The sequence below is a fragment of the Pedobacter sp. Leaf170 genome, from assembly GCF_920984665.1.
Classification (GTDB): Bacteria; Bacteroidota; Bacteroidia; order Sphingobacteriales; family Sphingobacteriaceae; genus Pedobacter.
Window position 1 is genome coordinate 1 of sequence record NZ_CAKLBP010000006.1, and the last position, 57,671, is coordinate 57,671.

At 35.8% G+C, this 57,671-nt stretch carries 39 protein-coding genes (1 of these 39 running past the window's edge); 16 read left to right on the forward strand and 23 right to left on the reverse strand.

Features of this window, described 5'->3' with window-relative positions:
• The coding region (locus LUA90_RS14325; RefSeq protein ID WP_231491333.1) for a DUF4082 domain-containing protein at positions 1 to 604 on the forward strand (604 nt) is incomplete at its 5' end.
• Positions 605 to 1,066: 462 nt separating this feature from the next.
• Here LUA90_RS14325 and LUA90_RS14330 read toward each other — a convergent pair.
• From LUA90_RS14330 to LUA90_RS14360, 7 genes are all read right to left on the reverse strand, one after another.
• Positions 1,067 to 2,317: a sulfate adenylyltransferase subunit 1 gene (locus LUA90_RS14330; protein WP_231491334.1), complete on the reverse strand. Its 1,251-nt coding sequence runs from the start codon at positions 2,315 to 2,317 to the stop codon at positions 1,067 to 1,069.
• A gap of 192 nt (positions 2,318 to 2,509) precedes the next feature.
• The gene (cysD, locus tag LUA90_RS14335; RefSeq protein ID WP_231491335.1) at positions 2,510 to 3,415 is read right to left on the reverse strand and encodes a sulfate adenylyltransferase subunit CysD; all 906 of its coding nucleotides are present in this window, start codon (positions 3,413 to 3,415) and stop codon (positions 2,510 to 2,512) included.
• Between the two features lie 338 nt (positions 3,416 to 3,753).
• Positions 3,754 to 4,482, reverse strand: a complete 729-nt coding sequence (locus LUA90_RS14340) for a phosphoadenylyl-sulfate reductase (RefSeq protein ID WP_231491336.1) — start codon at positions 4,480 to 4,482, stop codon at positions 3,754 to 3,756.
• Between the two features lie 2 nt (positions 4,483 to 4,484).
• Complete coding sequence (locus tag LUA90_RS14345) at positions 4,485 to 5,996, reverse strand: TSUP family transporter (protein WP_231491337.1); 1,512 nt, start codon at positions 5,994 to 5,996, stop codon at positions 4,485 to 4,487.
• Positions 5,980 to 6,750 carry a uroporphyrinogen-III C-methyltransferase gene (gene cobA, locus LUA90_RS14350; RefSeq protein ID WP_231491338.1) on the reverse strand — a complete coding sequence of 257 codons (771 nt, stop codon included), beginning with the start codon at positions 6,748 to 6,750 and terminating at the stop codon, positions 5,980 to 5,982. The genes LUA90_RS14345 and cobA overlap by 17 nt, the downstream gene beginning before the upstream one ends.
• Positions 6,751 to 6,854: 104 nt before the next feature.
• The gene (locus LUA90_RS14355) at positions 6,855 to 8,939 is read right to left on the reverse strand and encodes a HEPN domain-containing protein (protein ID WP_231491339.1); all 2,085 of its coding nucleotides are present in this window, start codon (positions 8,937 to 8,939) and stop codon (positions 6,855 to 6,857) included.
• Between the two features lie 242 nt (positions 8,940 to 9,181).
• Complete coding sequence (locus tag LUA90_RS14360) at positions 9,182 to 9,628, reverse strand: Rrf2 family transcriptional regulator (protein WP_231491340.1); 447 nt, start codon at positions 9,626 to 9,628, stop codon at positions 9,182 to 9,184.
• A gap of 240 nt (positions 9,629 to 9,868) precedes the next feature.
• On the opposite strand from LUA90_RS14360, the gene LUA90_RS14365 reads away from it, so the two are divergent.
• The 5 genes from LUA90_RS14365 to LUA90_RS14385 all read left to right on the forward strand — a co-directional run bounded on the left by LUA90_RS14365 (position 9,869) and on the right by LUA90_RS14385 (position 14,833).
• Positions 9,869 to 11,527, forward strand: coding sequence for an ATP-binding protein (locus LUA90_RS14365; RefSeq protein WP_231491341.1), 1,659 nt, complete (start codon positions 9,869 to 9,871; stop codon positions 11,525 to 11,527).
• Positions 11,528 to 11,628: 101 nt separating this feature from the next.
• A complete protein-coding gene (locus LUA90_RS14370) occupies positions 11,629 to 12,855 on the forward strand; it encodes a metallophosphoesterase (protein ID WP_231491342.1) in 1,227 nt (408 codons plus the stop codon).
• 41 nt (positions 12,856 to 12,896) lie between these two features.
• Entirely contained in the window at positions 12,897 to 13,523 is a 627-nt protein-coding gene (locus LUA90_RS14375) for a M23 family metallopeptidase (RefSeq protein ID WP_231491343.1), read from the forward strand.
• Positions 13,524 to 13,584: 61 nt separating this feature from the next.
• On the forward strand, positions 13,585 to 14,580 hold the full coding sequence (gene mgrA, locus LUA90_RS14380) for an L-glyceraldehyde 3-phosphate reductase (protein ID WP_231491344.1): 996 nt from the start codon (positions 13,585 to 13,587) through the stop codon (positions 14,578 to 14,580).
• Between the two features lie 58 nt (positions 14,581 to 14,638).
• The gene (locus tag LUA90_RS14385) at positions 14,639 to 14,833 is read left to right on the forward strand and encodes a DUF3606 domain-containing protein (protein WP_231491345.1); all 195 of its coding nucleotides are present in this window, start codon (positions 14,639 to 14,641) and stop codon (positions 14,831 to 14,833) included.
• 53 nt (positions 14,834 to 14,886) lie between these two features.
• On the opposite strand, the gene LUA90_RS14390 is transcribed toward LUA90_RS14385, so the two are convergent.
• Positions 14,887 to 18,330, reverse strand: coding sequence for a PAS domain S-box protein (locus tag LUA90_RS14390; protein WP_231491346.1), 3,444 nt, complete (start codon positions 18,328 to 18,330; stop codon positions 14,887 to 14,889).
• A gap of 635 nt (positions 18,331 to 18,965) precedes the next feature.
• Here LUA90_RS14390 and LUA90_RS14395 point away from each other — a divergent pair.
• On the forward strand, positions 18,966 to 19,370 hold the full coding sequence (locus LUA90_RS14395) for a response regulator transcription factor (protein ID WP_231463616.1): 405 nt from the start codon (positions 18,966 to 18,968) through the stop codon (positions 19,368 to 19,370).
• Positions 19,371 to 19,374: 4 nt separating this feature from the next.
• Entirely contained in the window at positions 19,375 to 20,577 is a 1,203-nt protein-coding gene (locus tag LUA90_RS14400; protein WP_304622673.1) for a sugar transferase, read from the forward strand.
• 1 nt (position 20,578) lies between these two features.
• Here the strand turns inward: LUA90_RS14400 and LUA90_RS14405 are convergent, their stop codons facing one another.
• The 4 genes from LUA90_RS14405 to LUA90_RS14420 all read right to left on the reverse strand — a co-directional run bounded on the left by LUA90_RS14405 (position 20,579) and on the right by LUA90_RS14420 (position 33,350).
• Positions 20,579 to 20,776, reverse strand: coding sequence for a hypothetical protein (locus LUA90_RS14405; RefSeq protein ID WP_231463614.1), 198 nt, complete (start codon positions 20,774 to 20,776; stop codon positions 20,579 to 20,581).
• 156 nt (positions 20,777 to 20,932) lie between these two features.
• Complete coding sequence (locus tag LUA90_RS14410; RefSeq protein ID WP_231491347.1) at positions 20,933 to 22,927, reverse strand: OmpA family protein; 1,995 nt, start codon at positions 22,925 to 22,927, stop codon at positions 20,933 to 20,935.
• Between the two features lie 6 nt (positions 22,928 to 22,933).
• Positions 22,934 to 23,935, reverse strand: coding sequence for a PorP/SprF family type IX secretion system membrane protein (locus tag LUA90_RS14415; protein WP_231491348.1), 1,002 nt, complete (start codon positions 23,933 to 23,935; stop codon positions 22,934 to 22,936).
• A gap of 31 nt (positions 23,936 to 23,966) precedes the next feature.
• Complete coding sequence (locus LUA90_RS14420) at positions 23,967 to 33,350, reverse strand: putative Ig domain-containing protein (protein ID WP_231491349.1); 9,384 nt, start codon at positions 33,348 to 33,350, stop codon at positions 23,967 to 23,969.
• 235 nt (positions 33,351 to 33,585) lie between these two features.
• Here LUA90_RS14420 and LUA90_RS14425 point away from each other — a divergent pair, with 235 nt between their 5' ends.
• Both LUA90_RS14425 and LUA90_RS14430 read left to right on the forward strand, forming a co-directional pair.
• A complete protein-coding gene (locus LUA90_RS14425; RefSeq protein ID WP_231491350.1) occupies positions 33,586 to 36,168 on the forward strand; it encodes a hypothetical protein in 2,583 nt (860 codons plus the stop codon).
• A 109-nt stretch (positions 36,169 to 36,277) separates the two neighbouring features.
• Positions 36,278 to 36,997 carry a DUF1080 domain-containing protein gene (locus LUA90_RS14430; protein WP_231463606.1) on the forward strand — a complete coding sequence of 240 codons (720 nt, stop codon included), beginning with the start codon at positions 36,278 to 36,280 and terminating at the stop codon, positions 36,995 to 36,997.
• Between the two features lie 174 nt (positions 36,998 to 37,171).
• Here the strand turns inward: LUA90_RS14430 and LUA90_RS14435 are convergent, their stop codons facing one another.
• Positions 37,172 to 39,835: an alpha-L-rhamnosidase gene (locus tag LUA90_RS14435; RefSeq protein WP_231491351.1), complete on the reverse strand. Its 2,664-nt coding sequence runs from the start codon at positions 39,833 to 39,835 to the stop codon at positions 37,172 to 37,174.
• Positions 39,836 to 39,993: 158 nt separating this feature from the next.
• On the opposite strand from LUA90_RS14435, the gene LUA90_RS14440 reads away from it, so the two are divergent.
• The 5 genes from LUA90_RS14440 to LUA90_RS14460 are packed head-to-tail and all read left to right on the forward strand — an operon-like array spanning position 39,994 to position 47,600.
• Positions 39,994 to 40,671: a response regulator transcription factor gene (locus LUA90_RS14440; RefSeq protein ID WP_231491352.1), complete on the forward strand. Its 678-nt coding sequence runs from the start codon at positions 39,994 to 39,996 to the stop codon at positions 40,669 to 40,671.
• Entirely contained in the window at positions 40,671 to 42,041 is a 1,371-nt protein-coding gene (locus tag LUA90_RS14445) for a HAMP domain-containing sensor histidine kinase (RefSeq protein ID WP_231491353.1), read from the forward strand. The genes LUA90_RS14440 and LUA90_RS14445 overlap by 1 nt, the downstream gene beginning before the upstream one ends.
• Before the next feature lie 34 nt (positions 42,042 to 42,075).
• Positions 42,076 to 43,347, forward strand: a complete 1,272-nt coding sequence (locus LUA90_RS14450; protein WP_231491354.1) for a TolC family protein — start codon at positions 42,076 to 42,078, stop codon at positions 43,345 to 43,347.
• A 6-nt stretch (positions 43,348 to 43,353) separates the two neighbouring features.
• Positions 43,354 to 44,451 carry an efflux RND transporter periplasmic adaptor subunit gene (locus LUA90_RS14455; protein WP_231491355.1) on the forward strand — a complete coding sequence of 366 codons (1,098 nt, stop codon included), beginning with the start codon at positions 43,354 to 43,356 and terminating at the stop codon, positions 44,449 to 44,451.
• Positions 44,452 to 44,477: 26 nt separating this feature from the next.
• On the forward strand, positions 44,478 to 47,600 hold the full coding sequence (locus LUA90_RS14460) for an efflux RND transporter permease subunit (protein ID WP_231491356.1): 3,123 nt from the start codon (positions 44,478 to 44,480) through the stop codon (positions 47,598 to 47,600).
• A 68-nt stretch (positions 47,601 to 47,668) separates the two neighbouring features.
• On the opposite strand, the gene tatA is transcribed toward LUA90_RS14460, so the two are convergent.
• From tatA to LUA90_RS14495, 7 genes are all read right to left on the reverse strand, one after another.
• Positions 47,669 to 47,860: a twin-arginine translocase TatA/TatE family subunit gene (gene tatA, locus LUA90_RS14465; protein WP_231463593.1), complete on the reverse strand. Its 192-nt coding sequence runs from the start codon at positions 47,858 to 47,860 to the stop codon at positions 47,669 to 47,671.
• Positions 47,861 to 47,966: 106 nt separating this feature from the next.
• On the reverse strand, positions 47,967 to 48,194 hold the full coding sequence (locus tag LUA90_RS14470; RefSeq protein ID WP_231463591.1) for a hypothetical protein: 228 nt from the start codon (positions 48,192 to 48,194) through the stop codon (positions 47,967 to 47,969).
• 130 nt (positions 48,195 to 48,324) lie between these two features.
• Entirely contained in the window at positions 48,325 to 48,846 is a 522-nt protein-coding gene (locus LUA90_RS14475; protein ID WP_231491357.1) for a protease, read from the reverse strand.
• 109 nt (positions 48,847 to 48,955) lie between these two features.
• Complete coding sequence (locus tag LUA90_RS14480) at positions 48,956 to 49,144, reverse strand: cold-shock protein (RefSeq protein ID WP_231463587.1); 189 nt, start codon at positions 49,142 to 49,144, stop codon at positions 48,956 to 48,958.
• Positions 49,145 to 49,283: 139 nt separating this feature from the next.
• A complete protein-coding gene (locus LUA90_RS14485; protein ID WP_231463585.1) occupies positions 49,284 to 49,490 on the reverse strand; it encodes a hypothetical protein in 207 nt (68 codons plus the stop codon).
• 155 nt (positions 49,491 to 49,645) lie between these two features.
• On the reverse strand, positions 49,646 to 50,050 hold the full coding sequence (locus LUA90_RS14490; protein WP_231463583.1) for a response regulator: 405 nt from the start codon (positions 50,048 to 50,050) through the stop codon (positions 49,646 to 49,648).
• The gene (locus LUA90_RS14495; RefSeq protein ID WP_231491358.1) at positions 50,043 to 53,417 is read right to left on the reverse strand and encodes a PAS domain S-box protein; all 3,375 of its coding nucleotides are present in this window, start codon (positions 53,415 to 53,417) and stop codon (positions 50,043 to 50,045) included. The genes LUA90_RS14490 and LUA90_RS14495 overlap by 8 nt, the downstream gene beginning before the upstream one ends.
• Positions 53,418 to 53,943: 526 nt before the next feature.
• Between LUA90_RS14495 and LUA90_RS14500 the strand changes: the two genes are divergently transcribed.
• Positions 53,944 to 54,111 (forward strand): hypothetical protein, encoded by a 168-nt coding sequence (locus tag LUA90_RS14500; RefSeq protein WP_231491359.1) that lies wholly within the window; start codon positions 53,944 to 53,946, stop codon positions 54,109 to 54,111.
• Between the two features lie 243 nt (positions 54,112 to 54,354).
• Here the strand turns inward: LUA90_RS14500 and LUA90_RS14505 are convergent, their stop codons facing one another.
• From LUA90_RS14505 to LUA90_RS14515, 3 genes are all read right to left on the reverse strand, one after another.
• Positions 54,355 to 55,515, reverse strand: coding sequence for an aldose epimerase family protein (locus LUA90_RS14505; protein ID WP_231491360.1), 1,161 nt, complete (start codon positions 55,513 to 55,515; stop codon positions 54,355 to 54,357).
• A gap of 6 nt (positions 55,516 to 55,521) precedes the next feature.
• Positions 55,522 to 56,598, reverse strand: coding sequence for a glycoside hydrolase family 2 TIM barrel-domain containing protein (locus LUA90_RS14510; protein ID WP_231491361.1), 1,077 nt, complete (start codon positions 56,596 to 56,598; stop codon positions 55,522 to 55,524).
• An 84-nt stretch (positions 56,599 to 56,682) separates the two neighbouring features.
• On the reverse strand, positions 56,683 to 57,671 hold the final stretch of the coding sequence (locus LUA90_RS14515; protein WP_231491362.1) for a glutaminase family protein. It continues 1,462 nt past the right edge of the window; the window shows 989 of its 2,451 coding nt (coding positions 1,463-2,451); its start codon lies beyond the right edge, outside the window — the gene reads right to left on this strand; its stop codon occupies positions 56,683 to 56,685.

A 57,671-nucleotide genomic window follows, 5' to 3' on the forward strand; every position in this document is an offset into this window, starting at 1 on the left:
ACTGATATCCTGGAAAGAATACCATCACACAAAGCAAATAAGCTTAAAGAACTTATGCCAAATAATTGGACTAAACCAACTGCCTAAAATATCTGCCAAAAAAAAGATGGGTTGGTCGTATGCTTACGGCGAAGAAGGCATTTTTTCGAAGAATTACTTTCAATACCCAACCGAATATAGAAAAGTGGAATATGGTGAACCCAATTTTGAACTAGGTATTGAGTTTCGTCCGCATAAAAATGGGCGAATTAGAGGCATTCGTATCAAAAACCCACAAACGGGAAATATGCGCTTATCGTTATGGGACGCTGATGAGAAAAAACTACTAAGCACTTATACTTACAACAATGGCGACCCGAGAAAATACAATTTTGGCTACTTCCAAATACCAGTGCAAGCTAATAAAAACTATTGCCTAACCATTAATGTTCGAGAGTATTATTACCATGTGTTAACATTCGATAAACTGCCTTTAACATTACCTGAAATTACCTTAAACAGCAGTGTTCACGCTGAAGGTATCTATCAGCGCTTTCCGGAGTTTAGGGTTGATAATGTGATACACGGCTTAATGGATTTAGATTTTGAATGGGAAGTGAAATAAGATTTTTTGGAGCGCAATTTTTGTGCTTTGCTACAACGTTAGTCCCACTTTACGCTATATTCCCGAAGAAAAATCGGGAGATACCGCTTCAATTGGGGCTAAAAACTTAGGCTTTTGCAAGGCAAAACCCCTCATAGTTGCAGAAGCTAGTGTTTTATAAACCCAATTGTAGTGAAAATCCTTTTTGTTTTCTTACCCAACCGTCATACCGATATGAGGAACAATTGAGGTATCTGTTGGTTTTATGCTCATGCCCAACATATTTCTCCTATCGTCGAACTGACGAATAACAAAAAAGATTGAAACAAAAAGCCTGCCTGCGGTAGGCAGGTGGGGCTACCGTAAACGATGCCCCACTGAAATTGCTTTGCTAACTTGAAATTCGCTAAAAAAACAAAGGTAACCTAGTAAGGAGATTGCCGCAGTCGATGAAAAATCTCCTTCGCAATGACGGACATAATTTTACTCTACAGAAGCCCTAAACATTAAGGCGCCAACGGTTAAATTAGTGCGACTGTCAATCAAAATTGCAGAGCCATTTGCCCGATTATCATCATATAAATCGAAAGCCAAAGCATCGGCTGTTTTAACAATTACACGACCAATATCGTTCAACTTAAATTCATCAGCCGGGTGTTTTTCCAGCGTATTAATATCAACCTTGTGCAAAATTTCGCTTATTTTACATTTAGTGGTTTTGCTATTGTGCTGTATCAAATACATAATCGAAGTATCTAAAGCCCGGCCATCCATCCAGCATAAATCGGCTTCAATTAATTTAGTTTCTTGTGGCAAAGCCGATGCATTTACAATAGTGTCGCCGCGACTAATATCTACGTCATCTTTTAAATGGATAATAACCGATTGACCTGCATGTGCGGCATCAAGCGTTTGGTCGAAAAACTCGATTTTTTCAACGGTAGAGCTTGCACCAGATGGCAAAACCGTAATCTTATCGTTTAAATTAAACGTTCCGCTCAAAACCCGACCAGCATAACCACGATAATCATGTAATTCATCTGTTTGAGGGCGGATTACCCATTGCACAGGCATACGTGCCAACTGCGATTTATCTAAATTATCGGTATCAACCTGCTCTAAAAAATGTAATAAGCTTTCGCCTTTATACCAGTCCATTCGCTCAGAATTTTGCACAATGTTATCGCCTTTTAAAGCGCTAACCGGTATATAATTTACATCGATGAGGTTTAAATTTTGGGCCAGGGCTTTGTATTTATCTTTTATAGAATTGAAAACCGTTTCGCTGTAATCCATCATATCCATTTTGTTTACCGCAACCACAACATGCTTAATTCCTAATAGAGAAACCAAATACGAATGGCGAATGGTTTGCTCCACTACCCCATTTCTGGCATCGACTAAAATAATGGCTAAATTAGCAGTAGATGCTCCGGTAACCATGTTTCTGGTATATTGAATGTGCCCCGGTGTATCGGCTATGATAAATTTCCGCTTTGCTGTTTGGAAATATTTGTAAGCTACATCGATGGTAATACCTTGCTCACGTTCGGCTCTTAAACCATCAGTTAAAATGGCCAAATCTATGGTTCCATCGTCATTTTTTCGGTTAGAATTTTGTAAAGCCTCCAATTGGTCGGCTAAAATAGAATCGGTATCGTATAACAAGCGGCCAATGAGGGTGCTTTTGCCATCATCTACACTTCCCGCTGTAAAAAATTTTAGTATGTTCATTTTGTTTAGATATGAGAAGTTAGATTTGAGATATGAGATATAACGAACTCTCTAACTTCATGAATATTTATATTTACTTTAGATTTGGAAGATGCTAGGTTCTCACATCTCAATACTCAAATCTTTTTACATTTACTCTAGAATTGGCGGATGCAAGGTTCTCAAATCTCACATCTCAATACTCAAATCTCTTTAAAAGTATCCCCCTTTTTTTCTGTCTTCCATTGCGGCTTCAGAAACTTTATCGTCTAATCGAGCGCCACGTTCAGAGATTTTAGATTCGCTTATTTCTTGAATAATGTCATCAATTAAATCGGCATCAGATTCTACCGCAGCAGTACAAGACATATCGCCAACGGTACGGAAGCGCACTTTTTTATTGGTCACCACATCTTCATCATCCATATTTAAAAAAGGAGATGCCGCCATTAACTGACCGTTTCTTGTAATACAATCTCGTTGATGCGCAAAATAAATACTTGGCAAAGCGATGTTCTCTCTGCGAATGTAATTCCAAACGTCAAGCTCGGTCCAATTGCTGATTGGAAATACCCTTACATTTTCACCTTTGTGGATTTTACCATTGTAAATATTCCACAATTCTGGACGTTGGCGCTTGGGGTCCCATTGTCCGAACTCATCACGTACAGAAAAAATACGCTCTTTGGCACGAGCCTTTTCTTCATCTCTTCTGGCTCCGCCGATACAGGCATCGAATTTATGTTCTAAAATGGTATCTAAAAGTGTAACGGTTTGTAAAGCATTTCTGCTGGCATTTTTGCCAGTTTGCTCAATTACTTTGCCTTCATCAATAGATTGTTGTACCGAACCGATAATTAGCTTTTCACCAATTCTAGAAACCATTTCATCACGATACTGAATGGTTTCTTCAAAATTGTGACCCGTATCAATATGTACCAATGGAAAAGGAAATTTCCCTGGTCTAAATGCCTTTTCTGCCAAACGCACCAATGTTATGGAATCCTTTCCGCCAGAAAACAGTAATGCTGGTTTCTCGAATTGGCCAGCCACTTCACGCAAGATGTGAATGGCTTCTGCTTCTAATTCATCTAAATAATCAAAATTGTATTCGCTCATTTGTAAATGTTGTAATGTTGTAAAGTTGGAATGTTGTAAAGTTGAGTAGCATCATTCCATACATTTCTATTTCTAAGCCTCACCCTATCAAAGTTTGGGCTTTGGCTTGTTTTGTGCTTTCCCTCTCCTTGAAGAGAGGGAACAAAGTTTTTGCGTTCTTACCATCACGGTTTAAAACCTTTGTCTGTTAACTCCCTCTTCTCAAGAAGAGGAATGCAGTAACTGTGTTCTACAATTTTCTTTCACAGGCAGAGGTATTTAATTATTAAGCCTATCGCTTTAAGATTGCTTCGTTCCTCGCAATGACGATTGGACTAAACTCTTCGCTTTGGTCTCGATTACCCTCCGCCGTCAGCCTTCACATCCTCAACCTCTGTCGAGTGCAAGCCGCATTCTTTTTTACTTTGGTCTTCCCACCACCATCTGCCGGCTCTAAAATCTTCGCCAGGTTGCACCGCTCTTGTACATGGGGCACAGCCAATGCTAGGGAAACCTTTATCATGTAAAGTATTGTAAACGATGTTATTATCTTTAATGTAAGCCTTAACATCATCTAAAGTCCAATCGAAAATCGGATGGAATTTTATCAATTGATTACCTTCATCCCATTCTAAATCGTGCATATCTTCACGGTTTGCACTTTGTTCTGCCCTAATTCCCGTAACCCAAATTTCATTGCCAGTCAATGCTCTTTTTAAAGGTTCAATTTTGCGTATGTAGCAACATTCCTTTCTGTTTTCGACCGATTCGTAGAAACTATTCGGGCCTTTGGTATTAACCATATCTTGCAACAATTCATTTTTTGGATAGTATGCATAAATTGGTTTGTTGTAAACCTCCAGTGTGCGGTTCCAAACATAGTAGGTTTCGGGAAAAAGTCTGCCTGTTTCTAAGGTAAAAACCTTTATTGGAATGTTGTTTTCAAAAATCAAATGCGTAATCGCCTGGTCTTCCCAACCAAAACTGGTCGAAAATATAATTTTATTGGCATATTTATCTGCCAGATATTTCAACTTATTTACAATTGTTAAGCCCTGAAGTTCTGTTTTTAAGCTCTCTACCCCCATCACTAAATCAATTTTAAAATAAACAAAATTACACTTCGTAGGCTTACAATCATTACGATGAAACCCACGGCAACCATAATGGTTTTTGCTGATATTTTATTTGAAACCCTCGCCGCAATTGGCGATGCAATCGCACTACCAATAATTAATCCTAATACGGCTTCCCAATATTTGCCACCCAACATCGTAAAAAACGTTAAAGAGCTTAATGTTGCAATAAAAAACCTGCTAATTTTAACCGTACCCAAAGAAAACAAAGGGTGCCGACCGCCAGCAATTAGACTAGATAAAACAATTGAGCCCCATCCGCCACCGAAAGCGGCATCAATAAAACCACCAACAAAACCTAAAAAACCAATTTTTTTGATTTTTTCATTTCCCTTTTTTCTTTTGATGTTGAAAGCTTTCATCAAAATAACACCGCCTAAAAACAAAGTGTAAATGCCAACTATAGGTTTTACATAAGCGCTGTAATGCTCTAAAGACGATAAAATGTAAGCACCGAGAACCGCACCAACAATTGCCGGAATAATTAATATTTTAAATAATTTCCAGTTTACATTGCCCATTCGGTAATGCATCCATCCTGCAATACCATTACTTAAAACTTCAGAAATATGAATGGCCATACTTGCAGATGCAGGTGGCAAACCCATGGCTAATGAAAATGAAGCTGTTGTTACCCCGTACGACATACCGATTGCGCCATCTATAAGCGCAAATAAAAATCCGGCACCTAAAAACCAGTAAAATAATGGATCGATGTGGATTAAGAAGCTTTGAAACTCTGGTTCTGTATTCCATAAGGTTAAACCAATTGAACCGATTAACAAAACAGCCGCTACCCAAATTAGCCACTTAATGTTACGTTCTGAAAAACTTTTTTTAGGATTGATTAAGCTTTGCGTAACCTTGTTAAGCTTTTTTACTTTCGCCGAAAAATCGCCGTTTAAAGTTTGGCGCAATGCACTCATGTTTTGTAAAGTTTCATCCAGCTCTGCCGGAATTCCCTCATTCAAAATCTGTTTTAATCGCTTTGCGATGGTTGGGGATTTACCATTTGTAGAAATAGCAATCTTTAAGTCGCCTTTCTGAACAATTGAGCCTAAATAGAAATCGCATAAATCCGGCTTATCGGCTACGTTAATCAGTAAACCTTTTTCATGCGTTACCGCTCTAATTTCTTCGTTTAAAATATCGTTATTGGTCGCAGCAAAAACAATATCAATGTCTTGCAAATCAGAAACGTCAAAACTTTTCTGCTTCACTTTTATAAGCGGATATTTTGCTACAAACGTGTAAACTTCTGCCGAAACATTTTCTGCAACAATTGTTATTTTAGCCTGATGACTGTTATTTACAATTGCCGTTAGTTTTTCGTAACCAATATTTCCTGCACCAATTAATAATGTACGCAGCTTATTCAGTTTTATAAAAACCGGAAAAAGCTGATTACCTTTCTCTTCTTCAGAAAAAGTTTGCTCATTATTAGGTTGATTAGGCAATACTTGCATATTGTTTTACTAAATTTTTAAACGATGGATGTAAAGAAACCACTTCTCCAAAAATTAATAGTGCCGGTGCTTTAATCTGTTCAATTTTCACTAAAGTTTCTATAGTTTCAACCATACCAACAACTAATTTTTCATCTGCTGATGACCCATTTTGAACCACCGCAGCCGGCAAATTATGTTTACCCGCAGCCTTAAAAATTTCTACAATTTTAGAGAGCTTTTTTAAACCCATTAAAATTAAAACCGTAGCATTGGATTCTGCAGCCTGGTAAATATCATTGGAAACTTCGCCAGATGTTGTTGTACCTGTAATAACCCAAAAGCTTTCGCTTAAACCTCGGTGTGTTACCGGAATTTGTTGTAAACCCGGAACGCCGATTGAGCTCGAAATACCTGGAATTACATCAACAGGGATACTATACGATGCCGCATAATCCAGCTCTTCATATCCTCTACCAAAAACAAAGGGGTCGCCGCCTTTTAAGCGTACAACATGCCCGTAATTTAAGGCGTAGTCAATCATCAATTTATTAATCGTATCCTGCGGATACGAATGCTCTCCGGAACGTTTTCCAACATATACTTTAATAGCATCAGCCGGAGCGTGTTCTAACAAGGCTTCATTTGTTAAAGCATCATACAATACCACATCAGCAGCTTGTAAAGCTTTAACACCTTTTAAAGTCAGTAAATCCGGGTCGCCCGGACCAGCGCCTAAAAGCGTAATTTTTGATTCTTTATATTGATTTAACATATCTTTTTAATTATTGGATTTTGAAAGAATATATTATGAAGGAATGAATGTTTGCTAGCGATTCTGCGAGTTCAATCATTCTATAATTCATTCACGCTATCATATCACTTTACCGCTCTTTTTTCTTTTATCTGATTTAAAAATGCATCAGCCTGATTAAAATAGCTTTGTGCAAATTCTGCAGATGGCTCATTTTTATTTATCTGTAAAACCAAATCCGAAAAATTAGTTGGCAAATTAAACTCGCCTGTTTCCACATAGTGATTATCAAATTCTCTGATTACGCCAACCTGCGTACTGCTATTTACACCTTTATCCAAAAGCAATGATTTCGCGGCACTAACGAAAGTTGAATAGGTATGGTAAATTGCATCAGCGTAAGCGCCTTTATCTAAATTTTGCTTTGCCCAGCCAAACTTTTCATCAGCCTCTAAAAGTAAAGTAGCTACCAAATCGATAACCACACCTGCGCATTCGCCAACACCAATTGCTGTAACAAACTGCTCTACATGTCCCCAATCTACAAATTCCTCTTGCTTAAGGTTGGTTAAATCAGCCAATGGTTTTAATAGCTGATAAAAATGGTCTTTACCTTTCCTATCATAATATTGATGGAAGTTTTCGTTTTCTTCGTTATTTTCTTTAAAATCATTTAAAATGAAATGTAAAACGCTTGTTGCTCTTTTGGATGGCACCTTAATTACACGTTCTGCAACCCGGCCTACACCATTTCCAACCGTACCACCACCAAGCATTACTTGCACAGCGGGTACAACTTTTCCTTCTGCTTTTACAGAGCTACCGTGAAAACCAATCTCTGCCAAACCATGCTGACCGCATGAATTCATACAGCCACTAATTTTTATTTTGATGTTTTTCTCATAAATGAATTCCGGAAAATCGGTGTAGATTACATCTTCCAGAACTTCGGCTAAAGTCATTGAATTTGAAATACCCAAATTACAGGTATCCGTACCCGGGCAAGTGGTAATATCAGCCAAACTATCAAAACCAGCTGTTGTAAAACCAATTTTATTTAGAGCCGAATAGAGTGATGGCAAGGCTTCCGCACGAACAAACTTTAAAAGTAAACCCTGGTTCTGCGTTACTCTTATTTCATCAGCCACATAAGGCTTAATCGCATCAACAAAAGCTCTTGCCTTATCTGTTTTAATATCGCCAACCAGAACTTTTACGTAAACCGAATAAAAACCTTCTTGTTTTTGTGCTACAACATTCGTTGCGAACCAATGCTTATAATGTGTTTCATTTAAAATTTCAACTTCTCCAAAATTTTTTATTGCTGGTAATTCTGGCTCAGGAACAGTATTTCTATCAATTATATAAGTTTTCACTTTATTCGCGATTCGCTCTTCGGCAACCAAACGTAAAACTTCTTCTAAGCCTAATTTTTGCACCAAATATTTTAAGCGGGCTTTATTTCTATTCGTTCTTTCGCCGTAACGGTCGAACACACGCAGCACAGACTCCGTAAAAGGAATCAATTGATCTTCGGGCAAAAACTCGTTTATCGCGTTAGCTAAAAATGGCTGTGCTCCTAGGCCACCGGCAAATAAAACCTTAAAGCCACGTTCGCCATTTGGGTTAATTTTTGGTATAAAACCTAAGTCATGAATGTAACTAAATGCCGTATCTTTATCGCTCGAAGAAAAAGAAATCTTAATCTTTCTGCCCATTTCCTGGCAAATTGGGTTACGCAAAAAATACTTAAAAACCGCCTGAGCGTAAGGAGAAACATCAAAAGGTTCATCTTTATCAATACCCGAATTGGGCGACGCGGTTACATTACGTACGGTATTTCCGCAAGCCTCACGCAAGGTAATGTCGTCTTGCTCTAACTTTGCCCAAAGCTCTGGCGTTTTATCTAAACTCACATAATGTAACTGAATATCCTGGCGGGTTGTTAGGTGTAAATTGCCACTTCCATACTCATCAGCGATATCAGCAATCCGCAGCAATTGTTTAAAAGTTACTTTTCCAAATGGCAATTTTATGCGAATCATTTGTACGCCTGGTTGCCTTTGTCCGTAAACGCCACGAGCCAAACGTAAGCTTCTAAATTTCTCATCGTGGATGGTTCCATCACGGAAAGCTTTAATCTTATTCTCTAAATCAATAATGTCCTGTTCGACAATATTATTTTCGAGTTCTGTTCTGAAACTTTGCATATTGTGTTGTTAGCTTGATTCAAAAAATGCTTCTCATTTACCGAGAAGCATTTAAAATTTTATACTTAAAACTATTTAATACCCTCTATTACATTGTTTTACAACAGCTGCACATTATTTGGATATAAAATAGATTTGATATAAAATTCATGTTCATCCGTCAAATATATAAAGTATATAGGAATAGTAGTAATTTTTATTAAAAAAATTGCTTATTCGTTGATGAATAAGCAAGTAAATCTTTAAATATTGTCTGTATTTAGTTTCAAAGTATCTTCTCTGCCAATAACATCAGCAATGCTGGTTTCGCTTAAAACCTTTAAAGTAGCATCTCTTACATCAATAAAAGCACTTCTTATACCGCAGGTTTTTTCATCAACGCATTCATCACACTTGTGATAAAAATTTAAGCTGGCACATGGAACCATTGCAATAGGCCCATCAGTAACACGCATAACCTGCACAAGCAGAATATCTTCTGGTTTTTTATTTAAACTGTAACCACCACCGGCACCTTTTTTACTGTACAAAAAGCCTGCATTGCGTAAATCAAGCAGAATTTGTTCTAAGAATTTTTTAGGGATATGCTCCTCCTCGGCAATTTTTGAAATTTGCATTGGCGGTTTTTCTACATTTTTACCAAGAGCAACCAGTGCTTTGATGGCATATTTAGTCTTTTTTGATAGCATATTCGTACAAAGCTAATAAATTAAGTATAATTTTAAAATGTAATAAATCACCTTAAACCGGTCTAAATTAGGTGTTTGATTTTATATGATCAATTAATAGTATCTTTGTAGGTTAAACTTTACAACGTGTTTAAAAAGATTAAAATACTAAACATACGCAATCGAAAACTTAGTATAGAATCTAAGCTTTTTGCTGTGTTGTGCCTCTGTGTTACAATTGTTTCGTTGCTGGCTATAGTGATGAATATCATTTTACAATTGGATTGGATAATTAACCTCTCAATCATTTTTAACATTTCTGTACATTTAACTTTTTACTATTTCGCAATAGCTGATAAAGTAAAAGAATCTGGTCGGTTCTGGTATTTTATTTTCAATTGCATAACAATGTTGCCGGCATGGTTCTTAAACGGCGGCTCAACAGGTTCAACACCAATTTTTTTGATATTTTATTTGAGCATTGCGATGCTATCATTATCAAAAAAATACAGATTAAAATTTATTATAACCTTTTTTAGCATTGCAATTAGCTGTGTAGTTATAGAAATTTTTTACCCAAACTTTGTAATTCAGTACCCGAACGAACAAGCCCGAAAGCTTGACATACTTTTCGCATTCCTAAACATGTCGTTCATGATGATATTTATGCTGGTAGTTTACCGAAAAGTAACAGAATACGAACGATTTTTACTACTTAAAAGTAAGCAACGTTTAGAAACATCACAACAAGAATTAATTATAACCAAAGAGGAAGCTGAAGCGGCAACGAAGGCAAAATCGAAGTTTTTAACCAACATGAGCCACGAAATCAGAACTCCATTAAATGGAATTATTGGCGCAGCGGAGTTACTAAAACTTACAAAACTTGATGAGGAACAATTACAACTGTTAAATACACTACAGGCTAGTAATAGTATAATGGTTGATATTGTAAACGATCTTCTGGACATCTCCCGCATCGAGGCAAACAAAATGGATGTACACAAAAGTCCTTTCGAAATCCGGAAATCTATTGCAGATATTGAAAACATCGTTCATCCTTTAATTATCAAGAATAAAAATCTAAAATACAAATTCAATATCGACAGTAATTTACCCAAGATGATAATTACTGATGAAATAAAGTTTAAACAGGTAATTATAAATCTTTTAAGTAATGCTATTAAGTTTACAAGATTCGGTGAAATCACTTTAGAAATTAAAGCTGATTTTGAGAACAAACAAAATATCATCACATCGATAATTAAAGATACGGGAATTGGGATAGATGAAAACGACATGCAAAAATTATTCTTCCCCTTTTCACAAGCTAACCCATACATAACCAGAGAGTTTGGAGGTGCAGGTTTAGGTCTGGTAATTTGCCGCAAACTTGCAGAAATGATGGGCGGTCATATTTATGCCTCAAGTAAAAAAGGTGAAGGTTCTGTTTTCACTTTCAAAATCCCTTATGAAGCGCATTTATTTAATCCGGAGATAGTTAAAAATTTAACACATGATGCAAAAACTAACTTTCCTGTAGCGGGAATGAACATTTTAATTGCTGAAGACAATGTTTTTAATCAGATTATAACTTCCAAAATGCTTCAAAAATCGGGCTATAAATATTCGGTAGCCAATAATGGTTTAGAAGCGGTAAAAAAAATTGAAGATGAATATTTTAATATAATTTTGGTGGATATGCAAATGCCAGAAATGGATGGAATTTCTGCAACACGAAAAATATTAGAAACATATCAACATAAAAACGAAGCTGCACCAATCATAATTGGCTGTAGTGCAAACGCCATGGAAGAAGATAAACGCGAATGTTTAAACGCTGGCATGAAAGATTTTATAGCCAAACCATTTACTTTTGATGATTTGAAGGGCATGATGTTTAAGTGGACCAAAAGCTAAATCTCTTTAATCAAATTTTAGTCAAAAAAAGCAGAACGCTGTAATTTATTTACCTTTTTGTAATCTTTAGATTTACTTTACCTGGTAATATAAATTTAAAGATGAAAAGAAAAATAAATCTTCTTCCCTTCATAATTTTCTCCATCCTGTTTCTCTTATTAAACGGCTACATTTTAAGTGGTCTGGCTGTTGTAGTGAGTTCTAAAATATTAATCCCAATATTTTGGTTTATCATTTTGGCTTTAAGCATATCTATCATTGTGGCAATAAGAAGAATGCGAAGTAAAGGCGTGGATAAGTTTTTTACGATAGCTTCCCATTCCTTTTTAATTCTTTTTGTTGCCGAATTAATTTTCGCAGTTTTTCTTTTGGTGGGCGATATTTATAGATTTTTTATTGGAATGGCCAGCAATTTTGAGCCCGAGGGTTTCCATTGGATTAATAGAAGCCCAAACTGGATTAGTTTTGCGCTGGTTATGTTCGCATTAACGATAGTAATGTTTATTTATGGAATTACAAGAGGTAAATATGCCTACAGAGTTATTAAACATACCTTATATTTTGATGATTTGCCCCAGGCATTTGATGGTTTTACGCTTACGCAGATATCTGACGTACATGCAGGAAGTTTTACCAAACCAGATCAGGTGCAAAAAGGGATAGATTTAATCAATAAGCAAAAAAGTGATTTATTCGTGTTTACAGGAGATTTGGTGAATAACGCGGCATCAGAAATTAAACCATACATTAACCATTTTTCTCAAATAAAAGCGCCTTATGGACAATACTCTGTTTTAGGCAACCACGATTATGGCGACTATATTAAATGGCCATCTGAAAGTGATAAAATTAAAAATTTGCAACAATTAAAAAATTATCATGCAGAATTGGGTTTTAAACTTTTATTAGATGAACACATTGAGCTTCACAAAAACGGCGAGAAAATTATTCTTGCAGGTGTAGAAAACTGGGGTATTGGTTTTGGAGAACGTGGTGATTTAAAAAAATCGCTTCAAAACACAAATGAAAAAGATTTTAAGATTCTGCTATCTCACGATCCTACGCATTGGGAAGCTCAGGTAAAAAATAATCCATCGAAAATTCAATTAACGCTTGCGGGGCATACGCATGGCATGCAATTCGGAATTGAAGCTTTAGGCATTAAATGGAGTCCGGTAAAATACAGATATAAACATTGGGCAGGTTTAAAATCAGAAAACGGACGATTTTTAAACATTAACCGAGGCTTTGGCTTTATTGGTTTTTCTGGCAGGATTGGCATCTGGCCAGAAATTACGGTTATCGAGCTCAAAAGAAAAGCATCCTAAAATTATCGGTCAGAAATTCTATCTTACATAAAATAAATTTTATGAAGGTTTTACTCGTATTGCTTTTAAGCTCTTTCTTTTTTCAGAAACCTTCTATCGAAACAGATAAAAATAGATGGAAGCCATATTATACAGATGTTGCGCCAAATAATGTTGCAGATAACTGGGTTTTACCATTTGAAAGCGATAATAGAAAAAGCATAGGTTCGATTAAAATTATAAGCATCTTTGGCGATCATAGAGATAGTTTTTTTAAAGGACATATTCACACCGCCATTGATATTAATCCTTCTAAGCCAAAAGGAAAATTAATAAACGTTTTTGCAATGGCAAATGGCGTTGTTTGCTCCATTCATTTAGGCGAAAATCAAAAAACAGTTGTTGTTAAACACCAATTAAAAAACGGACAAACCTTGTTTACAAGCTATAAACACCTAAAAGAAGTATATGTAAACCTTGGTCAACAGGTTAATATTAACACAAAACTTGCCAGGCTCTTTACTAAAGAAGAAAGCAAAAAATATGGTGGCGATTACCATCATCTTCATCTGGAAATACGGAAAAAGTTTGATGATTATGGTTGCGCTAGTTGGTTAACAATGAATAAAGAACAGCTTAATCTGCGTTTTTATAATCCGCAAATCTTTATTAAAGAGCATTTGAAATAAGCTATTAATCTTAATTTAGCGATCAAAAAAATTATATTCCTATTCCATCAATAATTATAAAATGAGCAACATAGATTTAAGAAATCGTTACGATAATATGTCTTTTCGCAGAAGCGGAAAAAGTGGTTTAAAACTTCCAGAATTATCATTAGGATTATGGCATAACTTTGGGCATGTTAATTTACTTGAAAACAGTAAAAAATTAATAGCAACGGCCTTTAGTAAAGGGATAACACATTTCGATTTAGCAAATAATTATGGTCCGCCGCCAGGCTCTGCAGAAGAAAATTTCGGTAAAATTTTACATGATAATTTTAAAAGCTACCGCGATGAAATGATAATATCATCAAAAGCAGGCTACACTATGTGGGATGGCCCATACGGAGATTGGGGTTCAAAGAAATATTTGGTTTCAAGCCTTGATCAAAGCTTAAAAAGGATGAAACTCGATTATGTTGATATATTTTATCACCACAGACCAGATCCTGAAACGCCATTAGAAGAAACGATGGCAGCCCTAAATTTAATTGTGCAGCAAGGTAAGGCACTATATGTTGGCATTTCAAATTATCAGGCAGATGAAGCTTCAAGAGCCTTTAAAATTTTGAAAGATATGGGTACGCCTTGTGTCATTCATCAACCAAAATATTCGATGTTTGAACGTTGGGTAGAAAATGGTTTATTAGATGTTTTAGAGGAAAATGGCGTTGGCTGTATTCCGTTTTCGCCTTTGGCGCAGGGTTTATTAACAGATAAATACCTACATGGCATTCCATCAGATTCTAGAGTTGCAACAAGTGGCGTTTTCCTGAATGAAAATAACTTAACTCCTGAAATTTTAAGCAAAATTGCTAAACTAAATGATGTTGCCAAAGCACGCGGACAAAAGCTGGCACACATGGCCATTGCATGGTTATTAAAAGATAATCGGGTAACTTCAGTTTTAATTGGCGCCAGTAAAGCAGAGCAGATAACAGATTCTTTAAAAGCTTTAGAAAACACAAAGTTTAGTGCAGATGAATTAAATATTATCGACCAGATCTTATCAGGAAAATAAAAATTTTTGAAACTTATCATATTAAATGTTGTTTCCATAATGAGACATAACCAAATATATGATAAATCAACAATTTGCATTAAATCCGAACGATATCTACATCGCTATCGCGGAAGAAAAAGATCAAAATTATTGGGCAGAAAGATTAGGCGTGAGTATTGAAACCTTAAAATCAGCGATTAGAGCATGCAGAAGTACTGTTTATGCTAACGTAAAATCATATTTAAAAGCAGTTGGGAAATTATCTGACTAATTTTATCAAACACACAAAAAGGGGATAAGTTTAACGCTTATCCCCTTTTTGTTTTAATGCTCTTCCTCATCCGGAAATTCTTCTTTTAACTTAGCAGTAACTTTATCTATCGTTAGTTCTGTTTTTTTCAATGCTTCGGGCAATGAAGAACCATCCAAACCTTCTTTTCCAATAGTTTCTATGTCCCTTATTACTTTTTGCAGCGAGCTGATATTCAAATTATCAATACTTGGTTTTATTTTGTGGGCAATAGCACCCATTTGCTGAAAATCATTATCATGGTAAGCATCAATCATTTCCTTTACTGATAATGGTGTTTGTTCGCAGAACATATCAACCATCTTTTTAACAAAAGCCTCACGACCTTTACTTATTTGCCTTAAAGTAGACAAATCATATAAAGCAGTTTCAGGTTCCTCTTCCATTATTTCCAGATTTGATACATTGCCATCATCTTGTTTAATCCATTTATCGATTGTTTTTAAAAAATCTTCCTCATTTATTGGCTTAGTGATGTAATCGTTCATTCCCATAGATAAACATTTTTCTTTCTCGCCTTTAATTGCCGATGCAGTTAAAGCAATAATTGGAATGTTATTACCCATTTTACGGATTTTTCTGGTGGTATCGTAACCGTTCATTACAGGCATCTGGATGTCCATCAATATCACATCGAAAGTTTCTTTCTCAATCATATCTAAGGCAATCTCTCCATTCTCGGCAACCATAACCGTAGCTCCATAATCTAAAAGCAAAATCGAAGCAACCAGTCTATTTAAATCATTATCATCAGTAACCAAAACTTTTCTGCCTAATAAAAAGTCTTCGCTAAAGGTTGTTTCGGCTTTTTCTGGTACATCATCAGATTTACCTTTTGGAAATTCGATTACAAATGATATGGTTGTACCTACACCTTTAACACTATCTACAAAAATTTCGCCGCCCATTTGCTCAATTAATTCTTTACAAATGCTCATGCCTAAACCTGTACCACCATATTTACGGCTAACAGACTCATATTCCTGACTAAATTTCTCGAATAAGTGTTTAACAAATGATGCCTCCATGCCTATACCTGTATCTACAACAGAAACATGGATTACCTGCGAGTTCGGTTTATCGGCAATAACTCTACATATTAAATCTACTGAACCTTTTTCTGTAAATTTTACAGCATTTGTCATTAAATTTAATAATACCTGATTTAAGCGGTAAGGGTCGCCGATTAAAACTTTAGCTATGCTACCATCAAAATGATAATTATTTAAATCCAAGCCCTTCTCTTCGCCCTTATGCGTAATAACCTGCATAGCGTTATGCAATACATCAATCAGGTTAAAACCAATATTTTCGAGGCTGAGTTTTCCTGCATCAATTTTAGAAAGATCTAATACATCATTAATAATGACTAATAAATTTTTCGATGCCGTGTGAATCGTTTCTAGATAAAATTCTTGTTGAGGCTCGAGATTTGTTTTAGCTAGCTGATTTGCCATACTCATAATGGCATTCATTGGCGTTCTAATTTCGTGGCTCATATTCGCAAGGAAAGTTTCTTTAGACTGGGCAGATTGCTCTGCTTCTACCCTCGCATCAACTAACTCTAACTCCTGGTTCTTTTTATCCGTGATATCTAAGTGAATACCGATTGAACCAGCAAGCTCAGCTTTATCATTGTACCTTGGTGCACCGCTACTTAACCACCATTTTTTATTGCCTTGTTTATCTACGGTTTCGATTTCATAAGCATCTGCAAGGCCTTTTTCAATGCTTCTCCATTTATCTTTTTCGCTTTCAGATTTTCCTTCCGGAAGAAACAAATCTTCAGCACTTTTACCAATTAGTTCTGGCATTGCATATCCACTCATATAGCAAAAACTATTGTTAGCATAAGTTATGTGGCCATCATTATCAATTTCTAGCAAGCCAAGCTTCATATTAGCCAAAATGCTTCTATATTTCTCCTCGTTTATTCTTAACGATTCCTCAACGCCTTTACGTTCGGTAATATCAGACATAAATCCTGTAAATACCTTGGCGCCATTATCGGGGTCGGTGTATGAATAAGATGAGTGAACAGCATACCAGCGAGGATTAGACCCGGGAATGGTTATCTCTGTTTCATCATAAAAAGGCTCTAGCGTATTTCTGCTATGTTGCTGTTTCGTATTAATTCTATCCTGATCTTTTGGAGTTATATACTTGTGGTTCCAAAAATCATCTGCAGTTATGCCAAATACACGCTCAATTGCCGGGCTAATGTATCGTAAGCCATCTGTTCCATCTTCACGGTATTCGTACTCATAAATTACACCCGGAATGTTTTCAGAAAGCGATTTAAATTGTTTAACTCTTTGTTCAAGTTCTTGTTCGGTTCTTTTAATGGGGGTTATATCTGTATGGGTACCAACTACACGAAGTGGCCTTCCATTTTCATCTTTTTCGATAACAACTCCACGGTCCAAAACCCATTTAATTTCGCCGTTTTTATGCAAAATTCGATATTCTTCATTATGGGCATCAATCCTACCACGACGATACTTTTTAAAATTTTCGACTAAAAGATGAAAATCATCTTTATGCACTCTATCCCACCAGTTCGATTCGCCTTCTTCGAGTTCATTATTTGTGTAGCCCCAAAAATCGTTATTGGTTTTGGAGAAAAATGTTTTACCGGTAATAAAATCATGTTCCCAAACATTTCCAATTTTTTCTAAAGCTAATCTAAACCTGTTTTCTGATTCTTTTAAGTTTTCTTGTGCATCCTTCTCAACTGTTATATCTTCAATCAATGCAAAAAAGCCTGTAACTTTGCCTTGCTGATCGTGAATAGGTTGTCCTTTAATCCTAGCCCAATAAGGTTTCCCGAATTTTGAATAATTGTAAATATCTGCATTAAATGATGCTCCTTTTGATACCTGTCCATTTAAGTAATTTAAGGTAGCCTGACTGGTTGCTGGTCCATGCAAAAGATATTCAGGTTTTCTGCCAATGGCTTCATCGAAAGAATATCCCGTCATATTGGTAAAACTTTGATTAACCCAAGTAATCAAATCATTTCCATCGGTTATAATTACGGTGTTGGTATTTACTTCGGCAATTTGAGATAAGATTAAAAGTTGTTCTCTTTGATTTTTGGTTGTAAATTTAACCTCACGATCAGTTGGTATAGAATCATTTATAGAATTTCCGGTAAATAATAAGGAATTATTTTCTCCAAGTTCTAAATAACCATTAATCGTTTTATTTAAATTAAAAATAGATTTTACACTCAACAATTGATTTGTAAACGATTTTAAATCTTCAAAACTGAAAGCCTGAAGGTTTTTATCATTAATGATAAAATTTTGCACGAATGATTGACTAACAAGATTTTGATTTACAGCAGCTAATTCTACACCACATTCCTCTATAATTAAAGCATTATTGATAACGATATGATAAGGAAATAACCTGTTGAGTTGAGCTTTGTTAAATGAAAAAAGAGATGAAGTCATGCTTGTCAACAATATTTGTTAGAGCGTTATAAATAAGGGCGTGATATTAATTAATTTGATAAGATGATTTAACTTTCCTTAACAAAAGATTAAATATATGGCTTTAAAAATTAAAAAATTACGCAATCCATAATTTTTACAATGCAATTAGTGCGCCAAGATTCATTTTTGGGCTTTCATCTAAAAATTTAAAAATAATTGCTTTAAAATGCGCTTTAGAGATTCTGTAATTGGATTTTCGTCAAAAAAAAAAAAAAAGGAAAATATTACATCTTAAATGAATTGGTAATTACTTATGATTTAGTTAATATTGCATAGAAATATCATCCCGTATATTCCTAAAAACTATAGTCCCTTATAAAATAGTTTATCTATCCTTATTTCGGTGATACGTAGTTATTTGAGTATTGTTGAATGTGTTGATATTATCGCCATAAAGAAGATTAACTAAAACAAATAAAAAAATACAACTATTCAATCTAGGTTAAAGCTACAATCCATTTCTAAAAGCCTTTGTAAATCAACATTTTACGGTTTTATAAAAATTAGCTTTAAAAATTAATCATAAATAATAAAAACCTAATTCACAGTTTTTACGTTATAAACACTGAAGTTTTAAACTATACAAACCAAAAATGATTTTATCAGGTTCTCGGACAATAAAAATACTAATTGTTGAAGATGACGTTTTTATGCAGGCAATATTGGAGGAGATTTTGAATTCCACTTACGAAATCGAAACCAGATCCAATGGTATGGACGCTTTAGCATACATGCAAAATGGAAACATTCCTGATTTAATAATAGCTGATTTGAATACCCCAAAACTTAATGGTTTAGAACTAATAGAACAAGTAAAAGTTAGTGATTTCTTTAATTCTGTACCCATTTTAATTTTATCTGGCGAAGAAAGTTCTGATAAAAGAATTAAATGCCTTGATGCTGGCGCAGATGATTTTGTTGTTAAACCATTTAATCCGGCAGAATTAGAAGCGAGAATTAGGGTTGTTTTAAGAAGAATGGGTAAGCTGAGTGCATAAAAATATGTCTGAAGGAATTTACGCTCAACCAGGAAAACCCATAATTGCTTTAATTGGTTTCGAAAATAATTTCGAAGACCTTTTTGCAAATTGTAATTTTGGTGAAAAAGAAACTATTCATTTCGATAACGGAATGAAAATGGCAACAGCCTGGCACGACCAAAATTTAAATATAACTGCAATTATTTCTTACAGTGAGATTATGGCACCAGCCGGATTAGCACTTGTAGAAACCCTAAAGAAAAAAGAATTACCTGTTGTACCATTTTTTCTTGTAGTTAATTACTTTAATCCAAATCTTCGAAAATTAGCACTAACCGCCGGTATTTCTGATGTATTTAGAATTCCCTTAAAAGTTAACAGAATAGAAAAACGTATTAATTTTCTTATCGACAACTGGAACGAATTAAAGGACAGTATTAAATCTGATGTTCCACCGATAAAAAATATTGGCTTTGCAAAACGCGTATTTGATGTGTTTTTTGCAAGCATGGCCCTATTCTTCCTATCGCCCCTGTTTTTAATTATTTATATATTAATAAAGTTAGAATCAAAAGGCCCGGTATTTTATTATTCGCTTAGAGCTGGTACAGGTTTTAGGGTTTTTAAGTTTTACAAATTCCGGTCGATGTTTGTAAACGCAGACCAGCGAATTAAAGATTTAAAGCATTTAAATCAATATAATATAGATTCTGCATCAAAAGTTGATGAAAATGCTTCCATTAAGGAGAGTTTGTGTAATCAATGTGCGGCTGAAGGTAAATGTCAATATCCCCTTTACGCAGACAATATGCAATGGTGTGAAAAGGATTTTAAATATTCAAAACAGGCCAATTCTGGTTCTGCCTTTTTCAAAATCAAAAACGACCCAAGGATAACTAAAGTTGGAAATTTTATCAGAAATACAAGTATTGATGAACTCCCGCAGCTTTGGAATGTGATAATTGGTGATATGAGTATTGTTGGAAACAGACCTTTGCCACTTTACGAGGCAGAAAAGTTAACTACAGACAAGTATGTGCTTCGTTTTGCTGCTCCGGCCGGAATTACCGGTTTATGGCAAGTAGAAAAGCGTGGTAAGGGTGAAATGAGTGAAGATGAACGTTTAATGCTCGATAATACTTATGCCCAGCAACAGAGTTTTAAAAATGATATTAAACTCATTTTTAAAACCATCCCCGCATTATTCCAAAAAGAAAACGTTTAGTTTATTCGTCGATGGCCAAATGAACATCTATGGCCACAAGTCCCGCATCAGTTAATTCAATATCGAATTTTACTTTAGCGCCTTTAATATTGTAGAAGAAATTATCGCCTAGCTTAAAAGGAATTTCCTGGTCATTTTCGTCTGTAATTATACCAGAACCATCGTTATTAATTGATGTGATTTTACCTTCTCTAAGCATCGGGACTTTAGTGTGTATTTTTATGAATATTAAGTTGGCAATAATATAAAATATTGTATAATTAATTCGTATGATTTAAAATACAATTCACAACTTTTTTGAATAAAAAAAGCAGGATTAAAATCCTGCTTAAAACAAACCAACCAATACTAAACATTATTTTTTTAACACTTTAAATTCTGTTCGCCTATTTTTTGCTCTTCCGTCGGGATTATCCTTACCATTTCTAAATTTATTTTGGGCAATAGGAACACTTTCTCCATAACCTTTAAAACTCAATCTATTTTCTGAGATGTTTTTGCTAACCAGATAATTAAGGCATGACTTAGCTCTACGCTCAGATAAATCCTGATTATATGCATCAGTGCCAACATCATCGGTATGTGCACCTAATTCAATTTCCATTTCCGGATTATCTTCCATAATAGCTAATAAAGCATCGAGTGTTTTTTGAGATGATGATGTTAGTTCTGCACTGTTAAACTCATAATATATATTTTCGAGAACTATCGGAACGTTGATTTTAAAAGAATTAATACAATAATCCATTTGCATTAATGTATCAGCTTTGGCTACTTCCTCATAACTATAACTTTTGCTTAGTGCAAAATAATTATCTTTTGAAAGGTTTAATTTTATTGGCCGGCGGCTATCTATCTTAAATTCATACTTGCCAGATTTATCTGTAATAATTACCTTCTCTCCATCCAAATCTATCATTTTTACAGAAACACCATCAAGTGGCTTTTTCGTTTTACAATCGCTGATAATGCCTTCAATACTGATAAACTCACGTTTTACTTCAAAAATTTCTAAGCAACAAGCCGATTCCCTATCCGAACTGATGTAGCCTCTGCTTGCATCAGCATTTATTGGCGTGAAATATAAATCATCTTTAGAGGAGTTAAATGGATAACCTAAATTTACTGGCTTTGTCCAGTTTATAAAATCACCTTCAGATTCAAAAAAGTCAAATCCGCCAAAGCCTATTCTTCCATCACTACTAAAGAAAAGTTTCTTCGTTAATAGGTTATAGTATGGTGCTTTTTCATCATCTTCAGTATTAATTTGCGGTCCTAAATTAACCGGCTGCCCAACGGAACCATCAGTTCTGATAGATGCATACCACAAATCGTATTTTCCAAAGCCTCCACTCCTGTCCGAGGAAAACACAAGAAATTTACCATCAGAAGTAACAAATGGTTGAGCAGAATTGAAATCCTTATCATTTATTTGTAAACCTAATGATGTTGGAGCGAGCCATTTGTTATCAACTTTTTTAGATTGGTATATGGCATATTTCTCTTTCTCTTTCCAGGCAGTAAAATAGGCTACGTTTCCTTCGGGATTAAAACTTATTGCAGCTGTTTCCATATCTTTCGGCAAATTTAAATCGAGCATCTTCACAGCAATTTCACTCGCACTTAAATTATCTTTAGCTACATAAATATTATTGATAAAAGGGTTTGCTTTAGTAGTCACTACGGTTTCACCCTTAACCGCTTTAATAACTTCTGGCTTGCCTGCAACTGCAATAGGCCTTGATGAAGTGTAGTAAAAGTTATCAGCAGTTTTAACCGCAGCATAATTAGAGCCCAAACCATTAACTTTCTCGGGCACTTTATTAATTTGCATCATGCGAGGATAACGCATTTCTTTGATAGCAAACCTGCACGAAAGTATCTCTAAATTTGCAGTTTTAACCAAATCATCGCCTTTGTTTTTTGCAATAAACTGCTCGAACGCCGATATTGCTTCAGGAAATTTTTTATTTGTCCGCAAGCATTCTGCATAGTAAAATAATGCGTTTTTATATTTAGGCTTTCCAAACGTGCTTGCAACAGCATAGTATTTTTCTGCTTCTAAAAAATTTCTGTATAGCCTGCTAGATTCTGCCAAGTTAAATAAAGAACCTTCATAATCTTCAATCAAGTTATCCTTTATATTTTGCTTGCTTTCACTGGTGTAGGGCATCACAATTTGCGAGCTATCTGAAGTAATTTTCAAAGCCTTTTTATAAAATGTTGATGCTGCGTAATAATCCTTGTTTTGGAAATATGCATCTGCAACCTTTTTATAATTCACTACATATTGTGCATTTGCCGTTATGTAACTCAGGAAAATAATTATTTGGATGATTAATTTTTTCATATTTACTTATAAACGAGGACAAAAAAAGTTTGGACCAATAATTCCGTTTCTGCCAATTAAGGAAATGGATAATTCTAAACCACCATTACTATTCGAAGCCCGTTGAAAATTGGAGGTATTAACATCGTAACTCAATCCAAAAACCATATTTTTAAATTGTAAGCCAACAAAGGCGATTGCGGCATCCTTGATACGGTAGTTTCCACCAAAAAGAATGTTGGCTTCTTGATTTAACATAAGCTGGCCATAACCACCTAAAGAAATCTCGCGGGTATTACCCTGATACATGAATAAAGCATTCGGCACCACATCAAAAATTTCGGTTGCTCTTATCCTTGCGCCACCATGTGCAGTAAAACGAATTGGTGTGCGCATACTATTGCCCGAGAAACGCTCAACCGGGCGATTTAAGTGAGCCGCACTGGCACCGGCGAAGACGTTTACATTTTGGTTTGGATTTCCATCAAAATACATGATACCCGCATTTATATCTGGTACGAATGATGAAGTTGAAGCAAATGTTTCTCCGCTCATCATTCCACCATCATAACCGCCAATTGGATTGAACTGGTTACCAAAACGGGCTTGAGAAAAATCAAAACTTCGGTTTACAAAACCAGCCTGCAAACCAAAACTTATCATTTGCAAACCCTCTAAACCGAAACGTAAACGATAGGAACCTGATACTAATGCGCTTAAATAATTGAAGTCTAATTCGCCAGCTCTTTGATTAATAATTGTTGCGCCAAAGGCGAAGTTTTTAGTTGGCGCAACATCAAATGAAGCGCCCCCTGTTAAAAAAGAGTTTGATAGTGCACCCCATTGCTGCTTAAAATTAACAGACGCACGGTAATCGCCATCAATAACACCTGTTAAAGCTGGATTTAGCCAAAGCGGATAAGCATAGTATTGTGAGAAATGAGGATCTACCTGTGCATTCATCTTTAAAGACAAACTGCACAGCGTAAAAACAATAATATATAATTTAATCTGAGAGAATATTTTCATGGTATCTAAATTTTAACTGTGCTATAAATTGTTATCTGATAAGTGTTACCGTTCCTTTATTCATCACTTTAGTTCCATCGTTAGATATCACTTCAATCATGTAAACATAAACTCCACTTGGCTGTGCAACACCTCTAAAAGTTCCATCCCAGCCTGTTGTTGTAGAATCGACCTGATAAATAAGCTGCCCCCATTGTGTGTAAATACTCATTTTTACCGATGCTATGGTTGTTCCGTAAACTAAGAATATATCATTCTTGCCATCGTTATTTGGGGTAAAGGCATTCGGAATATAAATTTCATTACCTAGCGGATTCGCAGCTTTGCCCGTTAATGGATTAGAGTTTGCACTGGTTTGACAAGCAATCTGACCAGTTGTTCGCACCATTATAGTAACACCTTGGTCTGGTTTTAAGCCACTAACAACATGCCTTGTAGCATTTGCTCCTTCAGACGGGCGAAGCCAGGTTAAACCATTATTAAACGATATTTCATAACCCGTTGCACCAGATACAGGCGTCCATGCAAAAATTACACTGTTGCTCGTGGTACTTTCTACCCTAACAATTGGTGCAGTAAGTATTGGTAAAACTGTTATAGTAATTGGTGTTCTGGTTACACTTATACAACCCGAAGCATTAGAACTTTCTACGTAGAAAATAGTTGTACCGGTTATTGCTGGTGTTGTAAATGTACTTCCCTGACCAAGTGATGTTCCTCCAGCGCTTGCCGTGTACCAATTATAAGTTAAAGCTGCATCTGGATTTGCAACGGTTAATGTTGTTGAGCTTCCACCGCAAATTAAATTACTTGCAGCATTCACTTGCGCTGGGGCCAGTGGAACAGGAAGAACGGTTACATTAACCAAAGTTCTGGTGGTAGATGCACAATTACCTGAAACAGATTCGACATAAAATGTGGTATTTGCGGTCACCGCACCGGTATTAAAATTCGCACCAGAGCCTACAATACTACCACCTGTAGCGTTTGTGTACCAATTATAAGTATAACCTGCCTGGGAATTCGTAACACTCAACACGGTTGAACTTCCTGAGCATACACTTACTGCCGATGATGCAACCGTGGTAGTTGCCGGACGCGGATTTACACTCACACTCACCATTGTACGCCCAGCCGAATTGGCACAGCCTGCTGCACCAACAGCCTGTACATAATAGGTTGTATTTGTATTAAGAATAGGTGTTGTGAAAGATGTTCCTGTAAAAATTAAATTTCCACCAGTAGCACTATTATACCATTCGTAGATTATTCCCGTTTGTGCTCCCTGAACAATTAAGGTTGTTGCATCGCCTGCACAAATGGTTGTACCCGAACTTGATATTACCGGACTTGTAGGCACAGCACTAACATTTACCGCTACAACTTTTGCATTACCAGCAGCATTTTCACATTTATTGTCGCCTTTTACTGTTACGTAATAGGTAGCATTTGCATTTAAAACTGGTGTAGTAAATGATGCTCCGATAAATGAAATGTTTGTTAAAGCAGCATCGCTATACCAAGTAAATATTGGGTTAGTAACAGTAGTGCTGCTTGCGGTTAATACCGTTGCAGAGCCCGCACACGCCGAAGTATTCCCCGCAACCACAATATCAGTTGTGTTGGCTAATGGATTTACAGTTATGGTAACAGCCTTAGCATTAGCTGCATTATTTTCGCATTTATTGCTTCCTTTAACTGTAACATAAAATGTTGTTGTTCTGGTAACCGAATTAACATTGTATGTTGGCCCTGTAAATACCGGAACTGTTAAAGATGCATCGCTGTACCAGGTAAACACAGGCTGCAAAACCGTTAAGCTTGATGCCATTAAAGTTGTAGAATTACCCGAACAGATATTTACATTATTCAGCGTAATATCTGCAGCTGTAGCATAATCTTTAACAGTAACTGTTATCGCTTTTGCGTTTACCGGGGTATTTTCGCAACTATTACTTCCTTTAACAGTTACATAGAAAGTTGTAGTAGCGCTCAAAGGAGCCGTAGTGAAGGAAGCTCCCACAAAAGCTACGCTGGTTAATGCCGCATCATTGTACCAGGTAAATACCGGATTTAAAATTGTTGTAGAAGATGCTGACAATGATGCTGCAACATCTTTGCAAATAGTATTAAAACCTGTAATGTTGATATCAGAAGCTGAAGCTATTGTATTTACTCTTATGGTGATGGCCCTTGCATCTCCGGTTAAATTTTCACATTTATTGCTTCCTTTTACTGTAACATAATAGGTAGTTTCTGCTGTTAAGGCACTGGTGTTAAATGTGGCTCCAACAAAAGCTACGCTGGTTAAAGCGGCATCGTTATACCAGGTAAAAACAGGATTAATTACCGTTGTAGAACTGGCCGATAATGATGTTGCTGCTCCAGAACAAATTGCAGAATTGCCTAATACATTAATATCTGCAGCATTTGCTGATGGATTGATATTTACGTTTACCACTGCTGCATTTCCTACCGTATTTGCACAACGATTGGAACCACTAACCACAACATAATAAGTTGTTGCTGCTGTAATTTGTGGCGTAGTGAAGGTATTGCTTGATGATACCTGATTAGTCAAAGCCGCATCGCTATACCAGGCAAACACCGGATTTGTAACGGTTGTACTGCTTGCGGTTAAAGTTGTAATTCCATTATCACATAGTGATGTATTTCCACTAATTATGATATCACTTGCTAAGGCATTTTGGTTTACAGTTACAGTAACAGCCGTTCTTGTAGCATTTGCACAGCCAGAAACAGATGCAGCTTCAACATAAAACATATAAGTGCCCGGCTGTAAATTTGCAGATGTAGTGAAACTGCTGCTATTGCTAACCAACAGACTGCCTCCTGTAGCAGCATCGTACCAATTATAAATAACACCAGCCACAGCCTGCACATTAATAGTAGTAGAATTATTTACGCAAGTGTTTGCCGGATTTGGTGATGCAATTACCGTTACGGCTGGTGGAGCAGCAATGGTAACAGTTACTAATACTTTAGGACTTTCGCAGCCATTATTGCCTTTAGCTGTTACAAAGAAATTATGATTCCCGATAGGTAGTGTAGGGTCGGTTAAAAATGTGGTACCAGTAGCTTTGAGTACATTATCCTGATACCATGTGTAAATAATATTTGGTTTTGGATTGCTAACATTTAAAAGCGCTGACGAACCCAAACAAGCCGTTGCAGTTGCTGAGCTAACTTCTGGTACGGTAATAGAACGCTGAGCATAATTAAAATTAATAGTGTTTAGTACACCAATAAGACCAGAGAAAATGCGAAGTTCGGCACCATCAAATGGTTGAGTGGGTACGAAAGTTAATATTGCATCGCCTCCATTGGAAGCTAGTTCTATTTTTACAGGCTGACTATTTAATCTGATTTCATCAGCATTGCTGGTTGAACCATTGTAGGTTGTTAGACTGATATTAGGAAAAACCGAAGCACTTAACAAGTTTGCTGGAGATGAAATTTTTATGCGGAGTGTATCTCCAACATTCGATAACCCACCTGCAAAACCAACCCTTTGAAATACGTAAGCATTTGCTATGCCCGCTGTAACGAACAGTGTTGATGCTGAATTTACGTCGTTATCAACAGCTGCAGGTGCATTAAATACGCCCGAGCCGATATTTCCGCCTACATTTCCGGTTGCTAAACTAATACTCGCCGTTCCACACGGTGCTGAACCAGGTAACGCAGGGTTAACATTTACAGTTACGGCTACAGCTGCAGAATTACCACAAGTTGTTTCATTTCTTACATAATAAATTGTACTCGAGGTTAATATTGGTGTGGTAAAAGTTGCATCTGATGATACAAGATTTGTAAGTGCTGCATCGCTGTACCATCTGATGGTATTTCCGCCTATTGATGATGTTGCTGTTAATATTGCTGTACTACCAGATGTAATGGTTACAGTTGTTGGAGAAACAATTGGCAAATCAGGACCAGCACCTATGTTTACGGTTGCAGTAGTTCTCGAAGCAGAAACTCCACAACTATTTACAGCCTCAACCGTGTAGGTTGTATTTGATAGTGGATTAACCGTTAAGGTTACTCCATCGGGCCCCGCTGAAATATTACCTGCAGTGTACCATTTGTATGTTTCCCCGGCTATTGGATTTTTTACTTGCAAAATAACAGGATTAGCGGCGCAAGCATTAACTGCAGACGCTAATAACTCTGGAGCTAGCGGCAAAGCAGATATGGTTGCCGCTACCGGTGTTTTTGCACTCACACAACCGCTGGAAGATACTACGGCAACAAAATATTGAGTATTTGCAGTTAAGTTTGGTGTTGTAAATGAAGTTCCATCTGCTAATGCATTTTGATTTGCATCAAACCATCTGTATGTAAAACCTGCCACCGGATTGGAAACCTGTAGCGTTGCAGTAGTACCCGCACATGTGATAACATTTGCAGATACAACTTCAGGTGCTTTCAAAACACGCTGCATGTAATTTAAATTTATGGATGACAGAGCACCTGCAATTCCTGAATTTAAACGCAATTCCGCTCCATCAAAGCTTGCTGATGGAATTAAAGTAATTAATGCCTGCGAATTGCCGCTTAAAAGTCTAATATTAAGTATTGCATTGTTTAAATTAACAACATCACCATTTGATACACCATTCAAATATGTCGTGATTTGAAGATTGCTAAATATGCCAAGGGATAATAGTTTTCCTGGAGATGATATTAAAACTTTTAAAGTATCACCAACTCTAGAAGCACCCGGAAATGACAGATTTTGATAAACCGATGCTGCAATTCCTACCGGCATTACAAGTGTTGAAGAAGTTTGTGCATCAGTATCTATTGCAAGGTTTGGATTAACAACTCCGGCTCCAATGGCTATTCCAGATACTCCGTTACTCTGACTTGTTGCAGTTTCACAAGGAACAATAACCGGAGTACCAACGCCGCTAACGGTTATGGTAACTTGGACTCTGCTTGCAGAAGGACAACCATTTGGAGAAACACTCTCCACATAATAACTTGTATTTGCGGTAATTGGAGGCGTTACAAATGTTGCTCCAGTAAACACCGGACTTGTAGCATTTGCACTATCATACCAGTTAAATGTAACGTTGGTTTCTGTTGATGAAGCCGACAGCGTAGCTGTTTGACCTGATGGTACAGATAAAGAAGATGCTGTAACTACTGGAAGTACCGGTGCAGGATTTACATTTACCGCAGCCGCAACCCTTGCATTACTTATGCAACTTCCATTAGCAGCTTCCAGATAATAAGTGGCATTAGCTGTTAATATTGGCGTTGTAAAAACATTGCCGGTAAAAACTGGTGATCCACCTGTGCTGCTGGTATACCAATTGTAAGTTAGAGTAGCATCTGGATTATTTACCGAAAGAGTTGTAGACGAACCTGAACATACATTTGCAATCGGCGCCAAAACCGGTGTAGCTATCGCCTGAATAACAGTAACAGTGACAGGGATTCTTGTTGGATTTGCACATGTACCTCTGCTCACCTCAAGGTAATAAATAGTTGTTGCAGTAAGTGCTGGTGTGGTAAAAGTTTCTCCGGTAGCTAACAAATTTCCTCCGGTAGGTGCATCAAACCATCGCAGGGTAGTCGCTCCACTTGCTGTAGCAGATAAATTTACAGCAGTATTGGCGCAAATGGTTTGTGAGCCGCTTGTAATTGTTGGAGATGGATAGACTATTGTTGCGCCATAAACATCTAGGCTCGAAATGGCAGAAGCTAAACCTCCGATTCTAACTTCTACGCGATCAAATGCTGCAGTTGCCGGTAAAATCGCCTCAAAACGAGTTCCACCTAAAAGCGTTAATCTTAACAGTGATGAATTTAACGGATAGCTTGCAACAACCGCATTTCCATTCATTACGTTCACAGTAATGTTTCCTAAAAGGGATAAATCTAATAATCCGGTAGGTAAGCCTAAATCTAAACGAACACTATCAGTTGCTGTACCAGCCGAATTAAATATTAATTGCTGATAGCCCGTAGATAATGCACCAACAGCTAATGTTATTCTGGTAAAATTATTTGGATTAGCATCAGTTGAATTGCCTGCACCATTAATTCCACATAAAATACAGATGCCTGTGATACCAGAATTTTGTGTACCGGCTGCATTACATGCCGTATTTCCAACTCCGTTAATTACGGTAACTGTTACCGGTACGCGAACGGCGCTTGTGCAACCACTTGCATTTATGGTTTCAACATAAAAAGTTGTGGTTGTATTTAGAGCAGGTGTTGTAAAATTTGAGCCAGAAGCTAATTCAGTTCCACCGGTTGGGGCGGCAAACCAATGTATAGAGCTTCCGGCATCAGCGGTAGCTATTAATGTAGTTGTTTGCCCTGCATTAATTACCTGATTATTGGTGGAAACAACCGCCGGGTTAGCCGCAGGATTAATGCTTACATTAACCGCTGTTCTGGCGCTTACTGCCGATCCAGATACTGCTTCAACATAAAAAGTAGTATTCGCTGTTAAAGGACCAGTGTTAAACAGACCATTATTATTAGTTGCTAATGGCGTATTTCCTGTGGATGCATACCAGTTGTAGGTTACACCAGCTTGTAAATTGCTCACATTTAATGCTGCTGAGCTGCCTGAACAAACCGAAACAGATGCTGCAATTGGCTGACTTACAGTTACGATGACAATGTAATCTGTATTAACAATATTTCCAGTTGCATCTGTAGCCGTTAATGCTACAGTAAATGTACCGCCAACTGTTGGAGTTCCCGTAATTTCTCTGGTTGTGGTATTAAAATTTAACCCCGGAGGCAGGTTTGTTGCCGTATAATTATACGGTGGCGTACCTCCACTTACCGCAGGCAATGTTTGAGTTGGATAAGCAATCCCCACTGTACCATTTGGTAATGAAGCTGTTGGCAACGATAGCACACCAATTACACTTAAGGGATAAGAATTATTTGCAGTATTACCTTGCGAATCGGTTACACTTACCAGTACAGAATAGTTACCCGCTTGAGTAGGTGTTCCGGTAATTTCTCTGGTTGCTGCGTTAAATGTTAAACCCGGAGGTAAACCCGTGGCAACATAAGTATAAGCGCCAACGCCCCCTGTGGCAGAAGGAATTAGTTGAGTCGGATAAGATGCTCCAACAGTACCGCTCGCCAATGTTGATGGTGGTAATAATAATGGGTCGGTTACAGTAATGGTATAATTTGTGGTTATCGTTCTACCATCGGCATCGGTAACCGTAATTGGAACAGTAAATGTTCCGCTTACAGTTGGCGTACCCGAAATTTCTCTTGTAACTGGATTGAATGTTAAACCAGCCGGAACTGAAGTAGCACTATAAGTATAAGGACCAACACCTCCAGTAGCTGATGGAATAACTTGTGGCGTGTAAGCTCTACCCGTTACACCATTTGCAAGTGTGGCGGCGGGCAAAACTAAAGGATTGATAATTTTTACAACAAAGCCAGATGTTACAGCATTTCCATTAACATCTGTTACCGTAACCGGAATAGTATAAGTTCCAACGGCAGTTGGTGTACCGGCTATTTGTCTGGTTGTGGGGTCGAAGGTTAAACCTGGAGGAAGATTTATTGCCGAATAAATATATGGCTCTGTTCCGCCTGTAGCTGCGGGAATAGTTTGTGGAGGGTACAAAACACCCGTCACTCCATCTGGGAGATTTCCTGGCGTTAAAGCCAAAGCGCCGGTAACTATTAAATTGTAATTTGCAGTTACGGTGCAGCCTTTACTATCTGTTGCAACTATCGAAAAACTTGCCGTTCCACTGGCAGTTGGAGTACCTAAAATTGTTCCATTTGCAGATAAAGTTAAACCAGCAGGCAATGTACTTCCGCTTGCTAAAGAATATGTAAATGTTGGTGTTCCGCCAGTTGCTAAATCAACTTGTTTACTATATTGAAAACCAACGGTAGCATTTGATAAAACAGAGGAATTAAAAACAATAGCTGGATTTACAGTTATTGAAACTGGAACCCGAACTGATTCTTCTGTACATCCCAATCTTCTTGCCGCAACGTAATAAACCTTATTTGCTGTTAGCTGAGGAGTTGTAAAAGTACCATTGAAAGCGGTGGTAGCTAGTGCAGCTCCACCTTCCGCAACATCGTACCAACGTAAATCATTTGTATTTGGCGTTGTGGCCGATAATGTAGCGGTTGTGTTAAAACAGGCATTCACCGCATTTGAGCTTGGCAAAACAAATGTTGGTCTGGCTGCCGAACGGGTTAAGCCATAAATTAATATGGTTTGGGTTAAATTAACATTTAATAACGATGACAAGGTTACTTGTACCCTATCAAAAGTCGCCCCTGGTGCAAACGGAATGGTAAGGGGTTGTCCGCTACCGAGCGAATTTAACAATTCGACACTTAACAAAGTTGCCGCATTCTGACTAAAAACCTGCGTTTCACCATTGTAGGCGGTAACAGTTAATCTACTTAAAACGCCTGCATTTACTAAATTCCCTGAAGCTGCAATTCTTAAATTGATTTCATCTCCATTATTGGATGGGGTATTGAAATAAAAATTCTGACTTATAGAGCCGGCAACACCCAATGCTCCTAAACTTAGCTCTGAATAGTTTGTTTTGTCTGCATCTATAGCAAAACTCGAATTTGTAACACCTGCTTTTCCTAAACCAAGTGCATCAACCGTTAAACCATTGCCTTCAAAACCGGTTGCAAAAGCTTGTACGCAGGCATCTGTACCAGAGGTATAAAAGGCGTAATAAACCTTTGTATTATTTAAGGTTCCTAATAAAAGTGCGCTTGTGGCATCTTTAACATAAACCCTGTCATAATCTACAGTTGGCCGAAGCGCAACATAAAAATATCCATTTGCATCCTTAACCAAACGTAAATTAGAACTGGTAAATCCATTAACACTTGTTCCGGATAAGACGGTAACTCCGTTTGAATTTCTCGCACCTACATCAATCGAATGATTACCTAATGCAACACCACCTACAACACCACTCAATAAACCACCTAAATTTCCGCCTAAAAGTTGATTTAAAAGTGTTGGGTCGGCATCAATTCTAATGTACGATGTTGTACCAGCTGGAATAGTATTCGGAAATTTTAATTCGATCTCACCAGTATATGCACCTATACCTACAGCTAAACCACCAGAAGATTTTACGGTTGCAAATGTTAATTCATCAGCTGTAATTGCATCGGTAGCATTATCAACCGTTGGTGTTAAATAGCAACCGAATAAACCTAAAGTTCCACATCCTGTTAAACTCGATTGTCCGTTAGGGGAAACCGAGCTTACTGTATTTGCATAAATTTTTGTTTGTGCATACGATCTAAGGTTTAAAATCGTTATTAAAACAGCTATCAGAAAAATTTGAATTGCAATAGGTTTCCCGAACCGGGAAAAAGTAGTAAAGTTTTTCATCATACAAGCGCAATTAGGGATAATTTGTTTTTTCAAGAAATTGGATTACATCCCTCTTAGGAGTGTTTTCTTATCTTATTTGTAAATCTACGCTAGATAGAATCATTAAGATTTATCCATTATTGTTCATTAATCTGAGGATTTGCGCTGTTCATTTTATTCATAGGGGAAATGTTACTTAAAACTATTTCGGCTATTGCATATTTTTTATGACATTAGTATCATCATCCTCTGATTAATGAATACAACTGATTTGCTCTCTCAGCTAAGGAAATTCGTTCTTATAAAATCTGGTTTAAGGAATATCGATCCAGCCCATTGTAAGACAATTTCAGAGCTAATTTTTAAGGAAACTAAGAACTACGTTAGCGAAACCACGGTAAAGCGCTTTTTTGGTTTTGCACAAACTCTACATAAATTTTCGCTTTTTACATTAAATAGCTTATCTCAATATATTGGTTATTCTGATTGGGAATCTTTCTGTAAAGAGAAAGAGCATGAAGTTTCTGATGTTGATGATGTATGGCAAAGTTTAAATATCAGAACTCAAGCCATTACGGATGTATCTTTAATAGCCAAGAAAAATTCATCAGGTGTACCTTTTACAGCTACCTCAAAGCGGAATTTCTTATACAGTGATTTTGACTATTTCTTAAAAAACGATTATCAGTTTACAACCATAAGTGCTCAGCCCGGACAAGGAAAATCGATATTAATTGCTCATTTAGTTGAACATTTTTTTTATAGCGAAAATGCACCATACAAATCAGATGTAGTTTTATTGATTAATTCTGGTACAATCAGCGATATTATTCAGAATGGCTTATCACTTAAAGAATGGTTTTTAAAAGAATTTAAATTTGCCGGTGTTAGTGAATTAATTGCATACTTTTTAAAAAACCCTAAACTCTGCAAAGGGCGTATTGTACTTATTGTTGATGGTATTGATCAATATTTAGCAATCGATAAATACTTTAAAATATTTGTGGATTTTCTACACAGTATCCAGCATAGTAATTTTATTAAAATTGTAATTGGTTTAAGGGTTAATAATTGGGTAAACCTGCAACCAGCCATTACAGGCTCGGCATTTCTTACCAATTCCTGGTACAAAGGTTTATTTTTTGATGAAGATAAAAACACCAATATCCCTGCGCTAAATCAAGAAGAAATTCTATTTACACTTAGTAAAATTGAAGGAAAACCAGTGTATGAAAGTGATTTGCATCCAGGTTTGTTGAATCAATTTAGAACACCATTTTGGTTGCAGATATATTACACACTAAAACAGGAAACAAAAGTTTTGAAGCTTAGCAATCAACTGCTCTGTTTGGAACTAATTAACTATTTTTTAGAAAACAAGGTGTTTTTATCCAAAAACAGCACCGAAAAAATTTTTATTCTTAAAGAAATCAGTCGGGAAATATCAAAAGGGGCGATATACCATCGCGTTGCTAAAGAAAAGATACTTTCACACACGGTAAAGTATTTTGAAGCCTACCAGGAGCTTCTTTACGGCGGTATTTTAATAGAAGAAAAAAGATTATCAACTGCAATTCCTACGGAGATAGTTAAGTTTTTAAGTGATGATATTTATACTTACTTCCTCTTTCTACAGCTAACGGAGAAATTTGAATTTAAGCCCAATAAAAGTTTCTTCGAAGAAATATTATCTAATTACGCTAAAGAGCAGATTTTACGACAACACCTGATAAACTGGAGCATTAAATTTTGCATTAACAGAAATGAAATATCAGCGCTCAAAAACATTTTCAAACTTCCATTTACAAACGAGGAGAAAAATAAAGCTTATGATTTTATATGTGATGTAGCCCTTTTCGAACTTGAGAAAAACGACTCAAAATTTAATACCCAAAGCATAGATATTCATTTTGTAGATTTATTAGTATCTGGACAGGTTATTAGCCAGAATTACAAAACGCTGATTAAAAATTTATCTGAGCGGGTTTTTGATGAAAACATACAGATGATTTTGCATGTAATTAGCAGCAGCATTGCCATATTAAATTTAGATAAAGTTGCCTTAGCAGAGAGCATGCATCTGTTAAAACGATACAATAAAAAGCTGTTGGAATTATTTCCAATTAATCCTTACGATTTAATTTCATTTTTTAATAATACGCTAATAGGTAAGCCAAATAACAGCGCCAGCCTTTTTGAAAAAATTAATAAGTTTTGTATTGAGGTACATAAAAGTAAGCCATTACCCAATGATATGCTGGGAAGCTGCGAAATGATTACCTACCGCTTGGTGCTGATGGTATTATTTAGCAACAAAAATTATATAGAATGCATACATCTATTGGAAGCCATACTAAAGAAATATCCTAAAATATTTTATCTGCGCTCTTCGGTTTTCTCTTCGTACCTGTTAATTATTATGGCCCAAACCACGCTAAAGTTAAATCGGTTAAAAACTACCCAAAGGGTTATTAAGCTTTTAGGCAATTATCTAAGCAATCCTAACACGTATTATACATCATATACAGAAGCATCATACATTTCTGCGAAAGCAAATTTTTTAAACCATACAGGTAATTATAAAAATGTTATTATTGAAGCTTCTAAGGGAATTGAGTTTGCAAACAAACATAACTTACCCATTTTCGTAATTGCTTTTCTGCTCTTAAAAATCAATGCTTTAAAACATATTAATAATGGCGATGGAGTTTCAATAACCATAAAAGGTTTATTGAATTACATAAACGTAAATAAATTAACCCTCCCCGATTATGTTAATTTAAACGACGAAGGCTTTAGCCATACTTTTAAAATCCTAAAATCGCACAAACAAAATTAGTATAGAAATAATTCTTACTAAATCGATTTGTAACAGTTTCAACGCACATTATCGTTAAATACGAAAAGCTTCCAAGTATTTATTATTTTCGAAATAAAAAAAATACCTGATGAAAAAATCGCTAATACTTCTTGCCGTTTCCGCTATGTTTTGCGCAACAACTATGGCTCAAGAAGCAAACACATTAACTAAAAAAGAAGTTAAAAAAGGCTGGAAATTGTTGTTCGATGGCAAATCTTTAAACGGTTGGCACACCTATTTGAGAGACACGGTAGGTTCTAAATGGACTGTACAAAATGGCGCAATTGTTTTCGATCCAACAAAACCAAGAAATGGTGGAGGCGATATTGTTACAAATGAGGAATATGAAAACTATGAATTAAACCTGGAATGGAAAATTTCTAAAGGCGGAAACAGCGGAATTATTTTTGATATTCAGGAAAATCCAAAATTTAGAGCCACTTATTTAACAGGACCTGAAATGCAGGTTTTGGATAATATCGATGCAGATGATAATAAGAAAGAAAATCACCTGGCTGGATGTTTATATGATATGGCTGGTGATGCAACGGTATCAAAACCGAAACCAGTTGGCGAATGGAATAAAGTGCGTTTGATACAAAATAAAGGACATTTAACTTTCTACTTAAATGGCACTAAAACTTTTGACGGACAAATTGGTAGTGATGAATGGAACAAATTGGTTGACAACAGTAAATTTAAGGATAAAGCTTTCGCAAATTTTGCTAAAGTAGCCAAAGGAAAAATTGCATTACAAGAGCATCCAGGCTCGAGCCAATGGAGAAATATTAAGATTAAGCAATTGTAAAATTGCTTAAATTTTCGTCATTCTCCACGAAAAGGGGAATCTTAAAGCACAATACAAATCGCTTTATGATTCCCAATTGAATTGGGAATGACGAAATTTAGTAATCATTTTCTCCACTTTATGGCGAAAGCGGGAAATTTAAAACACAATATAGACTGCTTTAGTACCTTCCACCTATTTTATCTCAAAAGCATAACTTCCGGCAGATAGTTCCTGTTTGTGGCTAACCACTTTTCCGTCTAAATACACCTTTTTACCCGATAACGCTGGAATATCCAGGCTTGCGGTAGAGTTCGCTGGGATTTTAACATCATATTTAAGGCCGTTTTTATTTCTTTTCCAGGAAGATAAAATTGTACCATAAAGACTTTCATGGCTTGCGGTAAAGTGTTCTAAACCTTCTACAAAATTAGGTTGAAGCAAAATATTTTTAAATCCAGGCTGTTTTTCATCTATTTTGATACCACCTAAGCCCTTAAAAAACCAGCCACCAATTTCGCCAAACATCATGTGGTTATCCGAAATATCTCTGGTTGCCTGCATATCCCAGTTTTCGTGAAGCGTAGTTGCTCCATTTACAATCCACCAACCCCAACCCGGGTAAGTATCTTGTACGGCGAGTTTATAAGCCGTTTCTGCTTGTCCGTTATCACTTAAAGCATTCAAAACCGCTTTTGCGCCCAATACGCCAACATCTATATGCATACCATCTGCAGCAACACGCTTAGCTAAATTTTCTGCCAATTTTAAACGGTATTGGTCTTCAACAATATTCCATTGTAGTGCCATGCTTAATTCAGTTTGTACACCCGTGCCATAGCTTACTTTTTCTGCATCGAAGTATTTATCATTAATCGCCTTTTTAATTTTCTTTGCCAAAGCGCTATAAACCAAAAAATCATTTTGATTATTGAATAGTTTTGCGGTTTTGGCTAAAATATCTGCATCAACATAAAAATAAACCGAAGAAGTATATTCCAAATTTGAAGTGGATTTTACCGGAACCCAATCGCCTCTGCCAAAAGTAGTTAAACCATCTTTACTGATATTGTTTACATAATTAACGTACTGCTTTATGTTTTTGTAATTATCGGCTAATGCTTTTGTATCGCCATAAAACATGTAAATATTCCATGGGATGATGGCGATTGTGCTGGTCCAATCGGTACCGTTTGCCGTACCATAACCCCAGCCGCCTGTAGGAATAATATCTGGTAAAACGCCATTCGGTTGTTGCTCATCGCGATGGTCGCCCAACCACTTTTCATAAACGGTTAAGGCATCAAAATTGTACAATCCGGTTTCTATAGCAAAATGGCCATCGCCCGTCCAGCCGTTTTTTTCCCTTTGCGGACAATCAGTTGGGAAGCCAAATAAATTTGATAAATAGGAATTATTAGTTGACCACCAGATTTTATCAATTAAAGGATTTGAAGAAGATATTTTGCCGGTTGCAGGTACATCGCTATGCATAAAATAAGCCACCAGGTTTTTCTCTTCAAGTTTAACAGGCTGGCTGGTTGTAACTTCTACATACTGAAATCCTTTATAATTAAACAAAGGCATAAATTCCTCTTCCCCATCACCATTTAAGATAAAAATATCCGTTTGAAATGGGTCGGTGTTGTTAGTTGGGCGATAATAAACATCAATATTTGATAAATCTGCACGGCCATTAGCATTCAATCGCTCTGCATGTTTTAACTTGATTATTGTTCCTTTTTTGCCTGAAACTTTAATTTTACTCACTCCGGCAATGTTTCTGCCTAAATCATATAAATAAGTCGTATCATCAAATTTGCGAAGGCTTTTAACTTTTATCTCTTCAACATTGCGTATGGGATGCATGGTTTGCGAAACAATATTTTTTGAAGGCGCTGCCCTTAAGCTTATACCCCGCCATTTTGTATCATCAAATTCAACTTTATTCCAGCCATTTTGTTCCAGCCTTGCATCATAATGTTCTGCAGTGTAAATATTGTTTGATATAATTGGCCCAAAACTCGTTTTCCAATCACTACCTGATGTTATGGTTTCGGTCGTGCCATCGGTATAGGTAATTCTTAAATCCATGCAAAAGGCTGGTCTTGCTCTCCATGGCGCTTTATCGAAATTCCATACCGCCATAGCCTGATGATTATACCAACCGTTACCCAAAACAACTCCAACTGCATTTTTACCTTTATTAAGGTTAGCGGTTACATCATAAGTAACGTACAAATTCCTTCTATCGAAACGGGTATACATCGGGTCTAAGCGGTGGTTGCCAACTTTTTCACCGTTTAAATAAAGTTCGTACAAACCTGAAGCGACAATATACACCCTTGCTGATTTTATCTCCTTTTTGGGTTCAAAAGTTCTCCTAAAATATGGCGCCTGTCGAGTATTTATATCTCTTCCATCGCTAATCCATGTGCCTCGCCAGTTTTCGGAACCCATCATCCCGGTTTCAAAACTCGAAATCTTCGAAAGCACTAATTTATTATCCTTATCCAAAACTTCTACCCTCCAAAAGTATTTTGTAAAGGGCATTAAAGCGCTGCCTTTGTAGGTAATCAAACTATTTCCAGCATTTACTTTATCTGAATCCCACTGCACATTGATTTTATTTTTGAGCTGTAAAGAATCTGTGCCTACAATAATTCGATAAGCACGTTGCACAGCACCTTTCCTATCATCTTCCATCATCCACGATAAGCGTGGATTAGGGTTATCAATTCCAATTGGATTTACTAAATGTTCGCATTTCAACTTCACAATCCCGGCTGCATTTACTGTCTGAATAAATAAAATCAACAATAAAAATATGGTGCTTATCTTGTTTAAATATGAGTTCATTGCGTTATTAAATATTGAAATATGCTGATAGATTAACTTATAAATCGTTTTACTAATTATATTGTAATATGCAATTTTTATTCCTTCGCATCCAAATATCAACTGTAACAATAATCTGTTTTAATCTCATTTTAAGATGATAAGGTTATTTTTGCAACATGTTCAAAATCGGGATAGCAGAAGATGACGAGAAAATTTCAACACTCTTAAAATCGGCTTTAGAAGAAAATGGCTATCAAACCGCCAGTGTTTTAAGCGGAACAGATGCACTTTCACTTTTCATCAACGATAAATTCGATTTATTTATTATTGATGTGATGATGCCGGGAATTAACGGTTTACAAGTTTGTAAATTACTTCGCGAGCGGCAAATAAAAATGCCAATTTTATTGCTAACAGCACTCGGAACAGTAGATGATAAAGTTATTGGTTTAGAAGCTGGCGCAGATGATTATTTGGTAAAACCATTCCATTTAAAAGAACTTTTGGCAAGGATTGCTGCACTTCTAAGGCGCTCTACCAATATACATGTTGCTCAAAATAACCTGCTCTGCTTTGATGATTTATGTTTAGATACAGCCAGTAAAGAAGTTACCCGAGCGGGCAAAAGCATTGAACTTAGTGCAAAAGAATTTATTTTACTTGAACTGTTTTTACGCAACCCAAACCGCCTTTTATCACGACAATTTATTGCGGAGCAAGCCTGGGATATTAATATTGAGACCGGCACAAATGTGATTGATGTGTACATTAATTTCTTAAGGAAAAAAATTGAAAGAGGGTTTGATAGAAAGCTTATTCACACTAAAATAAATATGGGTTATATTTTAAAGTGATGAAGATAAAAGACCGTTTAGCGCTTTATTTTACACTAATCTGTACATCTATACTTTTAGCGGTGCTGTTTACGGTATATTTTACTTTTATGAAATTTTTGCAAGCCGATTTTTTCGAAAGGCTTACAGACAGAACAATGGTAACGGCCAAACTTTACCTTGAAGCTGATGAAATTAGTCGCGATGCGCTCAACACCGTTCGCCATAAATATCTGCAAAAGTTAAACAGCGAGGTTATTAGAATTTACGACAAAGAAAACCGTGCAACTTTTATTGGCGATTCTGCACAATACTGGCCTAAATCTACAATAGAACTAGTTCGCAAGCGTAAACATTTAAAATATACCGATGGCGAAAGGCAGGTTGTAGGCATTTATTACAAAGATAATCAGGGAGATTTTGTTATTCTGGCTTCGGCAGAAGATTTAGGTTCTCATAACAGATTATCAAAACTTTGGCAAATTATGATTATCGTTTTTATCATGATTTTTGCTTTTGTTTTATTGCTAAGCAGATGGATTGCAGAAAAAATGCTGAAACCTTTAAATAAGTTTCTTGCTGATGTTAAGCAAATCGATGCAAAAAACATGGCGTTTCGAGTAGAGGAAAAAGCCAATAAAGATGAGATAAATCAGATTGCAAAAACATTCAATAACCTTATGGAAGAGCTTGAGCAGGCTTTTATCCTTCAAAAAACATTTGTAGCCAATGCTTCGCATGAGTTAAGAACACCACTTACAAGAATGATAATGAACGCAGAACTTACCCTCTCTAAGCAAAGAGAAATGTCTGATTATCAAAACGCTATTCATTCAATGCTAGAAGAATCTGAAAAAATGGAACACATTATTACAGGTTTGCTGGCGCTGGCAAAAATGGATATGGAGCTCATCCATTCACAACGTGCTGAAATTATAGTTGACGATTTGATAAGCTCAATAAAAACTGATTGGCAACATGAAAGAGGCTTAAATCTTAAAGTTATTGTAAACGATGAGGTTAAAAATTTGAAGGTTTTAGCGAATAACACTTTGATTAGAATTGCTTTGGATAATATCATATCGAACGCATTTAAATTTTCTAAAAACGATGAAGTTATTTTTACTGCCGAAAGAGCAGAACAAGAATTACGCATTCATATTCAAGATAATGGCACAGGCATAAATCCAAAAGATGTAAATAATATCTTTCAACCCTTTTACAGTAAATCGAAAGAATTTGGTTTGCAAGGTGAAGGAATGGGACTTTACATTACCCAAAAGATAATTGAAATATTTAAAGGAACGATTGAATTAACGCCAGCCAATCCAAGAGGATGTGTTTTTACAATTAAACTTCCTCTAATTAATCCGCTTTTAATTTCAGTTTAATTCGCGTTTAATTTGCCTGCTTTAGTTTTGCCGCATGAGAAGAATTTCGGCAATACTCATTGTATTTTTTTGTTTCTGCTGTATAACTGCAAAAAGTCAAATCGACACCTTACGTTTAGATATTGCAAAAGCACAATTGCTGTTTTTAAAAAATAATTTCAACTTATTAGTTAGCAATTATCAAATAGACCAGGCAAAGGCAGAAATTATAACGGCAAAATTATTCGATAATCCACAATTGGAATATGAAAATCTATTCTACAATCATGAAACCAAAAAATTCCTGCAAACCTCGGCAGAGTTTGGTCAGTTTGCAGGGTCTATTTCTCAGCTATTTAAGTTAGCCGGTAAACGAAACAAAAGTATTAAGGTTGCAGAATTTGGCGTAAAACTAGCTGAAGCAGAATACTTTGACTTAATGCGAACATTAAAATTTGAGTTAAACAATAATTTTTATAAAATATATTACGCTACGCAAACCATCAAATTATTTGATGAGCAAATTGCATCGACCAATCAATTACTAAAAGCTTACGAATCGCAATATAATTCGGGCAATGTTGCACAAAAGGATTTAATCAGAATAAAATCACTACTAATTGGCTTGAAAGCCGAACTCGTAGAGGTTTTAAATGAATTAGAAGACAACTACAGAGATTTGAAACTGATTTGTGGCTTAAAGGCATCAACACAAATCATCCTGGTTATGGATGAAAACCAGAATCTACCTATAAACATTGAAAAATTCCCCATTTCTGCATTGTTGGATTCAGCCAGAGCAAACAGACCAGATTTAAAACTTGCAAAAACTGATTTGCAATTAAGCGAAGCTAATTTGAATTTGCAAAGAGCAATGGCCATACCTGATATCGAGCTTGCACTAAGCTATGACTATAAAGGCAATTATCCCGAGAAATATACCGGTATAGGATTAAAAATTCCAATTCCTCTTTTTAACAGAAACCAAGGAGAAATTAAAAAAGCAAAACTTTCTATTGATGCATCGAACTTAAAAATTAACAAACAACAGTATTTGCTAGAGAATGAGGTAATGAATAGTTATAAAACTGCATTAAGAAATGATAAGCTGCTTACTGAAATCGATGTCGATTTCAACTCAGATTTTAATAAACTGATAACTGCTTTAATTAAAAATTTTAAAGAACGAAACATCAGTTTAATTGAGTTTTTGGATTTATACGATTCATACAAACAAACAACACTTCAACTTAATAAACTTCATTACGAGCAAATGAGTTCGAGGGCGGAGCTAAATTATGTAACGGGTTCAAACATTTTTAAATAATTTAACATGAAAATCATCCATAAAACCATTTTTTACGCCAGCTTATTATCAGTAATTGGCTTTAGTTTTTCATGCAGCGAAAAGAAAACCGAAGTTGTTAAAGAGAGATTCGCTATTACTGATTCTTTAATAAACCGATTACTTATTGATACCGTTCAACAAGCCAATAACAAAACAAACATTAGGTTTTCGGCTAAAATTACCGCTAACGAAGAACGTAAATCTGAACTGTTTCCAATGGTAAGCGGAACGGTAAATCACGTTAATATACGTTTAGGCGATCAGGTTAAAAACGGCCAAATATTAGCAACTGTAAAAAGCGCAGAAATGGCTGGTTTTGATAAAGAATATATTTCGGCAAATGCCGAAGTAAAAAATGCCGAGCGAACTTTACAACAAGCGGAGCAGTTGTTTCAAAGCGGCTTATCATCTGCTAAAGAATTTGAAGAAGCAAAAAACGACTTGCAGATTAAGAAAGCAGAAGTAAAGAGAGCAGGTTCAGTATTACGTTTAAACGGTGGCAATAGTGCCGGATTGTATGCCATAAAATCGCCCATTAGCGGTTTCGTAATCGAAAAACAGGTTACCAACAATATGCAGCTTCGTAGCGATAATGATAAAAGCCTTTTCACCATTGCCGATTTATCAAATGTGTGGGCCATGATCAACGTTTACGAATCAGATATTTCGAGATTAAAAACCGGAGATGATGTTAAGCTTTCAACGCTTTCCTATCCCGAAAAAACATTTAATGGCAAAATTGACAAGATTTACAACTTAGTAAACGAAGATAGCAAGGTATTAAATGCTAGAGTTGTAATTGCTAACCCCGGTTATTTATTAAAACCCGGCATGTTAGGCACAGTGAGTGTAACGGCAAGTTCGGGCATAGATTTACCTGTTCTAAACTCAAGGGCAGTAATTTTTGACGATAATAAGAACTATGTTTTAGTTGTAGATAAAAATAAAAAAATCTCCATTCGTGCAATAGAAATCGGGCGTAAAACGGCAGACAAAATATATGTAAGCAAAGGCTTAAACCCTGGTGAGCGTGTTATTGCCTCAAAACAGGTTTTCTTGTTCGAAACGCTCAAAGCTCAATAATATCTTATCCATTAGATTTCTAAATAATGAATAAATTCATTAAAAATATCATCAGCTTTGCGCTGAAAAACAAATATTTTATATTTTTTGCAACATTTATATTAATATCAGCAGGTTATCTTTCGTTTAAAAACACAACTATCGATGCCTTTCCTGATGTTACGAATACCAATATTACGATTATAACTCAATGGCCTGGAAGAAGCGCTGAAGAAGTTGAAAAATTTGTAAGTCGACCGTTGGAAATTGCAATGAATCCAACAGAAAAAAGAACAAGCATTCGCTCTTCTTCCCTATTTGGTTTATCGATTGTAAAAGTAAGTTTTGAAGATGATGTTGACTATGCCAAAGCCCGTGTTCAGGTTAATAACCACTTAGATGAAGCTGATTTACCTGATGGTATAAGTCCGGAAGTGCAACCGCCTTACGGACCTACAGGAGAAATTTTTAGATACACCTTAACCAGCGATGTTAAAACTGTTAGGGAGTTAAAAACGCTGCAGGATTGGGTTATTCAAAGAGAACTTTTATCCGTTTCGGGCATTGCTGATGTAGTTAGTTTTGGTGGTGAAGTGAAAACTTATCAAATTACGGTAGACCCGCAAAAGGCCATTCAGTACGGCGTTAGTGCAACCGAACTTTTCGAAGCCGTTTCTAAAAGTAATATAAATGTTGGCGGGGATGTTATTGTACAAAGCGGACAAGCTTACGTTGTTCGCGGTATTGGCGTATTAAATAATATTGATGAAATAAGTAATGTAGTTGTAGATAATGCAAATGGTACTCCGGTTTATGTAAAAACCATTGCCGATGTTACCGAATCTGCGCTTCCGAGGCTTGGCCAGGTTGGCAGAGATTATGACCCAGATGTAATTGAAGGCATTGTAGTGATGCGAAAAGGCGGCAATCCGAGTGATGTAATTGCTCGTTTGAAGAACAAAATCAGTGACATAAATAATAATATCCTACCGGATGATGTAAAAATTAAAGCCTTTTATGATCGTGAAGATTTAGTAAATTATTCTGTGCATACCGTTATGGGCAATATGCTCGAAGGTATCATATTCGTAACCCTAATTGTATTTCTTTTTGTGGCCGATTGGCGCACAACGCTAATTGTTTCGATAATTATTCCGCTTGCTCTACTTTTTGCGTTCATCTGTCTTAAATTAAAAGGTATGCCTGCCAATCTTCTATCAATGGGTGCCATTGATTTTGGAATTATTATAGATGGTGCGGTTGTAATGGTTGAAGGTATTTTTGTGGCGCTCGATGCCCGGGCACACAGATACGGAATGGATCGCTTTAATAAAATGAGCAAACTTGGTGCAATAAAAAAAGCTTGCCTTGAAAATGGTAAGGGAATTTTATTTGCAAAACTTATCATTATTACTGGCTTGATGCCAATTTTTACCTTCGAGAAAGTTGAAGGTAAAATGTTTTCTCCATTAGCCTGGACCCTAAGTTTTGCACTTTTAGGCTCCTTAATATTAACCTTTACTTTGGTGCCTGCCTTAGCAAGTGTTCTGCTTAAAAAGAATGTTAAAGAAAAGCATAATATATTTTTAGAATGGATGACAAAAGCAACACTCAGGTTTTTTGATATCTGTTTCAATAAAAAAAGATTGGTGTTTTTAATTTCGATTGTTGTTTTAGTACTCGGTGCTTACAGTTTTAAGCTTTTAGGAACAGAATTTTTGCCAAGTTTGGATGAAGGTTCCATTTACGTTCGTGCTACAGGCCCGCTTAGTATTTCGTTAAATGAAACAAAGAAACTTTCTAACGATATGCGGAAGATTTTTTTAAGCTTCGATGAGGTAAAACAAGTAATGTCGCAAACAGGCCGGCCAAATGATGGAACAGACGCTACAGGCTTTTATAACATGGAATTTCATGTAGATATTTATCCAAAAAAAGAATGGAAGCGAAAGCAAACTAAAGAGCAGCTTATAGATAGAATGCAGCAAAAACTGAAGAGTTTTCCGGGCATAAGTCTAAATTTTTCACAACCTATATCTGATAATGTTGAGGAAGCAGTTTCTGGCGTTAAAGGTTCGATTGTAGTGAAAATGTTTGGCGAAAATTTTGAATATATCGAACAGCAGGAAGAAAAAATTGAAAAGATTTTAAAAACTGTTGATGGTATTGAAGACTTAGGAATATTAAGAAATCTTGGTCAACCGGAACTGCGAATAAATCTCGATCAGAAAAAAATGGCACTTTATGGAGTAAGTACAGCTGATGCCAATTCAGTTATTGAAATGGCCATTGGAGGAAAGGCTGCAACGCAGATTTTTGAAGGCGAAAGAAAATTCGATTTAATAATTCGATACCCGGAAGATTTTAGAAATGATGAAACTTCTATTAGCAGATTAAGAATTCCAACTTTAAACGGTTCAAATGTTGAATTGGGAGAAATATCCAGCATAAAAAAAATTACAGGCCCGAGTATAATTTACCGCGATAAGCATAAGCGTTACGGTGCCATTAAATTTTCGATTAGAGGCAGAGATATGGGCAGCGTTATTGATGAAGCTCAGCAAAAAGTTAATGCAGAAATCAAACTTCCAAAGGAATATAAGTTAGAATGGGCTGGTGACTTCGAAAATCAACAAAGGGCAATTGCCAGATTATCGCAGGCTGTTCCGGTAAGTTTGCTGCTTATATTTTTTATTTTATTTGTACTATTTGGTAATATAAAAGATTCGCTTTTGGTTTTAAATAACGTTCCATTTGCGATGATTGGTGGCATTTTGGCACTATTAGCTACAGGTGTAAACTTTAATATTTCTGCAGGGATTGGATTTATAGCACTATTTGGAATCTGTGTACAAAATGGTGTTATTTTAATTACCCGCTTTAAAACCAATATCATCGAACTAAAATATAATCAAAAATGGACTTTTACAGATGCCATTAGAGATGGGATAGCAAGCAGGTTCAGACCTGTTTTAATGACAGCACTTATGGCTGCTATTGGTTTAATGCCTGCTGCACTATCAACAGGAATTGGTTCTGAAGCATCTAAACCATTGGCTATTGTAGTAATAGGAGGCTTAATCACCAACACCTTATTCAATCTATTTGTATATCCAATTGTATTTTATTGGTCGTACAAAAAGAACCTGGTTAAAGGTAATATAGTCTGAAAATAAAAAAACCTACAAAACCTTGGATGGGAACAAGGTTTTGTAGGTTAATTAAAGGAATATTAATTTTAGACTTTTTTAATTGGTTCAGTAGCCGGAATGTCTTTGCCATCCTGCCCGTCTTTAAATTCCTTTATGCCTTTGCCTAATCCTTTCATAAGCTCGGGTATTTTTTTACCACCGAATAAAAGAAGTACGACTACCAATAAAATTATGATTTCTGGTCCGCCTAGTAAGGCAGCGATTGTAACATTACTCATTCCGTTTGTATTAAAGTTTAAGATATAACATTAGATACGTGAATAGTGTTACACTGGTTTTTTGAAAAGCTATAATAATAAAATTATTATCTAAATTTTATGGCGATTATTTTTTCAATTCAGATTCAACATTTTTTATCAAACTGGCTTTTCCATTTTGATAAGTATGTGGTTTTGAAAAATCCTCTATAATATTTTTTAGCTTCTCATCGTGTTCTTCGCCAGCAATTTTTTTAAACTCATTAACCACTTTGTACGAATTCATATCGCCAAAGCCTCTTAATTGTTTTACTTTTTGCAGGAAAGATGTTAATTCAGATATTCGCTTTTCCATTTAATGACCAAAAATAATAAAAACGACTTATTAATTATACACTATTGGTTCGTTTTTTAAAAAAAATACTAACATTTAATTTTAAATTAACATTTTCGCCATCAAAAATTAATGTTTGAAATCAAAAAAATTATTCTTCAAAACTGAATGATAATTTCTTTGGTGCAGAAACACCGCTTATGTTGCTGCCATTGTAGCTCACATAATATTTATTGCCGGATTTTAAATCGTAAGCTTTCAATAAATCAACTTCGGCAGAGATACTATCTTTTGCTTTTACAGATAAATAACTATCTGCCGGAGGTGGCACTATCCTTTTTGCCATTGCACCTATATACGCTACTTCGTTACCATTAGAGTCGGTAATATCTAAATATTTACTAATAAATGGCTCAAATGCCGTATGCCATTTACAAAAAGATTTAGCCGAATCGGCACTATTAATAACCGTAAATTTTAATAAAACCGGCGAGCCTTTTTTTGCAGTTTCATTAATATACATTTTAGCAAACAATGAATCAGACTGTATTGAATCTGAAGACACTTTGCTTGTAGTATCAGCTACCACATTTTTGTTGTTATTTGTTTGATTTTGGCTACAAGCCCCAAATAATACTGCTATCGCAGGTATAATTAATTTTAAATTTTTCATAAGCTGTAGAATCACTAAACAAAAACTTATCCAAACTGGTAGCCCGATAAAAAATTGAGCAAAAAAAAAGCAGACCTTAGTAGCCTGCTTTTAACTTTCTGAGAATTTTTTAAACCAGTTTTACTTTTACTGCATTTAGGCCTTTTTTACCTTCCTGCACTTCATACTCAACTTTATCATTCTCACTAATTTTATCTATAAGTCCACTTACGTGAACGAAAATTTCTGAACCACTATCTTCTTTGATAAAGCCAAAGCCTTTTTCCTCATTAAAAAATTTTACTGTACCGTTTTTCATTTTAGATTTTGTTTATTAATTATTTCATAAAAATATGTTTTAAAATTAAAAAAACAAACCTAAAAGCTGTTCATTAACTAAATAACATTTTTTTTTATTTCAATTCTGTTCTTTGAGCCATTTAGAATGTTTGAGTATGTTAAATATCATCATCTAAAGATTTTTCGTATTCCTCTAACATCACCTCCAAATTGCTTTTCTTCAAAAAAATTGCACCAAATTCAACTGGCTCTTCAGTAATTTCAGTTAAAACAGTAAGGGTTTCAACATTCAAATCTACAAGCTTTGAAATTTCATTAAATTTTTGTGGTGCAAGTTTAAAAATCATCCAATTTTTATTTTCCATATACTAATTAACTGAGTTAGAAACAAAAACGCAAGCAAAAACCCTTAAAAGTTGTATGATTAGTAATATTTTTTTCCACAATTGCGTAATTTTGCGTCAACTGTAACATTCTTATTTCAGCTTACACCTGTTTTAGCACAGATGGTTGTACACTGTTAATTTTTGAAAAACGCATTGAGTTGTCCCAAGCTCTTTAAATGATTAAAGTCTGAATCCTTTAACGGCTTGCTTATAAAATCCAATACATTATCGTATTTCTTGGCTTTTAGCCTATCGCCTTCATTTACTGATGAGGTTACCATTACCACAGCTACATTTTCTTTAAAATCTGAATTTTGTATTTCATCCAACAAGTCCCAACCACTTATCAGCGGCATATTAATATCCAGCAACAATAAAAATTTAGTTGCCTGATGTTCATCCTTTTCCATAAAAAGAATAGCTTCACCTGCATCGTCAAAAAACTCCAGACAACAGTTTAGTTGTTGTGTTTCCAGAACCGCCTCATGTATTAATAAAATTAGCGGATCATCATCAATCACTAAAATTTTCCTATTCATAATGTTCGCTTTCTGCTTTATCTGATTTGGCACTAATTTCTTTGATGATGCTATCGAGTTCATTTGCAGATTGCTTAATGTGCTCAACAATTTCATCAAGCGTAAATTTGGTTTGTTGCTTACCCATATCAATTAGCTGCACCAATGCCATAATTCTAGCCAATGGCGCTCTAACATTGTGAGATTGAATCCAGGCAATCTCTTTTAGCTGGGCATTTTTTTGTTCGATAGAACTAATGTGCTTTAATTGGTCTGTAATGTTTGTGGCAACTACCAATTTAGCCTTTCTGCCTTTGTATTCCATCAAATTGCTTTTAACATCCACATCGAGGATGTCGCCGCTTTTGGTTTTATGCTTAAAAATCCCCTGGTGGAAAAGGCTTTTATTATATTTTGTGAAACTAAGCGTATCTTCAAGATAAAGTAATTCAGAATCTGGCCTGATATCCCGAAGGTTCATAGATAAAAATTCATCACGGCTATAACCGTAATTATTTTCTGCAGCAAGATTTACATCTAAAAACATTAATGTTTCATAATCGTAAACCCACATTGGTAATGGAGAAAAATGGAAGAGCTCGCTGTAGCGCTTTTCTGATTCGGCAACCTCACGCTGAATTTTCTGATTAAGCAATTCTGCATTTTTACGGTCGTTAATATCCTGCACACTACCAAAAATCCTAATGCACTTATCGTTAACAATTTCGGCCTGACCAATTGTTCTAACCCATTTATAATTTCCTTTAAAGGTTTCAATTTCTACTTCTTCATCCCATGGCTGGCCAAATTCGATACATTCCTGAAATTTCCGTTCGATAAGTGTTCTATCATGGCCAGCTTTGAAATGGTCTGTATTGTTTATAATATCTGGCTGAAAATATGATGGAGCTTCATGAATTTCTCTGGTTACATCTGACCAAAAAACCCAATTGTTTATAATATCTACCTCCCAGCTACCCACTCTGGCCAAGCTATTGGTTTTTAATAAAAGCTCTTCTAAAACTTTTTTCTCGGTTATATCTTTAGCCACAGCAAAAATAGAACCCTCGTTTGAAACGGCATTGGCAGTCCACGAAAGCCATTTTGTTTGACCTGATTTAGTTATAAACCTATTTTCGAAATTATTGGAATCGCCGCCAACGGTAAGATTTTTTATAATTTTAAGGGTTTGTTTTCTATCATCTGGATGAACAAAAAACCGGGAAGGATATTTTAAAAGTTCAGCTTCGTTGTAGCCAAGCAATTCTCCCGCAGCAGGATTTATCTTAGTGAAATAACCATTTTTATTAATGATGGCCAATATATCAGGGGCAAACGTAAATATATCTGTAAGTTCCTGTTCTAATTGCTTCCTGCTTACCTCGGTGGCAAGTTGTTCTGCAAAATCATTTGATAATACCGCCATGCCCTCTAAACGGTGCTGCTCTCGTCCGGCTAAAATAAGCACCCCAATTAATACACCATTATCAACCATGGGTAAGCCAAATGCCTTTTTTAAGCCAGCCTTTTTTGCTGCAGATAAACGAGCGATATGGCCGGATTCACTATCCAACCTCCATGAAACCAGCTCCCCATTATTCCAAACTCTTCCCGCTAAGCCCTCGCCTTTTGCTGCCTTTCGATGACTTCTGGTACTGTCGTAAAATTCGGCAATTTGTTCATCAGATATGATATATGAATACAACGCTAATTCGTTATGCTCATTATCAGGTAACCAAACCTCTGCAATGCAAAAATTACCGCATTTACTGATGGCCGAAAGCACCTTGTACATTATGGTTTTTAAATCAGAATGCTGATTGAACAACAAACCAATTTCGGAGAGAAGGTTATTCCTAACTGCTTCTATTTTTGTACTCGTAACATCTCTCTGTATAGATATCCATCGGTTGTACCTACCCCTTTCATCTGCAATTGGCGTTACCGAGAAATTTGTCCAGAACTCATCACCATTTTTTTTATAGTTGATGAGTGTAGCCTCAACTGGCCGGCCTTCTAATAACTCAGAAGTTATCCTTAACACCTCTTCGTGGTCGGTTCGTGGTCCTTCTAAAATTCTGGGCGAACCCTTTAAAACATCTTCAAGGGTGTAACCTGTCATTTCAGTAAATGCATCATTAACGTAAATAACGCCGTTGCTTGGATTTTCTTCTTCATTGTAACGGGTAATAACAACCGAATCAGTTGTATTTAACACTACTGATTCTAATAATTCTAATTGCTGTTCTTCCGCTTTGCGTTTTGAAATATCCTGAATGGCGCCAACTACTCTTATTGCTTTACCGTCTGTATTAAATATAACGAAGCCATTATCTATAACGGTTGCGTATGAGCCATCGTTTCGCATCATTCGATACTCATCTTTCCAATGGTGGCTACCTTTTGCTATAACATCATCCAATCCTTTTACCACTCTATGGTAATCTTCTGGATGGATTTTTACGGCCCAAATGTCAATATAGCTTTTAAGTTCGGCCTCGCTATAACCAAAAAGCGTTGAAAATCCTTCTCCCCAATAAAGAGAATTTGTTGCAATATCCCAATCCCAAATTGCTTCTGCAGTGGCTTTAGTTACATATTTGTATCGTTCATTTGCCAGCAATATTTCGTTTTGATAATTTATCCTTTCGGTTACATCTCTGGAGTTTGCAACAATACCTAAAACACTTGGCTCGTTTATTAAATTGGTTAATACAGTTTCAATCCATCTGTAATTTCCTTTGCCATCAATAAACCTGAAAGGTGCTAATGTTATTGTATCGCCAGGCTTAAGGTTTAACAAAATAGATTCAACTGTTGATAAATCATCCTGGTGTACAAATTCTAAAGCATTTTTTCCTATAAAAAAATCTGAACCTAAACCTAAGATGCTTTCAGAAGTAGGACTGACATAAACGTAATTGCCAATATTATCAATTACAGCAATCATATCCATTCCTTCCTGAACCAGGTATTTAAAAGTTTGCTCGTCGATACTTCCAGATAAATCTATCTTGTCCTTTTCTGGAGAACTTACCCAAAGCTTTAGTAAAACGATGCACTCATTTTCAGATAAATGCGGTTTACAAAACTCGAAGTTCCAATTGCTTTTCCTCTCTTCTGAATAAAACTGTAAGCTAATGGCAGATTCTGAAGATACCGCATCGATAAGTTTGCGATTAAGCGTAGCTAACTGATTGGCTTCTAAATTATAGTGGGAAGTTGTATTTTCAAATGGTTTGTCAATTACTTCGTTTCTGTTAAGGTTAAAGAAATTGAGAAAGCTTAAGGATGCATCTATAACAGTAACGCTATTTTGTGATATTTTCAAAATTAGCGAAGGCTCTGTTAATAAATTAAAAATAGCTGAATAAATAGTATCCGGCATTATGTTTTTCAAGATTGTAGGAATGATTAGTTAATATAGCAATTATCTGGCTTTTTTGCAACAATAGATGCTATAAGGCTCGAAAAGTATTCAATATTTACTTGTTATGCAAATCTTGAATCATCATATATATATGCATTAAGATAGGCTAAATGCAGATTAGGATTAATTGTGGTATCAATAATTTGATTATACCATCGAATTTAAAAACTCAACTATTTAAAAATCAAAATATTGCAAAAAGAAAGTTATGCTATTCAAATTGTGAACAGAATATTTTTTTTTATATTTTTTTATATTCAATGTATTCATTCTTTAAGCTTTCAGGTTAATTTATTTGAGCTTAATAAAATCGTGGTTGCGAATAAAAGTTCCTTTTATGCGCTTAGCCTTACAAAGTGTTTTCCATTTAAATTTGATATATAGTTAGATTAGCAAATTTCTACACTAAAAGGACATCATATATTAGGATTTCAACATAAAATTCATTAATTTTAACTATCAACCACCAATTAATCAGAAAGTTATGAAAAATATATATATTTTCTTTATAGCAGCACTGATATCTTTGGGCTTTATGCTTCTTTCATTAAATATTGCCGACCCAGAATTGGGTATTGCTACCATAATTATAATTTGGAGCATTGCTCTCTGGCTATATTTCAAAAGACAGCCTGAAAATTCTGCTGAATAATACAAAACTAAAGATTAAGCGATTTAATTGCCTTAAATCAAACACCTTTTCGCAAAGTTTACCTTCTGCCTAAATAAAATTAGAATGCCCTGTCGTGTTCATATTTTTTTTGCAGAAAATGAAAGGCATAAAAAAAAGCCCTGGCATAAACCAGAGCTTAAATCAGTATTCTAAATACTTACCCATAAATGCTAGAACAGCAATGAAAGTTGATTGCATATTATAATGCTTATGCCAAGAATTTTATTTTGAAAATTTATATACCGAGCTGGTTTTATAAGTTTTTCTTGGTTCTAACACAGTTGATGGAAAGCTTGGTTGATTTGGTGCATCCGGGAAATGTTGTGTCTCCATTGCAAAAGCTGTTCTAAAATCATCTTTTGCACCAGTTTTGAAGGTGTTTTTACTCTGCATAAAATTTCCGCTGTAAAATTGTAAACGAGGCTCTTGTGTATAAACATCCATCACAATACCTGATAAATCTCCTTTAACCATTGCTGCATGATACATACCTAAGCCTTTTGTTTTGTTTAATACATAGTTATGATCATAGCCTTTACCAAACTTAAGCTGTTCATTATCAACACCAATTCTTTCGCCAATGCTTGTTGGTTTTCTAAAGTCGAAAGGCGTATTGTTAACTGTGGCAATATTTCCCCAAGGGATTAATGTAGAATCAACTGGTGTGTATTCATCTGCAAAAATCTGAACATTGTGTTTTAAAATAGTGCCGCTGCCTTCGCCATTTAAATTGAAAAATGCATGATTGGTTAAATTGACTACCGTTTTTTTATCCGTTGTAGCTTCGTAATCCATTTTCAGCTCATTAGCATCAGTTAAAGAATAAGTTACTTTTATATCCATATTACCAGGAAAACCTTCTTCCATATCTTTAGCTTTATAAGTTAAAATCAAGGTTTGTGCGTTCGGCTGGCTGGCATCCCAAATTACATACTGGAATCCTTTTTTTCCTCCATGAAGCGTGTTAACACCATTATTAGTGAATAAAGTATAAGTTTTACCATCTAACACGAATTTTCCTTTCGCTATACGATTACCAAAACGACCAATTGTAGCACCAAAATATGGTTCAGTAGAGTTTTTGTATTCGTTTAAACTTTTAAAGCCAACCACAACATCAACCATTTTACCTGCCGAATCCGGAACATTTAAGCTAACTAAGCGTCCGCCATAATTTGTAAAAGTGGCTTCCATCCCATTCTTATTTTTTAAAATGTAAAGTGCTGTCTGCTTTCCATCTAACGTACTTTTAAATGAATCGGCAACTACAGAAAATTGTGTTGCTTTATCTGTAGAATCTACAGATGATTTTTCTTTTGTGCCAGAGCTACAGCCCCCTACCATTACAATTAATGATAACCCCAATAAAATATTTGATTTCATATTTGATTATTTTCCGTTCAATTTTTTAATTAAATCTGTTTCGTCTTTACGGTAAGGTGTACCGTCCTGATTAAAAATTTCATGAAACCATTCAATTGGCTCGCTGCCATCTGCTAATGGCGTATCCCATGCAAATTTTGTATTCGTTTTACCGTCAACAAAACCCCAGTTAATTGCGCCAACATTTTCCTTTTTTAGTAGTGGAAGAATGTTCGCAAATCTACTATTGCGGCTTCTGGCCATATATTCGGTACAAATTAACGGTCTGCCGATTGTTTTTAATAAATCAATTGTACGTTGATGCCATTCTGGCGCTTCATAATTGTGGTACGTTACTATATCGGAATTTGCAATTTGAATTTTGTTGAGTTTTTCGTAACCCCAATTCCATAAACCAATGCTAATCGGCTGACTTGGATTTACTGCCCTGGCCCATTCGATAGTTTTATTTAGCAATGGAATTGTGGTTTCCAATTTGCCACTATTGCCAGGCTCGTTGTATAAATCCCAAAGCAAAATACGTTTATCATCAGCAAACCTGGTTAATACTGCCTTTACATATACTTCAAGATCGGCAAAGTTTGATTCTTCTTTAGATGCCGGATCGCCAGGATCTTGTAACCAACCCGAATTATGAATACCCGTTTTGGGTGCAGGCTGCTTTCCATTTTCTGAAGTCTTATTCCAGCAATCATCAAAAAACACAAACATTGGTGTAATTTTATGTTTATCTGCAATGGTTAAAAACTGATCAACACGTTTTAAAAATCCTTGTGGATCTTGTTTATAAGCTTTACTGTATAAAAATACCCTTAGCGTGTTAAAACCTATTCCTTCGGCCCAACCGAGCTCTTTATCAATTATATCCGGACTAAAAGTGTCTGCTTGCCACATCTCTAGCTGATTAATGGCATTGGCTGGAATATAATTGGCACCCGTAAGCCATTTATGGGTTTTATACCATTCGTTTGCCTTTTCTACAGACCAGATTTTACCCGGCTCTTTCTTACTTTTTTGGGCTGAAACAGTCCCGGCAACCGAAAAGAAAAGTACGGCGGCTAATAAATAAATTTTAATCTTCATTTTATGTATTATTTAGATTTTGTAATTTCTCAAATATCGCCTTGCGATAAAATTTGCTTATAAGCATTTTTTGGAAAGATATTCTTACCTGTTATTTAATTTTTTATCTAATAATTTTATAGAATAACCACCAACCACACTTCTGGCCTGAAAACCAACTTGTTTACCATCTGTCGTTTCATGCCAATCGCTAAGCGGAACTCGTGTTGGAGTTTGTAGAGCATACTCGTAAATGGGCTTTACTAGTTTATTAAAATCTGCAGGGTTATCCGCCAAAGTTGCCGTCCACATAATCCAATCAGATTTTGTATAAGTTTTACGGCTATCTAATGGCAAGCCGAACTTATTCTGCTTTTTTAAATAGAAATCTATTTCCTTTTTGTATACACTTTTCGGAAAAATACCTAGGTTAAGAACTTTATCCCAAACTAGGTTATATTTCTGACTCCAGGTATTTTTCTTATCAAAAGTTAAAGCATAATGGTCGCCATCATCAGCCATTTCCATCCATTTTAAGGCCATATCTTTAGCCATTTTGGTATATTTCTCTGCCGTTGCCTGCTCTCCTAATTCTTTTGCGAGCATGCCATAACTGCCTAAAGCCACAATAGCTTTTACCGATAAATTTGCGTTACGAGCCAAATGACCTGCAAAATCATCAGTACAAAGTTGATTTGCCGGATCAAAACCTTCCTTACTTAAGTAATCTGCCCAAATAGATAGGGTTTTCCAGTGCTTTTTAGCATAATTAGCATTGCCTTCTACCTTTGCAATTGCTGCAGTTAAAATAATCATATTACCAGATTCTTCCACAGGCATATCTTCACCATACGTTTGTCCGTTTGCCAAAGGATATGTACCCAAATCATGTGCTGCAAAAGGCTTTGGCCATTTACCACTTTCGCTGTAGTAAAAGATGCCATTCATCATACCCTTTAATAAATCTGGATTATAAACCAAATAAAGTGGTGCAGACGGATAAGTAATATCTACCGTATTTATTGACCCATTACTAAAGTTTTCCTTAGATAAAAACAGAAGTTCACCTTCAGGACTTTTTACCAATTTATGTC

What these genes read in the sequence shown, in the direction of transcription:
- LUA90_RS14330 (WP_231491334.1), bottom strand. Translation starts at nt 2,317, where the DNA reads ATGAACATACTAAAATTTTTTACAGCGGGAAGTGTAGATGATGGCAAA.
- cysD (WP_231491335.1), bottom strand. Translation starts at nt 3,415, where the DNA reads ATGAGCGAATACAATTTTGATTATTTAGATGAATTAGAAGCAGAAGCC.
- LUA90_RS14340 (WP_231491336.1), bottom strand. Translation starts at nt 4,482, where the DNA reads ATGGGGGTAGAGAGCTTAAAAACAGAACTTCAGGGCTTAACAATTGTA.
- LUA90_RS14345 (WP_231491337.1), bottom strand. Translation starts at nt 5,996, where the DNA reads ATGCAAGTATTGCCTAATCAACCTAATAATGAGCAAACTTTTTCTGAA.
- cobA (WP_231491338.1), bottom strand. Translation starts at nt 6,750, where the DNA reads ATGTTAAATCAATATAAAGAATCAAAAATTACGCTTTTAGGCGCTGGT.
- LUA90_RS14355 (WP_231491339.1), bottom strand. Translation starts at nt 8,939, where the DNA reads ATGCAAAGTTTCAGAACAGAACTCGAAAATAATATTGTCGAACAGGAC.
- LUA90_RS14360 (WP_231491340.1), bottom strand. Translation starts at nt 9,628, where the DNA reads ATGCTATCAAAAAAGACTAAATATGCCATCAAAGCACTGGTTGCTCTT.
- LUA90_RS14365 (WP_231491341.1), top strand. Translation starts at nt 9,869, where the DNA reads ATGAATATCATTTTACAATTGGATTGGATAATTAACCTCTCAATCATT.
- LUA90_RS14370 (WP_231491342.1), top strand. Translation starts at nt 11,629, where the DNA reads ATGAAAAGAAAAATAAATCTTCTTCCCTTCATAATTTTCTCCATCCTG.
- LUA90_RS14375 (WP_231491343.1), top strand. Translation starts at nt 12,897, where the DNA reads ATGAAGGTTTTACTCGTATTGCTTTTAAGCTCTTTCTTTTTTCAGAAA.
- mgrA (WP_231491344.1), top strand. Translation starts at nt 13,585, where the DNA reads ATGAGCAACATAGATTTAAGAAATCGTTACGATAATATGTCTTTTCGC.
- LUA90_RS14385 (WP_231491345.1), top strand. Translation starts at nt 14,639, where the DNA reads ATGATAAATCAACAATTTGCATTAAATCCGAACGATATCTACATCGCT.
- LUA90_RS14390 (WP_231491346.1), bottom strand. Translation starts at nt 18,330, where the DNA reads ATGACTTCATCTCTTTTTTCATTTAACAAAGCTCAACTCAACAGGTTA.
- LUA90_RS14395 (WP_231463616.1), top strand. Translation starts at nt 18,966, where the DNA reads ATGATTTTATCAGGTTCTCGGACAATAAAAATACTAATTGTTGAAGAT.
- LUA90_RS14400 (WP_304622673.1), top strand. Translation starts at nt 19,375, where the DNA reads ATGTCTGAAGGAATTTACGCTCAACCAGGAAAACCCATAATTGCTTTA.
- LUA90_RS14405 (WP_231463614.1), bottom strand. Translation starts at nt 20,776, where the DNA reads ATGCTTAGAGAAGGTAAAATCACATCAATTAATAACGATGGTTCTGGT.
- LUA90_RS14410 (WP_231491347.1), bottom strand. Translation starts at nt 22,927, where the DNA reads ATGAAAAAATTAATCATCCAAATAATTATTTTCCTGAGTTACATAACG.
- LUA90_RS14415 (WP_231491348.1), bottom strand. Translation starts at nt 23,935, where the DNA reads ATGAAAATATTCTCTCAGATTAAATTATATATTATTGTTTTTACGCTG.
- LUA90_RS14420 (WP_231491349.1), bottom strand. Translation starts at nt 33,350, where the DNA reads ATGATGAAAAACTTTACTACTTTTTCCCGGTTCGGGAAACCTATTGCA.
- LUA90_RS14425 (WP_231491350.1), top strand. Translation starts at nt 33,586, where the DNA reads ATGAATACAACTGATTTGCTCTCTCAGCTAAGGAAATTCGTTCTTATA.
- LUA90_RS14430 (WP_231463606.1), top strand. Translation starts at nt 36,278, where the DNA reads ATGAAAAAATCGCTAATACTTCTTGCCGTTTCCGCTATGTTTTGCGCA.
- LUA90_RS14435 (WP_231491351.1), bottom strand. Translation starts at nt 39,835, where the DNA reads ATGAACTCATATTTAAACAAGATAAGCACCATATTTTTATTGTTGATT.
- LUA90_RS14440 (WP_231491352.1), top strand. Translation starts at nt 39,994, where the DNA reads ATGTTCAAAATCGGGATAGCAGAAGATGACGAGAAAATTTCAACACTC.
- LUA90_RS14445 (WP_231491353.1), top strand. Translation starts at nt 40,671, where the DNA reads ATGAAGATAAAAGACCGTTTAGCGCTTTATTTTACACTAATCTGTACA.
- LUA90_RS14450 (WP_231491354.1), top strand. Translation starts at nt 42,076, where the DNA reads ATGAGAAGAATTTCGGCAATACTCATTGTATTTTTTTGTTTCTGCTGT.
- LUA90_RS14455 (WP_231491355.1), top strand. Translation starts at nt 43,354, where the DNA reads ATGAAAATCATCCATAAAACCATTTTTTACGCCAGCTTATTATCAGTA.
- LUA90_RS14460 (WP_231491356.1), top strand. Translation starts at nt 44,478, where the DNA reads ATGAATAAATTCATTAAAAATATCATCAGCTTTGCGCTGAAAAACAAA.
- tatA (WP_231463593.1), bottom strand. Translation starts at nt 47,860, where the DNA reads ATGAGTAATGTTACAATCGCTGCCTTACTAGGCGGACCAGAAATCATA.
- LUA90_RS14470 (WP_231463591.1), bottom strand. Translation starts at nt 48,194, where the DNA reads ATGGAAAAGCGAATATCTGAATTAACATCTTTCCTGCAAAAAGTAAAA.
- LUA90_RS14475 (WP_231491357.1), bottom strand. Translation starts at nt 48,846, where the DNA reads ATGAAAAATTTAAAATTAATTATACCTGCGATAGCAGTATTATTTGGG.
- LUA90_RS14480 (WP_231463587.1), bottom strand. Translation starts at nt 49,144, where the DNA reads ATGAAAAACGGTACAGTAAAATTTTTTAATGAGGAAAAAGGCTTTGGC.
- LUA90_RS14485 (WP_231463585.1), bottom strand. Translation starts at nt 49,490, where the DNA reads ATGGAAAATAAAAATTGGATGATTTTTAAACTTGCACCACAAAAATTT.
- LUA90_RS14490 (WP_231463583.1), bottom strand. Translation starts at nt 50,050, where the DNA reads ATGAATAGGAAAATTTTAGTGATTGATGATGATCCGCTAATTTTATTA.
- LUA90_RS14495 (WP_231491358.1), bottom strand. Translation starts at nt 53,417, where the DNA reads ATGCCGGATACTATTTATTCAGCTATTTTTAATTTATTAACAGAGCCT.
- LUA90_RS14500 (WP_231491359.1), top strand. Translation starts at nt 53,944, where the DNA reads ATGAAAAATATATATATTTTCTTTATAGCAGCACTGATATCTTTGGGC.
- LUA90_RS14505 (WP_231491360.1), bottom strand. Translation starts at nt 55,515, where the DNA reads ATGAAATCAAATATTTTATTGGGGTTATCATTAATTGTAATGGTAGGG.
- LUA90_RS14510 (WP_231491361.1), bottom strand. Translation starts at nt 56,598, where the DNA reads ATGAAGATTAAAATTTATTTATTAGCCGCCGTACTTTTCTTTTCGGTT.